This is a genomic window from Ruegeria sp. N11, assembly GCF_056531525.1.
The window spans coordinates 1-57,671 of record NZ_JBQFLX010000026.1 but is presented as its reverse complement, the minus strand read 5'-3'; the positions used below and the strand labels follow the sequence as shown (position 1 = coordinate 57,671).

Annotated in this window: 44 protein-coding genes and 1 pseudogene (1 of these 45 running past the window's edge); 22 read left to right on the top strand and 23 right to left on the bottom strand. The window is 56.4% G+C overall.

Annotated features, from left to right (window positions below; genetic code table 11):
- Window positions 1–300: the 5' portion of a helix-turn-helix domain-containing protein gene (locus ACR0J8_RS21460; RefSeq protein ID WP_480592357.1), read on the bottom strand. It extends 726 nt beyond the left edge of the window; the window shows 300 of its 1,026 coding nt (coding positions 1–300); the start codon lies at window positions 298–300; its stop codon lies beyond the left edge, outside the window.
- A gap of 182 nt (window positions 301–482) precedes the next feature.
- Here ACR0J8_RS21460 and ACR0J8_RS21455 point away from each other — a divergent pair, with 182 nt between their 5' ends.
- The 6 genes from ACR0J8_RS21455 (at window position 483) to ACR0J8_RS21430 (ending at window position 6,886) form a co-directional block, all read left to right on the top strand.
- Window positions 483–1,844 (top strand): metal-dependent hydrolase family protein, encoded by a 1,362-nt coding sequence (locus tag ACR0J8_RS21455; protein ID WP_480592359.1) that lies wholly within the window; start codon window positions 483–485, stop codon window positions 1,842–1,844.
- A 69-nt stretch (window positions 1,845–1,913) separates the two neighbouring features.
- The gene (locus tag ACR0J8_RS21450) at window positions 1,914–3,305 is read left to right on the top strand and encodes a metal-dependent hydrolase family protein (protein WP_480592361.1); all 1,392 of its coding nucleotides are present in this window, start codon (window positions 1,914–1,916) and stop codon (window positions 3,303–3,305) included.
- A gap of 64 nt (window positions 3,306–3,369) precedes the next feature.
- A complete protein-coding gene (locus ACR0J8_RS21445; protein WP_170425652.1) occupies window positions 3,370–3,768 on the top strand; it encodes a hypothetical protein in 399 nt (132 codons plus the stop codon).
- 24 nt (window positions 3,769–3,792) lie between these two features.
- Window positions 3,793–4,638, top strand: coding sequence for an efflux RND transporter periplasmic adaptor subunit (locus ACR0J8_RS21440; protein ID WP_480592363.1), 846 nt, complete (start codon window positions 3,793–3,795; stop codon window positions 4,636–4,638).
- A gap of 59 nt (window positions 4,639–4,697) precedes the next feature.
- A complete protein-coding gene (locus ACR0J8_RS21435; protein WP_480892199.1) occupies window positions 4,698–5,450 on the top strand; it encodes a DUF3299 domain-containing protein in 753 nt (250 codons plus the stop codon).
- 131 nt (window positions 5,451–5,581) lie between these two features.
- Window positions 5,582–6,886 (top strand): mechanosensitive ion channel family protein, encoded by a 1,305-nt coding sequence (locus tag ACR0J8_RS21430; RefSeq protein WP_480592367.1) that lies wholly within the window; start codon window positions 5,582–5,584, stop codon window positions 6,884–6,886.
- A gap of 178 nt (window positions 6,887–7,064) precedes the next feature.
- Here ACR0J8_RS21430 and ACR0J8_RS21425 read toward each other — a convergent pair whose 3' ends face one another.
- From ACR0J8_RS21425 to ACR0J8_RS21415, 3 genes are read right to left on the bottom strand one after another with little or no spacing between them, the layout of a single operon-like run.
- Window positions 7,065–7,853 (bottom strand): nuclear transport factor 2 family protein, encoded by a 789-nt coding sequence (locus tag ACR0J8_RS21425; RefSeq protein ID WP_480592369.1) that lies wholly within the window; start codon window positions 7,851–7,853, stop codon window positions 7,065–7,067.
- A gap of 30 nt (window positions 7,854–7,883) precedes the next feature.
- Window positions 7,884–8,261 carry a DoxX family protein gene (locus ACR0J8_RS21420; RefSeq protein ID WP_170425660.1) on the bottom strand — a complete coding sequence of 126 codons (378 nt, stop codon included), beginning with the start codon at window positions 8,259–8,261 and terminating at the stop codon, window positions 7,884–7,886.
- Window positions 8,258–9,145 (bottom strand): SDR family NAD(P)-dependent oxidoreductase, encoded by an 888-nt coding sequence (locus ACR0J8_RS21415; RefSeq protein ID WP_480592371.1) that lies wholly within the window; start codon window positions 9,143–9,145, stop codon window positions 8,258–8,260. Before ACR0J8_RS21415 ends, ACR0J8_RS21420 begins: the two co-directional genes overlap by 4 nt.
- A gap of 78 nt (window positions 9,146–9,223) precedes the next feature.
- Here ACR0J8_RS21415 and ACR0J8_RS21410 point away from each other — a divergent pair, with 78 nt between their 5' ends.
- Window positions 9,224–10,111, top strand: a complete 888-nt coding sequence (locus ACR0J8_RS21410; RefSeq protein ID WP_480892196.1) for a LysR family transcriptional regulator — start codon at window positions 9,224–9,226, stop codon at window positions 10,109–10,111.
- 453 nt (window positions 10,112–10,564) lie between these two features.
- On the opposite strand, the gene ACR0J8_RS21405 is transcribed toward ACR0J8_RS21410, so the two are convergent.
- The 3 genes from ACR0J8_RS21405 to ACR0J8_RS21395 all read right to left on the bottom strand — a co-directional run bounded on the left by ACR0J8_RS21405 (window position 10,565) and on the right by ACR0J8_RS21395 (window position 13,428).
- The gene (locus ACR0J8_RS21405) at window positions 10,565–11,119 is read right to left on the bottom strand and encodes a recombinase family protein (protein ID WP_170483677.1); all 555 of its coding nucleotides are present in this window, start codon (window positions 11,117–11,119) and stop codon (window positions 10,565–10,567) included.
- A 234-nt stretch (window positions 11,120–11,353) separates the two neighbouring features.
- Window positions 11,354–12,745: a hypothetical protein gene (locus ACR0J8_RS21400; RefSeq protein ID WP_480592375.1), complete on the bottom strand. Its 1,392-nt coding sequence runs from the start codon at window positions 12,743–12,745 to the stop codon at window positions 11,354–11,356.
- Window positions 12,746–13,239: 494 nt separating this feature from the next.
- Window positions 13,240–13,428 carry a hypothetical protein gene (locus tag ACR0J8_RS21395; RefSeq protein ID WP_480592377.1) on the bottom strand — a complete coding sequence of 63 codons (189 nt, stop codon included), beginning with the start codon at window positions 13,426–13,428 and terminating at the stop codon, window positions 13,240–13,242.
- 820 nt (window positions 13,429–14,248) lie between these two features.
- Here ACR0J8_RS21395 and ACR0J8_RS21390 point away from each other — a divergent pair.
- The 7 genes from ACR0J8_RS21390 to ACR0J8_RS21360 all read left to right on the top strand — a co-directional run bounded on the left by ACR0J8_RS21390 (window position 14,249) and on the right by ACR0J8_RS21360 (window position 23,455).
- On the top strand, window positions 14,249–15,331 hold the full coding sequence (locus ACR0J8_RS21390; RefSeq protein ID WP_480431046.1) for a tyrosine-type recombinase/integrase: 1,083 nt from the start codon (window positions 14,249–14,251) through the stop codon (window positions 15,329–15,331).
- A gap of 463 nt (window positions 15,332–15,794) precedes the next feature.
- Complete coding sequence (locus tag ACR0J8_RS21385) at window positions 15,795–16,688, top strand: FecR family protein (protein ID WP_480526801.1); 894 nt, start codon at window positions 15,795–15,797, stop codon at window positions 16,686–16,688.
- Between the two features lie 69 nt (window positions 16,689–16,757).
- On the top strand, window positions 16,758–18,977 hold the full coding sequence (locus ACR0J8_RS21380; protein WP_480892189.1) for a CHASE2 domain-containing protein: 2,220 nt from the start codon (window positions 16,758–16,760) through the stop codon (window positions 18,975–18,977).
- Between the two features lie 162 nt (window positions 18,978–19,139).
- Window positions 19,140–20,189, top strand: coding sequence for a patatin-like phospholipase family protein (locus ACR0J8_RS21375; protein ID WP_170612152.1), 1,050 nt, complete (start codon window positions 19,140–19,142; stop codon window positions 20,187–20,189).
- A 137-nt stretch (window positions 20,190–20,326) separates the two neighbouring features.
- The gene (locus tag ACR0J8_RS21370; protein WP_480526795.1) at window positions 20,327–21,355 is read left to right on the top strand and encodes a catalase; all 1,029 of its coding nucleotides are present in this window, start codon (window positions 20,327–20,329) and stop codon (window positions 21,353–21,355) included.
- Window positions 21,345–22,061, top strand: a complete 717-nt coding sequence (locus ACR0J8_RS21365) for a hypothetical protein (protein WP_170681703.1) — start codon at window positions 21,345–21,347, stop codon at window positions 22,059–22,061. The genes ACR0J8_RS21370 and ACR0J8_RS21365 overlap by 11 nt, the downstream gene beginning before the upstream one ends.
- A complete protein-coding gene (locus tag ACR0J8_RS21360) occupies window positions 22,058–23,455 on the top strand; it encodes a Dyp-type peroxidase (protein WP_480526791.1) in 1,398 nt (465 codons plus the stop codon). Before ACR0J8_RS21365 ends, ACR0J8_RS21360 begins: the two co-directional genes overlap by 4 nt.
- 6 nt (window positions 23,456–23,461) lie before the next feature.
- Here the strand turns inward: ACR0J8_RS21360 and ACR0J8_RS21355 are convergent, their stop codons facing one another.
- A complete protein-coding gene (locus tag ACR0J8_RS21355; RefSeq protein ID WP_480892184.1) occupies window positions 23,462–26,647 on the bottom strand; it encodes an ATP-binding protein in 3,186 nt (1,061 codons plus the stop codon).
- 152 nt (window positions 26,648–26,799) lie between these two features.
- On the bottom strand, window positions 26,800–27,723 hold the full coding sequence (locus tag ACR0J8_RS21350) for an SMP-30/gluconolactonase/LRE family protein (protein WP_480526788.1): 924 nt from the start codon (window positions 27,721–27,723) through the stop codon (window positions 26,800–26,802).
- 498 nt (window positions 27,724–28,221) lie between these two features.
- On the opposite strand from ACR0J8_RS21350, the gene ACR0J8_RS21345 reads away from it, so the two are divergent.
- The gene (locus ACR0J8_RS21345; RefSeq protein ID WP_480526786.1) at window positions 28,222–28,707 is read left to right on the top strand and encodes a hypothetical protein; all 486 of its coding nucleotides are present in this window, start codon (window positions 28,222–28,224) and stop codon (window positions 28,705–28,707) included.
- 158 nt (window positions 28,708–28,865) lie between these two features.
- On the top strand, window positions 28,866–29,288 hold the full coding sequence (locus ACR0J8_RS21340) for a hypothetical protein (RefSeq protein ID WP_480526784.1): 423 nt from the start codon (window positions 28,866–28,868) through the stop codon (window positions 29,286–29,288).
- Between the two features lie 120 nt (window positions 29,289–29,408).
- Here the strand turns inward: ACR0J8_RS21340 and ACR0J8_RS21335 are convergent, their stop codons facing one another.
- Window positions 29,409–30,395: a LysR family transcriptional regulator gene (locus tag ACR0J8_RS21335; protein ID WP_480526782.1), complete on the bottom strand. Its 987-nt coding sequence runs from the start codon at window positions 30,393–30,395 to the stop codon at window positions 29,409–29,411.
- A gap of 80 nt (window positions 30,396–30,475) precedes the next feature.
- Here ACR0J8_RS21335 and ACR0J8_RS21330 point away from each other — a divergent pair, with 80 nt between their 5' ends.
- Entirely contained in the window at window positions 30,476–32,005 is a 1,530-nt protein-coding gene (locus ACR0J8_RS21330) for a trimethylamine methyltransferase family protein (RefSeq protein ID WP_480526780.1), read from the top strand.
- Here ACR0J8_RS21330 and ACR0J8_RS21325 read toward each other — a convergent pair.
- The gene (locus ACR0J8_RS21325) at window positions 31,996–32,742 is read right to left on the bottom strand and encodes a sulfotransferase-like domain-containing protein (RefSeq protein WP_480526779.1); all 747 of its coding nucleotides are present in this window, start codon (window positions 32,740–32,742) and stop codon (window positions 31,996–31,998) included. The two genes, ACR0J8_RS21330 and ACR0J8_RS21325, sit on opposite strands and share 10 nt — an antisense overlap.
- Before the next feature lie 47 nt (window positions 32,743–32,789).
- On the opposite strand from ACR0J8_RS21325, the gene ACR0J8_RS21320 reads away from it, so the two are divergent.
- From ACR0J8_RS21320 to ACR0J8_RS21310, 3 genes are read left to right on the top strand one after another with little or no spacing between them, the layout of a single operon-like run.
- Complete coding sequence (locus ACR0J8_RS21320; protein WP_480892179.1) at window positions 32,790–35,156, top strand: GcvT family protein; 2,367 nt, start codon at window positions 32,790–32,792, stop codon at window positions 35,154–35,156.
- Entirely contained in the window at window positions 35,153–37,531 is a 2,379-nt protein-coding gene (locus ACR0J8_RS21315) for a GcvT family protein (RefSeq protein WP_480892176.1), read from the top strand. The genes ACR0J8_RS21320 and ACR0J8_RS21315 overlap by 4 nt, the downstream gene beginning before the upstream one ends.
- Window positions 37,528–38,853 carry an aspartate aminotransferase family protein gene (locus tag ACR0J8_RS21310; RefSeq protein WP_170805897.1) on the top strand — a complete coding sequence of 442 codons (1,326 nt, stop codon included), beginning with the start codon at window positions 37,528–37,530 and terminating at the stop codon, window positions 38,851–38,853. The genes ACR0J8_RS21315 and ACR0J8_RS21310 overlap by 4 nt, the downstream gene beginning before the upstream one ends.
- A gap of 226 nt (window positions 38,854–39,079) precedes the next feature.
- On the opposite strand, the gene ACR0J8_RS21305 is transcribed toward ACR0J8_RS21310, so the two are convergent.
- From ACR0J8_RS21305 to ACR0J8_RS21285, 5 genes are all read right to left on the bottom strand, one after another.
- Window positions 39,080–40,759, bottom strand: a complete 1,680-nt coding sequence (locus ACR0J8_RS21305; RefSeq protein WP_480526773.1) for a Na/Pi cotransporter family protein — start codon at window positions 40,757–40,759, stop codon at window positions 39,080–39,082.
- A gap of 194 nt (window positions 40,760–40,953) precedes the next feature.
- A complete protein-coding gene (pbfA, locus tag ACR0J8_RS21300; RefSeq protein ID WP_480892172.1) occupies window positions 40,954–42,306 on the bottom strand; it encodes a (R)-1-hydroxy-2-aminoethylphosphonate ammonia-lyase in 1,353 nt (450 codons plus the stop codon).
- Window positions 42,307–42,412: 106 nt separating this feature from the next.
- A complete protein-coding gene (phnY, locus tag ACR0J8_RS21295; RefSeq protein ID WP_480526770.1) occupies window positions 42,413–43,876 on the bottom strand; it encodes a phosphonoacetaldehyde dehydrogenase in 1,464 nt (487 codons plus the stop codon).
- Between the two features lie 3 nt (window positions 43,877–43,879).
- Window positions 43,880–45,124, bottom strand: coding sequence for a phosphonoacetate hydrolase (gene phnA, locus ACR0J8_RS21290; RefSeq protein WP_480526768.1), 1,245 nt, complete (start codon window positions 45,122–45,124; stop codon window positions 43,880–43,882).
- 20 nt (window positions 45,125–45,144) lie between these two features.
- Entirely contained in the window at window positions 45,145–46,332 is a 1,188-nt protein-coding gene (locus ACR0J8_RS21285) for a 2-aminoethylphosphonate--pyruvate transaminase (protein WP_480526767.1), read from the bottom strand.
- A gap of 120 nt (window positions 46,333–46,452) precedes the next feature.
- Between ACR0J8_RS21285 and ACR0J8_RS21280 the strand changes: the two genes are divergently transcribed.
- A complete protein-coding gene (locus ACR0J8_RS21280) occupies window positions 46,453–47,337 on the top strand; it encodes a LysR substrate-binding domain-containing protein (protein WP_170612114.1) in 885 nt (294 codons plus the stop codon).
- Between the two features lie 28 nt (window positions 47,338–47,365).
- Here ACR0J8_RS21280 and ACR0J8_RS21275 read toward each other — a convergent pair whose 3' ends face one another.
- The 7 genes from ACR0J8_RS21275 to ACR0J8_RS21245 form a co-directional block, all read right to left on the bottom strand.
- Window positions 47,366–49,387, bottom strand: a complete 2,022-nt coding sequence (locus ACR0J8_RS21275; protein WP_170681671.1) for a putative 2-aminoethylphosphonate ABC transporter permease subunit — start codon at window positions 49,385–49,387, stop codon at window positions 47,366–47,368.
- A complete protein-coding gene (locus ACR0J8_RS21270; RefSeq protein ID WP_321250806.1) occupies window positions 49,384–50,517 on the bottom strand; it encodes a putative 2-aminoethylphosphonate ABC transporter ATP-binding protein in 1,134 nt (377 codons plus the stop codon). Before ACR0J8_RS21270 ends, ACR0J8_RS21275 begins: the two co-directional genes overlap by 4 nt.
- 132 nt (window positions 50,518–50,649) lie before the next feature.
- Complete coding sequence (locus ACR0J8_RS21265; protein WP_170825226.1) at window positions 50,650–51,669, bottom strand: putative 2-aminoethylphosphonate ABC transporter substrate-binding protein; 1,020 nt, start codon at window positions 51,667–51,669, stop codon at window positions 50,650–50,652.
- Between the two features lie 399 nt (window positions 51,670–52,068).
- Window positions 52,069–52,908: an EamA family transporter gene (locus tag ACR0J8_RS21260; protein ID WP_480526765.1), complete on the bottom strand. Its 840-nt coding sequence runs from the start codon at window positions 52,906–52,908 to the stop codon at window positions 52,069–52,071.
- A 37-nt stretch (window positions 52,909–52,945) separates the two neighbouring features.
- Window positions 52,946–53,143, bottom strand: coding sequence for a hypothetical protein (locus ACR0J8_RS21255; RefSeq protein ID WP_480892165.1), 198 nt, complete (start codon window positions 53,141–53,143; stop codon window positions 52,946–52,948).
- Window positions 53,144–53,175: 32 nt separating this feature from the next.
- A complete protein-coding gene (locus ACR0J8_RS21250; protein WP_480892162.1) occupies window positions 53,176–55,638 on the bottom strand; it encodes a GcvT family protein in 2,463 nt (820 codons plus the stop codon).
- 86 nt (window positions 55,639–55,724) lie between these two features.
- The gene (locus ACR0J8_RS21245) at window positions 55,725–56,480 is read right to left on the bottom strand and encodes a DeoR/GlpR family DNA-binding transcription regulator (RefSeq protein ID WP_480526761.1); all 756 of its coding nucleotides are present in this window, start codon (window positions 56,478–56,480) and stop codon (window positions 55,725–55,727) included.
- A 923-nt stretch (window positions 56,481–57,403) separates the two neighbouring features.
- On the opposite strand from ACR0J8_RS21245, the pseudogene ACR0J8_RS21240 reads away from it, so the two are divergent.
- Window positions 57,404–57,671 (top strand): annotated as a pseudogene (locus tag ACR0J8_RS21240) (transposase); the annotation flags it as partial.

Here is a 57,671-nt window from a genome sequence, read left to right as displayed (position 1 = left end):
CGTCAACGCCTCGGCCAACATGTCACCAAGAGGCAGAAACCGAACAAGGTCGATTGATTGACCAACTTGCGCGCAGAAGTCCGGTGAAGTTGCGTCAGCAGCGGCTTGATGGATTTTATAAATCGTCTCATGTGGAAGGAAATTCTGGCGATCCATCACCTGAACTTCGCTCACGCCAAGAGGGTCCAGAACGAAGGCTGGTTCAACACCGGCGCCACGCAAAGCAGCGACCACCGGTGCAGCAACCGATGCCCGAACCAGCGGCAACGCCTTCTTTTTGTTTTGGTCAAATGCGTCCATGTCGCCCTCAAATATCATGAAGTTAACGACAGATAGACAGAAAACACACAAAAAGGTGCGAAAAGCTTGCAGAATGCAAAATCAATTTGGCGAAGCCCGTCATACTGTCAGGCAATATTCGGCGATCACTCTAAAATCACATTCAGAAATATACATCTGTGATTCGCATTTGGAGGACCTCGATGACGCCGAAACTCAAACGCATGGTGGCCACGACAGCCTTTTCTGCAAGCCTGGTAATCGCGGGCCAAGGATTTGCGCAGGAAGAGAGCTTTCCGATCCTATTTACCAACGTGCACGTGTTTAACGGTGTCGATGAACAGCGACTTGAGAACGCAAACGTTCTGGTCGTGGACAACCTGATCGCAGACGTATCAGCGGAACCACTGGCCGTCGCCAATGCCCAGATCATTGACGGTGGTGGTCGAACCCTGATGCCGGGCCTGATCGACGCACATGTGCATATGACAGTCACGGAACCCGTGGCCGATCTGCGCGATAACTTCGACTGGATGTACTGGGGTGCTGTATCAACAATTGAAGCTGAAAAAATGCTTATGCGAGGGTTCACAACAGTGCGGGATGCGGGCGGCCCGGCAATTGGCCTACAAAAAGCGATTGATCGGGGTAAGGCCGTTGGCCCGCGTATCTACGCTTCTGGGCCTGTGATCTCGCAAACCTCGGGGCATGGAGAGCATCGCGTCTACACCGAACCCCATCCCAACTTCATGGGGGCGCAACCATCCTTCTTTAACCAACACTTGGAATTCCTGGCCGATGGCGTGCCGGAAACGCTGCGCGCGACACGCGAAGCCCTGCGCCTTGGCGCTGTCCAGATCAAGGTGATGGCTGGCGGTGGGGTATCCTCTCAGGTTGATCCGTTACACACCGTTCAGGGTCTGCCGGAGGAGCTTGAGGCGTCTGTCCGGGCCGCTGCCGATTGGGGAACCTATGTCATGGTTCACGCCTATACAGACGAATCCATCGTGCGCTCGATTGAGGCAGGTGTGATCAGCATTGAACATGGACAACTGATGACCGAAGTCGGGGCTCAAGCGATCAAAGACGCGGATGCCTGGATTGTTCCGTTCTATTCTCTTCTGGGGATCGACGAGCAAACCATTGTTACTGCACTTGGGCCTGGGTCCGCCGAAAAGTTCCTCAGCGTGCAAGCGGGTGCGCGAAATCAGATGCAGTTGATCAAAGATTTCGGGATCGAGAACGTGGCGTTCTCCACGGACATTATCGGCGATCCCGTCGCGCTGACCAAGCAGAATGACGAGTTCAAATACAGGCTGGAGGCGTGGACTTCCTACGAAATCCTGCAACAGGCCACGTCAAAATCGGCGGCACTTCTGGCACTGTCAGGAAAACTCAACCCCTACACAGCAGGCCCGCTGGGCGTGATCGAACAAGGCGCATACGCCGATCTGCTGCTTGTGGAAGGGAACCCGGTCGAGGACGCCGAGATTCTGGTCGACTACACCAACAACATCGATCTGATCATGAAAGATGGCGTGATCTACAAGAATACACTCAATTGAGTGTCGCGCGGGGTGAATTTACCTCGGCATCCCGCGCCCCTTTAGTTTGACAAATGGGAGTACTGACACGTGAAAACACTGGCCTCACTGACAGCAATCGCTGGATTTTTTTCCTTGGCAGCAAGCGGCGCGTTGGCACAGGACGCGCTCCCGCAAACTTTGTTCACCAACGTGCATATCTTTGACGGAATTAGTGAAGAGCGGATCGAAAACGCAAATGTTCTGGTTGAAGGCAATCTCATAAAGACAGTCTCGACCGACGGTATTGATGCGCCCGACGCAACGCTTGTTGACGGGGGTGGTCGCACGCTGATGCCGGGCTTGATTGACAGTCACGTGCATCTCTACGCTACAGGGCTCGTGCAATCCTTCTCAGGCCTTCAGGCCGCCAAGTGGGATCAGATCGGTGCCACCGCGGCTGAAAATGCCCGCGACTATCTCTACGATGGTTATACCACGGTGCGGGATACTGGCGGAATGGGATCAGGTCTGCGCGAACTGATCGACAAGGGGATCGTCGACGGGCCACGTATCTATGCGTCAGGTGCGGCCATCGGCCCAACTTCTGGGCATGGTGACTGGCGAAACCCCGAGCAGCGAACCTTCAACATGGGTTCGGACGACGTCGCCAATACGTTCAACCTGTCCTATATTGCTGATGGTGCCGAGGAAATCCGGAAAGCATCGCGGCTTAACTTCGCGCACGGGGCGAGTTTCCTGAAACTGATGGCCGGTGGCGGTGTGTCATCCGAGCTCGATCCGCTTTGGTCCGTTGCCTACAACGTTGATGAGATTGCGACAGCGGTTGAGGCTGCGTCCTTCTTTGATACCTATGTGACAGTCCACGCCTATACGGACGAAACAGTCACAATGGCTCTGGACGCAGGCGTCAAGTCGCTGGAGCACGCTCAGATGGTGAGTGAAGAGACCGTGCAGCGCATTGCGGATGAAGGTATCTTCTGGGCCCTGAATGTGGCTGGAATGGATCCAGCGCTGCTTGATCACCCCAATTTCTCGATGCCGACGGTGAAACCAAAACTGGAAGAATATCTGGTCGGGTCAGAAAACGTCATTGAGTACATCAAGAAGTACAAGCCCAAGATCGTGCATAACGTCGACACCGTGCTGTCCACCATTGGGTTTGGCCGCGCGCACCGGGACTTTGAAAAGTACTACTTCGCTGAATTGCTGGGTAACCACGCCTTCCTGGTTGCAGCGACCTCGACTGGCGGTGAACTCGCCCAACTGACAGGACGGCGAAACCCTTATCCCAACAAACTGGGCGTGATCGAAGAAGGGGCCTATGCAGACATCCTGATTGTCGATGGAAATCCGCTGGAGGACCTGTCGGTTCTTGGAGCAAATCCGAAGTGGTTTGATGCACCCGCGCGTGATCGAGGGTTCGAGACCATTCGTGTGATCATGAAAGACGGTGTCTTCTACAAGAATACACTCGAATGAGCGGAGTATGCAGGAAATTGACACCTGCGTCTTGCGCCGTCGATCCTGAACAGGGGAGCGATCAATGAATAAGGCAATCGCAGTAACTCTTTGCGCAGTTGGGATTGGTGTTTCCGGAGCAGCGGCGGAGGAGTCTCATAGCCGATACTACCTGGGGATCGGGGAACCAAACCCCGATGCCTGGCAAATCATGATCGACAATCCGACCGACCGGGAAAAGGACATGGGCGCTGCCCTCGCCGCAATAGGCGGTGAGATGATCAGCTATTTCTGGGGACTGGCCGATGGCAAGAACTACATCACCGTCCGCTTCCCGGACGATCCGGGCATGGTGCAGGCCATGTATATTTCGCGTCTAAGCCAGGGGGTTCTGAAAGACTACACCTTCATCGAACTGATGACGAGCGCGGACATGGTCGAAGCCCTGAAGCGAGTGCCGGAATTTTCAACTCCGGTCGAATGATGTTGGGAAACAAAGGAACAATAAATGAATATCGCCCTTCTTGTTCTTTTTGCGCTTGCTACCTTTTCGTCAGCACGCGCCCCACTCGCGCAGGAAAACGGCGCAACAGACGTCCCGCAAACAATACACTTTGAAGGCTTTGTACAGCCCAGTCGCGAAGCAGAACTGTCGCCTTTGGTGGACAATGTGGTCACCCGAATTGCGTTTCACGCCGGACAATATGTTCAGAAGGGCGACCTGCTGTTCGAGTTTGGAAAAAAAGGACCCTTCATTGAATTGCGCCTGAACGAAACAGCTCTCAAGAATGCGAAAGCCCAACTCAGGCTCGCGGATGCGGACTTGGGGCGGAAAACGGAACTTTATCTGAAAGACCTGATACCGGAAGCAGAGTTGCAACTTGCCCAGGTGAACCGCGATCTTGCTGAAATCGCATCGGAGCGGGCGGGCCTCGCTTATGAAGGGGCACAGCTCGCCTATAGCTTCACCGAGTTACATGCGCCTTTTTCGGGGATTATCAGCCAACCGCATGTCAGGCAGTACCAGTATCTGAGTACGGAAAGACGGGGGGACGAAACGCTGGCGATACTATCGGATATCGACCCGGTCTACGTTGTCGTCAAAGTGCCCTACGAGGAATTCACCAAACGGCGTCAGGTATTTGAGACAGATGCAGAAGCATTTGAGGGGCTCAGTCTGTCTTTGCAGATGCCAGACGGACAATTGTACCCCTATGAGGGTCATTACTTTGGTGGGGCATTCAAAGTTAATCCCAAAACGCAGCTGATGGATGTATGGGCCGAGTTCCCGAATCCAGAGTTGCTGCTTCGCCCAGGGGCAAAAGTCACCGTCATTTCGAGTCTGAGGAACTGAATGATGACCCGCCGGTGGCGTGGTGTGCTGTCCTGCCTAGAATTGAGGAGCATATGACAATGCGTTTTTCATTTGCAGTAATCACCGCGTGCTTATTAGCATTGCCGGCTCATTCAGAAGTTACACGTATCGAGTGGCCAGACCTGATCGATGAATCCGCTCAAGACTACGAAGATCCTTTCGTCGAATTGACTGGCAAACAGCTTAGCGCGCTTCGCAAATTGGTCCGGTTGCGCGCGCAGCTAGAGAAAGGCGGGCCGACGCCAGAACAACTGAACCAGATTAAAGTGGATATCGAGGCGACTGAAACAACCCTTGCTGAGGAAGGCGTTGAAGCGGACTGGTTGATTTCCCAACGCTGGGTTGTGATGGAAAGACGTGAGAAGGCCGGCACGGCCGCCAATGTCGACATCGATGGCGTGACCGTTTCATTGGGCGGATTTGTGATCCCGGCACCCCCCAACGAAGATGGTTCCCAAATGGCATATATCGTGCCGGAACGTGGAATGTGCAGCCACGTACCGCCTCCGCCACCAAACCAGATGGTACGTTTGCGCTTGAGTGATTCCTGGGCACCATCGACAATCTACGAACCCATCGTTGTAACTGGTCAAATCAGGATCGACCCGACGCAGAAGGAAATGCTGGTTGTTGATGGTCCTGTCCTGATGAAGGCTGCGTTTACTTTAGAGGTCGATGACGTGCAGACTTTTGGACCAATCCAGACTTCCGAAGAGGCTGCGACCAATAGGGAACGTGTGTTGATGGGAAGGATCAAGGCGACTGGCGGGGCTTCCAGAGACGATGATTAACGCAATCCTCGCTGGATTTGCTGTCAGGTGCCGGGTGTCTGCGGTCGACCACTGCAAAAATCCAGTCCACCCGAAATTGTGAAACAGGGCGCACTTCGGGTGGCCACGAAATTCATCCACGGAGCATTCAAATGAACCGGAACCCGCGAAATCGGATCATGCATGTTTGCCTTTGCGCGTTGCTGTTTATCTTTCCATTCAATGCGTTTGGCCAGGAAACGGATGAAGTATCCGTTGCTGAAACTGAGTTTTTCGCCTTGGCAGTTGATGAGAACACGAGCGTTGATGAACTCGAAATACTGGTCGTGCCATTGACCGCCGAAGAATTGTCCGATGCATCAGCTGCTTGGCAGACTCATGTTCGCAATCAGGCCGAAGAATTTGCCCAGATAAATCTGAACTTGCAGAAAGCAAATAAGGAAAACGAAGACAAACTGAGATTAGAACTGTCAGCTTTTGTCGCGACCTCAAATGCGACGCTCGAAAAATATAGGACTGTTATCGAGGCTTGGTCAAAAAAAGGAGCAGCCCCTGAGGATCTCAAACCCCATCTTGATTACCTTTCGGCGCTTCAAACCAGTGCGATAACGTCGGTTGATTTCACGACGCTGGTGCAGAGTGTCTTCGCATGGCTGGTCGCATTCGACGGAGGGATGCGAATTGTCCTTGGGGTATTGGGCGTTCTGGTTGCTGTCTGGATGATGATGTTTGTTGCCCGCTTCGTGCGCAGGATGGCACAGCGCGGTCTTGATAGAGTTCCGACACTGTCTCGAATGTTAAAGAGGTTTCTGGCCACCGCAGTTTTTTGGGCGGTTTTTGTGTTGGGTATCCTGATTGTCCTGGCCTTGTTCGGCGTGAACGTAACACCGTTATTCGCGGTATTCGGCGGCTTGTCGTTCATTTTGGGTTTCGCGTTGCAGGAAACTCTGGGCAACCTTGCAAGCGGTCTGATGATCATGGTCCTCAAGCCCTTCGATACCGGCGATTATATCGAAGTCGGCGGATCATCCGGGTTTGTGGATGAGATGTCCGTTGTTTCCACAAAGATCCGTACATTCGACAATCAGATCATCGTTGTTCCAAACAGCAAAATCTGGGGGGACGTGATTACCAATGTAAGCGCCTCAGACGAGCGGCGTGTCGATCTCGTGTTTGGCATTGCATATTCTGACAATGCCGCTCATGCCATTGCCGTTTTGAAGGAACTGGTCAAAAACCACGATCTTTGCCTCAGCTCGCCAAAAGCCGAGGTATTTGTTGGAGAATTGGGGGACAACTCGGTCAACATATTCTGCCGTCCGTGGTCTAAATCCGATGACTATTGGACGGTCTACTGGGACCTAACCGGGCAAGCAAAGGAACGTTTTGATCAGGAAGGCATATCCATTCCGTTCCCGCAACGCGATGTTCACCTGATACCAACCGAAGGGGTTTAATCTTCAAGACGTTAGCAATCTGGATTCTGCAAATTTTGTGCACCTGCGGTGTCGCGCTGGGTCAATCAAATAGCACTGTTCAAACATCGAGGAAGAGGACCCAAGGCGATCACCCACTCAACGCGCAAAAGTGCGTAGCTTTGGCGACTTGCATGTGTAGGGCCGGCTTTCTAGCCGATTAGAATTTGCCAGAGTTGTTCCACGTCTCTTTCGGGCCAATCTGTTCCTGAACATCCCAATGTTCGACGATCTTTCCACTCTTGAGCCGGAACAAGTCAAAGACGGCCCAGTCGTCCTCGTCTTGTTTTACATGGCTAAAAGCAACCACAAAATTTCCTTGGCCGAGTAGTCGGTGAACTTTGACGTATTGCACGGTTTTTCCGCTACTTGTCACCTCTCCAAGATGCTTGAAAAGAGCTTCCAATCCGTCGGCTATTTCTGGGTTGTGCTGATCGTATTGCTCGGTCGATATGTAGTCATTCACAAGATCGGTGCGCCCTGCCATCAGGACCTTGTCGATGAACCCTTGCACCACGGTCTTGTTGGCCTCGGTGAAATCGAGATCTTCGATTTCGGTTGGGCCATCCACCATGCTGCGGCCTGAGACGGTTGGCCATTTATACGCGGCAATCACATCCCAATGCTCGACGATTTTACCTTCTTCGTCAGTATCAAAGATATCGGCCGTCACCCACTGCGCTTCACCACCGTTGAGGCTTTGATACACATGCACGAAGACGAAGTTTCCATCCTCGATAGTCCGCAGAACCTGGATATCGCGCACTGGATTCCGCTCAAGAAAAGGCGTGAAGAACTCAATGAAACCTTCTTTACCGTCGCGTACACCCGTTGAGTGTTGCGTGTAGCGATCCCCGGTATATTTATCGAGCGCTTCGACCATTTTGCCGTCACGAATGCCTTCCAGATAAAGGCCCTTGGCATTTGCCACGCGGATACTGTCAGTCACAACATGCACTCCTGTGTCATAGACATGGTTTCAGCTAATACCAACAATGCTCAACACCGTTTCACGGCCAGACCAGGCCACGATAGCGGACAAGGTGCCTGTGACCATGGCGGGAACGCCTTCTTTCCAGCTGTCCCAGATCAGATGGCAACCAATTGCACCGATGGATGTGCCAAGAATAGCCAGCGCGCCTAAAGTTCCGACCCAGGATCCCTGAAACCAGATCGCGATTGCGCCAAACAATTCAACCACGCCAACCAAGGCCATGATCTGGCGGTTTAACCCGTACTTGATGAACATCGCCAGTTGGGTTTCGAAAATGAACTTCTGCCAGCCGAAGATCTTGATCGAGCTTGCGAAGAGGAAGAAGACGGACAGCAGTCCGACGAAAACCGTAATCGTAGTCATTCCGCAGCCTCCTGAACCGGGCACGAAAAATCCGCTCCGAGAGCATCTAAAAACGTTTCCTGCGCGGTGGCTACGGCGGCATTCATTGCGTTGGCCAACGCTCCAATGTCCGACGGGTCGACGACAGTTCTCAGCGGTCTTTTACCGTAGGGCAGCTTCAACAGACCGGCGATGGCATCGGCAACCATTGCAGGGGACGCCTCAGAAAAGCTTTTTTGCGCCAACCCCATGAAGCGTCCGGCCATCGCTTGTGCTTGTTCCAACGTTGGGCCGTATCCAGCCATGCGCTCCGGTTCATCCGTTGGCGGCGACTTTTGCATGATACCAGTGTCAAATGCGCCGGGTTGAACGATAAGGGATTCCAGTCCCAAAGGAGCGAGTTCAAGGGCATAGGTCTCGGCGACCAGTTCCAGCGCCGCTTTACTGGCTGAGTAAAAACCGCTCATCGGCAACGCAAACCGCGACATGTCACTGGTGATGCTGATCACCGTGCCCAAGCCCTGGACGCGCACATTGGGAAGGATGGCGCGTAGAACACGAACCGGTCCCAGCACGTTCACATTCAGCATGTTCTGAAACCGAGCCGCAGAAATGGTCTCGTTGAGCCCTCCAACATAGATCCCTGCGTTGTTAATGACGACATCAAGTGGGCCATTCAGCTTTAACATCAGATCGGCGATTGCGCTGTCTACGCTGGCGTCACTGCCGACATCCAGTTCAATGGATGAAATCCGCGCAGATGTCGCCTCTAGGCTGGTCGCCACGTCGGCGTTTCGCCCCTTCGAAGCACGCATTCCGGCGAATACAGAATGACCTTCGTCTGCAAGTCTGATGGCCATTTCTTTTCCGAAGCCGCTGCTGGCCCCAGTGATCAGAATATTCATCTGTCTGTTCCTCTTGTGGTCGAGAGGAAAATGGCAATCGATAGACATAATTGGAAATTATCATTATTTCTTATTAGTATGAATGAAATTGATGGAATTGATCTTAATCTACTGAAATCTCTGCAAGCGCTCATTTCGGAACGGCATGTTGGACGTGCTGCGCAGCGAATGAACGTAACGCAACCTGCCATGAGCCATACGCTTGCAAGATTGCGACGCCTGTTTGACGACCCTCTGTTCGTCAAGCAAGGGCGCGAAATGGTGCCAACAGCGCGCACTCTGGACCTTGCGGCGCGGTTGAACACGATCTTATCTGAGATCAGCGTGCTGACTGCGCCGGTGACGTTCTCACCTGAAAACGCGAGCGCAACTATTCGAATTCATGCCCATGATTTTATCGCCACCAGTTTCCTTGCAAACGCAGTTCGGTGTATTCGAAATCAAGCTCCAGGGATCGTGTTCGAAATTCACAGCTATTCAGATCACAGTTACCAGATGCTCGATTCCGGGGATGCCGATTTGATCATTGGCGCAGGACTTCAGGCAAATCCTAAGTTTCTTCAAAAGCTTCTACTGCGCGAGCGCCTAGTGTGCTTATTGGACCGAACCCACCCAGCTTTGAACAGCTGGAACGCCGAGACGGTCTTTTTATATCCACACGTCCGGCTGAACCTAATGGTTAAACAAGATGACCCAGTTCACCTTTATGGAAAGGATCAGGGTTTGCCCCCACGCCAGGTTGGGCTGGCGACGGATAGTCTGCATCTGCAACCGGCCTTCCTGGAAGGAACAAATCTAATCGCTTTTGTGCCGGAGACGCTCGCCCAAGCTGCTACCAACAACAAAAACCTAGTCACGCACGATTGCCCTTTTCCTCTGCCGGAATTGGGAATCCGTGCAATTTGGCATGAGCGAGACGCACGATCTCCCCTTCTCAGCTGGATCCGTAGCCAGCTGGATGTTTAACGGCTTGTGGAAATTAACACTTCTCTTTGGTGTCAAACTTGCACTGAAACCATCGATGTTGCACGCCAACTCGTAGGAATGAGAGCTTCAAGGGCAGCATTAGTTCTCGCCAAACAAAGTCGACCCTACTGAGTTTACCGAAGATGCTTAGGCTCCCAGAGAGTAGATTACAGCGTCCCACAGATCAGCTTGGTTGTGCTCCAATGTCGGCTGCGTGAACTATGTCAACAGCATCCGGATAGCCTGTACAACGACAGCTCTGGGCTGCACGCCGAAAATTTGCAAAGTCCGCTTTCTGCGCATAGTTGCCGTTGGTTGAGAGAGCAGCGAATGGCGGCAGTCCGCCCATGTTTGGCGATCTAGGTCACGTGTCGGCGAGCGAATAAATGAACCTCCGACGCTCATTTCGATTCTTCCCAGCAACCGCTTAATTTGTTTCAGAGTGGCCAAGAATTATTGAACCTTAACCAGACGATAGTAACTGGCTCTGGAAATGTTCAGCTGATCGATGATCTGCGCGACGGGGACGCCAGCTTCCTTAAGCGCCAATACCTTCTCTTTCTGTCTCTGGGCCGTTGGAGCACGGCCCTTGTATTTTCCATCTGCCTTGGCCCTCGCAATGCCTTCCCTCTGGCGTTCCAGCATGATTTCTCGCTCGAACTGAGCAACTGAGCCCAGAACATTCAGCATGAGCTTTCCTGTCGCAGTCGAGCTGTCCACACCCATGTCTACGATAACCAAGTCAGCGCCATTGGCTTCCACCACTTGCAAAAGCCTCCCCAGGTGCGTCACCGAACGCGCAAAACGGCACAGCTTGGTTACCACCAGCTTGTCGCCGGCACGAAGGCTTCGCAACGCTGCTTGCAATTCAGGACGATCTGAAAGGCTCGATACCTTTTCTGAAAAGATGAAATCCGATTGGACTCCATACTTCGTCAAAGCCTCAATCTGCGCTTCCAGTCCATAGCCCTGCTCCAAGGTGGATGTTCTTGCATACCCAATCAGCAACTGTCTTACTCCAATCTTAGGTCCTATTGAGATGTCGCTGTCTCAATGTCACGACAATGTATGCGAGACTGTTTTCACCAGAATTTACGCTGGGCGGTTTGCTGTCACATAACCAAGGTTGTGTGAGACAATCCTGGCGAACTCAGAAGTCATACCGACTTTCGAACAGGAGCCCTAACGCTATCGCCTACAAACCACTTTCCAAAGAATTGTTTAGTCGCCGTTGACGTTTGATTACCGTATCCAATCAAGGTATGGGACACGTATCCGACTGACCCCAGCAACAAGTTTAGAACCCCAGAACTTCAACTTGCTCCAAAATGATGTTTCAGGAGCGTAACTCTTAGAACTTGGCTTTGCCCGCCGGACACCCGATTTTCGCTCTTCCTTAATTTCCCGTAGTGCCGCTAGAATTTTGGGGGATACGATTACCGTGTAACTCTGTACATCTGCGTCCTTTATGAGCCGCATGATGTCATCTGTGATTGGAGCCAGAAACTCCTTCAGATCGTAGCACTTGCCCGTATTTCGCTCCCATGAACTACGGGCGATTCTGTTGGCGTCAAACAAACTGCCGGCAACACCTTCTCCCGCACCAATGTCAAAGCTGTCTTCACAAAAGTCCTGTACCATACCGAAAGCAAGCAAACGTCCCTCAGGAGAAGTTACCGGCCGACAAGCCCCACAGTAGATGTTTTTTCTAGGAGAGCTGGGTTTTTCGACAGTAGCTGTTTCGCCGGGGCTTGGTTTCTCAAGATCCTTCATTGTTCCTTTCTCAACCAAGGCCACATTAGACTGGCCTGTCCGCTCACATTTATGAAATACTGTTCGCCGGCCCTGGTCTTTGAGCTGCTTGAGTGTCGTCTTGAGTGCCCCTTCTGTCCTCGTGAGTCTCCTGCCTTTAGAAACATTTAGGAAGGCTTCAAACACCCTCATGTTCTCTGATTTGGCAATCTCATAGGCGGTCACGCTCGGCTTCGTGCCATATCGAATGAACCGTGCAACATCTCCGTCGGCAATGCGCTTTAGTTGGACCCCCGCCTTACTTTGCAGCCAAGGCGTGTTCTCGTGGATGAACGTCAATGCCTGCTTACGACATTGATCACCGAAGTCGAACGTCAAAAATATGTGGAAATGGAGATAAAAGGTCTCTGTCTTTGGTTCGAAGGGTGCTTCTAGCTGTGCGTATACAAATTCACCTAGTCCGGATTTCTTGAGGGCCTTCTTTAGCTTGTTCATTCGTTTGAATGCCAACGCCAAACCGGATTCATAGCCATCGATTGAGACTCGGCGTTCCAAGGCAGGAAATGTCAGAGCAGCAAACTGCGCCTGGCCTTTGACTTTGACCTCATAATGATACTGAAGATTGGCGGCAGTTTGTGTCGTATCAACTAAAGCAACGGACGGTAGCCGCTTGTCGTGCTTGTATGCGGAATAGCAGATCGCGAGATACTCGTTGTCGGGCAAGCCCAACAGGAGTTGTGCTGCTTTCTTCTTGCCGGGCCGGTATAGGTCGTGACCGACCTCGGCTGCCATTTCAGCCACCATGGCGGACATTTCCCGATACCTTGCTGAGCCTGGACCAAGTCGAAAGCCGCCATGATAGCCCACCTTTTTCCCTGCCATCCTTAGTGTTCTTGGCCGAAGCACTTCATGGCCATAAATCCGCTTCGCTTGCCTGCATTGCCGCTTGCGCTTCCGGTGATCACCTCTGCTCTGAGCACACTTTCTCTGTTCGCGGGATCTGCCCGCGTTGTTCTTCTTCACAACCTTTGCCCTTCAGCTCGATGGCCAAAGGTCGGTTGCCGTTTTCAGCTTATTTGACTCCGTGCCTCTGACCGCAATTTCCTGCGACCAGTGCTGCCTTCACGTCTGTTCAAGACGTGAATTTGCTTCCGCCGCTCGCAACAAAGGACATGGCACGAACGCGGTTTCAGACTTTTTAAAGGATTGGGAGTTTTGCGAAAATTTAAGAAACCTGACGGCGGCAATGAGTCTGTATGCCGGCAGTTCTGGGAACGAGTGAAAAACTAAATTTCTGATCGTCCCCCCATTACGTCATCGAAAAGAAACCAAATTCCACAGGTTGGAACACATTTTTCACAAGCCTGTTCTGGCACCTATTTTCGGTTTGGATCAAAGCGACCAGCCGCTTGTTCCGCTTTCAAGCCCGCCTGAACAAGCGCTCTGATCGCGGCAGATCGTCCATAGATCTCGTTCTGATGTGTGTACTGGCGAACAAGCGCCAGCTCATCCTCAGTCATTAGTATTTGTAGCCTTTTGGGCGGTTCTTCTGAGAGTTTTTCCATGACCTTAAGTTAACACTATACACACAATGCGTCAAATGTTGACGCGCCAGTCGAATCATTATACACACTATACACACTATACACACTTTTAAAATCAACAACCAAGGGAGGGAGCAATGCTCTCATTTCTCCACAAGTTCTTTCACAGCGCACACGAGGTCTGCGTTGTTCTGTATGTTTGCCATTTTGTTCTGACGTACGGACAGAAGATGTATCTGTTTTGATCTGTGAACGTCGGCGCAGGTACTCGTCTCTGCATCGCAGATGAAACATACATCACGCTTCCGTGACTCGCCCTATGGTAATGAAATTTTCCACTCAACCGAGGTCATATCGGAGGTGTCAACTTAAACTCCGGCAAAGAAACGCGCAGCCAATTCAAAACGCAGCAAAAATGTGTTTTGAGGCGCCCTCCTGACCCCAGCAGTTCAATCTGAAAAGTCAACCTGGAGTAGACGCAAGTTCATGTTTTGTAATAATAATTTTTCTTGACTGCATACCGAAAGTATCGATGAAGCGAGCAGAAGAAACTCAATCGGTGCTCGAATGATCGAAAATCAGCTAACAGGCAGTCGGTACATAGACCAAGGCAGAACACTTCCGATTGGGTTTTCACTCAGAGCCGTGGAGGATGCGCAGAGATGAACACAAGCCCAAACTGGATAGTACAACCAGCCGGCATGGATGACGCAGCCCGAGCTCTGGGGATTTCACGAAGAAGTCTGACAGACATTCTAGCAAAGCATCAATGTTACGAACGGCGCGGCAACAAAAAGGTGTTTTACCCGGAACACATTGAGGAACTGAGAGAGGCTTTAAAATGCCAAAGAAAGACTGGGAACCGAAGTGGACGGAGCAAGGTTGGGCGGTCTCGTTTTCAATCGAAGGGCGGCGGATTCGCCGACGCCTTGGCATCCGTGACAAAAGCCTCAAAGGCGTAGCTCGCGCTAAGGCCCAGCAACTTTATAAAGAGGAATGGGCGGCCCAATTAGCTATTCCTACAAACAAAGAGGTGCCATTTTGGGAGGCGGCAAAGGGCTACGTCGACGATGGTGGTGAAGCACGTTTCCTGCCAAAACTCATCGGGTATTTCGGCAAGTACACAACAATTGATCAAATTGGAGAGTTGGAAATCGTGAACTGTGCCATGGAGTTGTACCCCAACGCAGTTCCCGAAACTCGCAGACGCCAAGTGCGTGTACCGATCACCGCGGTAGTTCGCTGGGCCAGGGGAGAGCGGAAAAGGCCGTCCACAGATAACAAGCGAGTTCGCTGGCTCCATCCAGAAGAAGCTGAGGCGCTGTTGAAAGCCGCCGCCCAACTTACCCTGCCGCGCCACGACAAGCCCGAACTGTATACACTCAAGAAGATTGCTTTCCTTTTGGGGTCTGGGTGCCGAACAGGAGAGTGCTTTGCAGCGGACATTAATGATTGGAATCCAGCAACCTCTCAACAGTTTATTCCTGCTGAGGAGGACGGCGCAGGTAAAACTGTATCGAGTGAGCGCTTGGTACGGCTACCTAGCCGTGCTGTATGTTTAATGGGGGAGTTGCCCGAGTCGGGACGCATGTTCCGCACGCCATATGGAAAACCGATCAAGTTGAGAAAGAATGGCGGCGGCCAAATGCAAGCGTCGTTTAACAAGGCCCGAGATGCGGCCGGCCTTGGAAAAGATGTGACACCACACGTTCTCCGGCATACTTGGGCAACTTGGTACTACGCTCAGACAAGAGACTTCGGTGGGCTCATGGACCTCGGGGGCTGGGCAAAGAGCGAAATGGCCAATCGTTATAGAAAGATTGCACCTGACGACTTAGCGGATCGCCTGCTTGAACATGGGTGGGACTTTCGGCAAAAATCTGGCAACATCGAACTAGATTCCCGCTTACGTATTGTAAAATAAGGGAATATTCTTACCAAGTTTTCCCTTAGCAGGGGAGCGCCTTCGACCACTCGGCCACGTCTCCGCCGACGGGTATATCCGTGCCTGTCACCAAGATACAAGGCGATTTTCCTGCTAAATGGCAAAATTCTGCAAACGGCTGCAAATCGGAATTCCGGGGGGCCGTACGTGTGACAGTCTTCGTCGAATAACAGCTGTTTTCTTGGCAGGGAGTGCCGGACAAAAACGACGGTTCAACACGAGGCGGCCGTCACCTGACCACAGTCGTTTTTTGGGGCGGTGATATTAAACTTGCCAAAAACATAAGCATTACTGCATATTTGCCTATATTTAGTCTGCAGATTTATTCTGTTTGTTGTGAGGCATCAATCGGGCTTGGGGTGGTGTGTACCCGGCAGGAACCTTTGGGGGAAAGGGGCTTGGATTGGCTTGGTTAAAAGTGTGTTTGGCAGTTTGCCTTATTGTGATTCTGCCGTCGCAGGTCGTCGCAAATATCGGAAAAGTCGTCAGCGCCAAGCAAGGCGCTCAGGTAACGCGTGCCGGAGAAACACAAGCGTTGCGGACGGGGATGGAGGTCGACTCGGGTGATGCGATCGCGACTGACGGATCCGGCGTGGTTCAGCTTGTGTTTGTCGATGACACGAAAATAGCCATCGGCCCCAATGCGCGTATGGTCATTGATGTCAAAATGCTGCGGAACAACCGCAAGGCCAAGTCCTTTGCGGTACAGGCACTGGGTGGCAGCTTCCGGTTCATTTCCGGAAAAAGCAGAAAGCGGGCTTACTCCATTTCGACGCCATCAGCGACCATGGCGGTGCGCGGAACGACTTTCGATCTCTGGATTGCCTCCGGCGACCAAAGCGCGATGCTGGTTCTGGAAGGCACTGTTCGAATGTGCAGCCTAAGCGGGTCGTGCCGATCCACCGGGAGACAATGCAGCCTTTTTGCGAACAGTAAGGGTGGCGGCGTCGGAAGGCCGGTGGATCGCGAGCAATACAGGAAGGCGCTGGAAAGCGGTTTCCCGTTCGCGCGGTCGCAGGAAGGGTTGCTTCCGCCGCTTCAGGTCGAATTCGGCGGCTGTTCCGAAAACGCCAGGCCGGTTCGCTTCTTTGCATCACCCGGTCGGTCTGAACCCCGCCCTGCGCCGCCCGGTGAAACGAGTACCAATGAGGCGCGTGCTGTGTCAGACCCCACCCCGCCAGACAACCGTCCTGATCCGCCATCCCAACCAGAACGTGACCCGGAGCCGGAACCGGACCCTGAAACCGAGGGGGAACATGATCCCGAACCCGAAACCGAGCCTGAATCCGAACCGGAAGATGATCCCGAACCCGAGCATGATCCCGAAGTCGACTAGGGTCGTCCAGAAAAATGACGTGGACCGGATTGCTGGCAAAACCTGACCCCCTTGCGCCCGGAGGCAGAGGTGACAGCAAGAACAAGGGATAAAAACAGCCGAAAATGGGCATTCCGTCTATTCGGAATTGCTTTGATCCTGTTCGGCTGCCTGGTTCGTTCGATGGACCCCTATCCGGTTCAGATGTCCCGTCTGATCTACTTCGACATTCTGCAAAGACTGTCTCCACGCGAATACAATCCCGACTTGCCGGTGCGCGTGGTCGATATCGACGAGACTTCCCTGGCCAATTGGGGGCAATGGCCCTGGCCACGCACGTTGCTGGCGCAAATGGTGGAAAACCTGGGTGAATATGGCGCGGCGGTCATCGCCTTCGACATGCTTTTTGTCGAGCCAGATCGATTTTCGCCTTCCCGTCTTCTCAATGACCCGGCGCTTGAAGGGTTGGTTGATATCGAACCAGGTGCAAAAGCACTGGATAACGATGTCTTGTTCGGGTTCGAAATGGCCCATTGGCCAGTCGTGCTGGGCGTCGCGGCGCGCCCGACGGGTGGCGACCGCGAGGTGCCGCCCAAAACGGGTATTGTCGAAATTGGCGACTCGCCGACGACCGGTTTGATCTCGGTTCCACACTGGGCGCCCCCCGCCGAGCCGCTGGATCGCGCCGCGGCTGGCATCGGAGGGGTCAATGTCTCGCCCTTGGGCGGAACCGGCGTGGTCCGGCGCGTTCCGGCACTGTGGCGCGGACCTGATGGAGTGATGCCGGGGCTGGGAATCGAGGCGCTGCGGATCGCACTGGATGAACCCATCATTCTGGCAGAGGGGTCTCAGGACGAACCCGGAATAATGCTGGGCATCGATGTTGGGGGCTACGCGGTGCCTACAACGGAACACGGTGAGATCTGGGTGAAATACCGGCGCGACAATCCAGACCTTTATCTGTCGGCAGACCGCGTCATGCGTTCGGCCGACGATCCGGATCTACAGAAAAAAATCGAAGGCCGCATCATTCTTGTCGGCACCTCGGCAGCTGGTCTGTTCGACATTCACCAGACGTCCCTTGGGGAATCGGTGCCCGGGGTGTCCATTCATGCGCAGATTCTGGAACAGATCCTGACAGGCGATATGTTGAACCGGTCAGATGTTATCGCAGCGCTGGAATTGATCGCCTTTGTCATTCTTGGGCTGGTGGTCACGGCAGTCATGTCGAGCTTTGGAGCCGTTGCGTCTTTTGTTGCCGGCGGCATTGCGGCAGCGGTTGTGATGGCGGTTGGCTGGCTGGTCTTTCAGAACCAGCAGATCCTTTTTGATGTGACGTTCCCGATGATTGGCGGAATGGCCAATTTCGGGTTGTTGGCGGGCTACATGTTCATTTCGACAGAACGCGAAAAACGCGCCATTCGAAAGGTGTTCTCGCACTACGTCGCGCCCGAAATTCTCGATGAGATGGAAGCAACCGGTCATCAGTTGCATCTGGGCGGTGAAATTCAGGAAATAACCGTTATGTTCTCGGATATCCGCGGGTTCACGCCGCTGTCCGAAGGGGTGACCGCCACCGACCTTGTCGCACTTCTGAATGAGCTGTTCTCTGAAATCGGGGACCAGATCCTTCTCGAGCGTGGGACGATCGACAAATTCATCGGCGACGCTGTTATGGCATTCTGGAATGCGCCCCTGCCGGTCAAGGATCACCCGCATCGCGCCGCATTGGCGACATTGAACATGCGCAAGGCACTGGCTGAATTCAACAGATCTGACATCATGAAGGATCGTCCTCCGCTTGCCCTGGCAACCGGATGTGCGACGGGTTGGGCTTGTGTCGGCAATATCGGGTCGCGCAGCCGGTTCAATTACACCGTCATTGGCGATGTGGTGAACGTTGCGGCGCGCATCGAACAGAGCTGTCGCAATGTCGACTATGATATTCTGGTCTCGAACTCGGTACAGGAAGCGACTGAAACGACCCTTGCCACTCTGCGGGCCGGGTTTGTCGATCTGAAAGGCAAATCCCACCCGGAACCCGTATTTGCGCTGGTAGGCGATCAGGAGCTGCTAGAAAGCGAACAGTTTCAGAAACTCAGCGCAGAGCATTCGAACCTGCTGGAAGCCATTCGCAACCGGCAGCCCCATCTCAGGATCATGGAAATGTGCGATAAATGCGCGACGCTTGCGAAACCCGTTGAGCCAGGATTGCTGAGATTCTACCGCGCGCTTCCAAGGCGTGCAGCAGACTTCCGGCTTGATTTCCCTAGCGACAAGATACTGTTCTCGCACAAAGACCGCGCCTGATTTCCCGACGCGCCCATTGTCTGCCAGGTGCTTGTACCCCGGTGACAATTTTCTGATGATATGGGAAAGAACGAAAACGAAGCAGTCAGACAGGCTCGCGGAGGGGTGATACTTCGACCCGGTCCGCAACCCTTCTCTGAAAACAATAACGGGGTAAATCGGATGCCATTCAAACTGGTTTCCTGCGACGGTGGCGGAATTCGTGGATATCTGACGTGCCGTATTCTGCAGAGTCTGCACGAGGAAACTCAGCTTCTGGACAAGGCGGACGGTTTTGCGGGCACGTCGACCGGTGGACTGATCGCGGTGGCATTGGCCGACGGCCGGACCCAGGGCAAGGATATGGCCACGCTGATCGAAAAGCTGGCCGCACACTACCGGGACGACGCCGCCACGATTTTCCGCGAAAACGAACGCAGCCTGCTGGACAAGGTGGCGGACAGGGTTCTGCAGAAATTCAAGCTGGGCGGCGGGCCAGGCATTACGGCAGCGCAATACAATGCCTCGGGTCTGGCGGAAATCGGGCTGTCGCTTGTCGGCGACCGGACCATATCTTCGCTATCACGCGATCTGGTTCTGGCGGTCAACACTGTGTGCCTCCATCGCAGTGACAAGGTAGGCTGGGCGCCGTTCACCATCACAAACCATGACGTCGAGCGCGACGCCTGGCTGGATATGAGTGCGGTCAAACTGCTGGACGTGGCCATGGCCAGTTCAGCGGCGCCGTCCTATTTTCCGCCGCACCTGATCAGGGCAGAGGGGGTTGATTACGGCTACTTTGCCGATGGCGGCGCTTTTGCCAACAACCCGGTGATGAACGGAATCAACGTTGCCATCGCTGCGGGCCGGGCACCGGGGCTGGACCAGATCGAGGCCCTGTCGATCGGCACCGGGCAACAACCCACCGACATCTCGGAACAGATGATCCGGGATCCCGACGACTGGGGTCTGCTCAAGTGGTTTGGCGTCACTTCCAACGCGCCCAAGGGTGCTTTGATCGAATTGCTGCTTACAACATCGGCCGAGAACCTGTACTGGATGGCCCACCTGGTATTGAAAGACCGTCTGGTCCGCATAAACCCGCCTCTGCCGAAAATGGTCGGATTGGCGACGCACAAACCGTCGTCTTACACCCTGATGGACCAGGCATTCGAGGCCAGCAAACAAGGCAGGGATTGGGCCAAGGCCGTCGAGATGGCGCGCCGCTGGTAAGGATTGCATCACGTTCCTTCCGTCAGGGAACCGCGACCCAAGCGCGTGTACATGTGACGTTTTTATTGCCTTTGGGGCCGCAGCCGTTAAGGTTAACACATAGGTATTAGTGATTAATTAACGCTCAGGGGGGAAATATGAGCGCTCCCGGCATTGCCGAGCAGCTGGTTCATGTATTGCATCGACCAGATGGCGATCCCAAGCTGCGACCGGTTCATACAATAGGCATCAGCGCGACAGGTTTCTTCAAGCCCTCTCCGATTGCCCGGAACTTCTGCGCCGCCGACCATTTCCGTTCCGACAAGACGGATGTCATCGTTCGGTTCTCGAACGGCTCGGGATGTGCCGCCGTACATGACGGCTGGTCCGACGTGCGCGGTATGGCTGTCCGGTTTCACCTTTCGGATGGCACCGACACCGACTTGATCGCCATGACGCTGCCCGAGTTCTTTTCGTCGACGCCCCAGAACTTTCTGGATTTCGCCGAGGCGGCGAAACCCAAAATGTACTATGGCGAGTCGCCGTGGCGGAAGATCATCAACCTGCTGCAATTGATCCTGCCAAAACGGGATCCCTACCCGAACGAAACCATCAGCCCGGATGACGGTGCCATCAAGTTCGCGGACGAGAACGCCGAGGCACAATTGGGCGTTCTGCAGGCGGCAGCCATCGGCGCGCCCGTCAGCTATGTTCGCGCGGCTTATCATGCGGTTCATACATTTATTGTCACCGGCGAGGATGACGTAAAGCGTTGGGTCCGTTTTTCATGGCAACCGATCGCCGGTGTTCTCAAAACCGATCCCGCGGAAACCCCGGACGATGACTATTTGCGGCAGGAGCTGAAAGACCGGCTGGCCGTCGAACCCGCACGGTTTTCACTGATGATGGCCATTGGTGAGGTGGGCGACGATTTCGAAAATTCGGCCCGGCCATGGCCGCCGCACCGCAAACGCATCATGATGGGCACACTGACGCTGGACGCGGTGCCTGAGGATCAGATCGAGAATGCGGAAAAGCTCAGCTTCAATCCGGGCCTATTGACGCCCGGGATCGAGGTTTCAGAGGATCCGGTTCTCAAGATCCGCATTGAATCCTACGAATTCTCCAGCCAGCTGCGGGACGCGACTCCCTGCCCATTCCCCAAGAGGCCATCCGATGACACGTAAGGACAGCTGGTTCAATCGCTACGTCAACAGCCTGCCCGAGCGGGGATGGTTCAAGTTCCTGTCGCGCTACGTCGTGGTGCCGTTCTGGATCTGGAAAGAGCCCAAGCCCAAGCTTCCGGGCGGGCCCAGACCTTCGCCACAGCCCAGTGAAAACGTCCAGCGCATGATGAACCTGATCATGCCGCTCAAGGATCCTTCGCCGGCCGGAAGGGCGCATGCGACGCTGGCGATTGCACAGAATGTGGACGAGATCTTTGCCGGGCTGGACAATGTCGGAACCGTTCATTTCGCGCGTTTCCTGCTGATCGAAGACAAGATTTGCATGATCTCGGTCTATGACGGTGATTTCAGCAACTACATCCGCGATTTCATCACCACCATCGGCAGTGTTTTCAACGATGTTATTTCGCTGGTGGACGGTGCCGAACACCTGATCCCGACGGAACACAACGTCGAGGAGTTCATCGACTGGGTGCAGGAACATGACCTGTTCCAGGCCGCCGATTTCCCGACTGATCTGTTCGGGCTGCAGGACGCCGCAAAAGGGCTGCCGCCGAACCAGCCGCCGCACAAACTGGCGACGTTGCCGCGTGAGTTCGTTCTGCAATTGCACGCGAACCGCAATCTTTCGTTGGGAGGAGGCTATCGCGCCTATCCCGGAGTTTCCGCCGCGCAGGTGCGCCAGAAATTTGGACAGGGCTGGTGAACACAAAATTCAACCTCGCAGACATTCAAGGCAATATCCTGCGTGGATATCGCCGCAATCTTGTACGTCATCTGGTTCTTGAGGTCAGCGACCGCGTAGCGGCCCGGCAGTTTCTAGCAGCAGCAGTGGATGACAGCCACGGCGACGTTCCGGCGATTACCCGCGATGTTACCTGGACCGTCAGGCCGCCGTTCTGCTTCAACATCGGAATTACCTTTGAAGGGCTGCGCGCTCTGGGCACGCCGGCTGAGCATCTTAAGACCTTCCCGACGGAATTCGTTCAAGGGATGACCAAACGGGCGATCAAGATCGGGGACTTCGGCAAAAGCGCGCCCGAAAACTGGCCTGCTCCGTTTGACAAGCCCGAGCGGATACACCTGATTGCATCGGTTCATTCCGACACCGAAGACCATCTTGATCAGGTCGAGGCGCAAGTTGCCAAGGCCTTCACCATTCTCGGTGTGCGCAATGGGCGGAATCTGCCCGAAGGGAAAGTGTTCTTCGGGTATGTCGACGGTATCTCGCAGCCGCGCTTCAGGCATGTCACCGATCCAGATCAGGTGGGTGTGGATGAACCCATGGACCCGCTCGGCACGGCGCTGCTGGGATATCCCACCAAACAAGAAGGCGTGCTGTTCCGCGTTCCGTCCCCGCACGAGCTGGGATTCAACGGGTCTTTCAATGCCTTCCGGGTGCTGCAACAAGACGCCGCCGGATTCGAGGCCTATCTGGACAACGCCGCTACGGAACTGATGAGCCATCCCAAAAGGGACCTTTTGGCGGACCCGAAGAAACTGCATCTCATCGTCAAAGACCCGGATATGCATGGCGCCCTTCGCGAAGTGGTCGCGGCGCAGATGTGCGGGCGCTGGCGCAACGGGACCCCATACGAATTGTCGCCAAACGCCCAATTTCCCGAGGAAGAAGTCTCGCTAACCAATTTCGACTATTCGCACGGCTCACGCTGCCCGGCCGGATCGCATTTGCGGCGCGGCAACCCGCGGGGCGGGCCGATCGTTCAGCGCATTGCGAACTACACGCGGCGACTGGTCCGACGCGGCATGTCTTATGGCCCGGACTTTGACCCCCAAAATCCCGATACCGCGGAACGCGGTCTGTTGGGCAGTTTCATTGGTGCCAATATTGGCGCGCAATTCGAGGCCGTCATGTGCGACTGGATCAATCTCGGTCTGCAGGACCCGAACATTACCGGCGCAAACGATCCGCTGCTGGGTGCGAATACGTCCGAAACCAGTTGGTTCGATATGACCCTGCCGGATGGTGACACGATCCGCCTGCGCGGTTTTCCGCGCCTGATTTTTGCACGGGGCGGTGCCTACACGTTCCTGCCAAGCCTCGCGGCGATCAAGTACCTGTCCGAGTTGAACACCTGAACCGTCTTAACCAAGATCCGCCAACGCCGCGTCTATTCGGGCCAGCATTGGCGTCTGCCCGGCCGTTTCAACAATGACGCGGGCTTTGGTCAGGTGTTCGAAGGCCAGTTGACGCTTTTTCCGGGCCTTGTACAGAAGCCCCATGATCATGTCGCAACGGGCGATGTAGTGGCCCTTGTCGTCAAACTGCGGGTTTTTGCGAATTTCCGCGATCATCTGGATCAGCTTCTTCTCGCCAAAAATCATAACCCAGACAACCGAGCGGAAGTTCTTCAAGAACACGCCAAGCGAGCTTTCGCCTTCGCCGGTGAGTATGGCCAGATACAATTCGCATAAGAACAGCCGGGCCCAGTCGGCAGACACCTGCGTTCCTTCATCTGTGCGCTTCCGGATCGCAGTCTCGACCTGTTGCAGCCCGGCAGCTACCTGGCCGTTCAATGCGTAGGCCACGCCCAGCATCGTCGCCGGGCCCATCGTGAACAGGGTCCAACCCTTTTCGGCGCAATTGTCTATGTGTTTCTGAACAATCTCGATGGCCCCGGGCTTTTGCAGCGGCACCATGGCTGCGACCCGGGCCGCCTCGGCAATGGCGAGTTCAAATTCCACCTGTGAAGCCTTGCGCGCCTCTTCGGCCATTCGAAGCGCCAGTTCGTGGTCGTCCGTGACCATCGCAATCAGCGCCTTCATCGCGGTTCCGTAACCCAGCGAACGTGGGTCATTCTTGGATGTCCCGATCGCAATCATCCTGTCCGATGCCGCATGCGCACGCGCAACACGGCCCCGGGTCAGTTCGTTCCAGCCCATCGTTGCCAGAAAGAAGTTCTGGATATACGCGTCATCGATCTTGCTGAGAATCTCCTCCACCTCGCGCGAGCGGGCGTCGAATTCCGTGTTTTCGATGGGGGCAAAATATATGGAAACCGAAAGCTCGTTCACCATGGCATAAGCCTGCGAGGCCGGGTCTCCCAGTCGTTTCGCCATGGCGGTCAGCTCCTGCTGAACCCAATGCGCTTCGCGGTATTTGCCGTTGCAAACCAAACAGGACACATAATGGTGCAGGAACAGCGCGTGATGAGGGTTGTCACCAACCTGCGCAAGAATGGGCCGCACTGTCCCGGCCAATTCGATAATCGTCTTGACCCGCAACGAGATGTTCGAACAAAGCGCGAAACTGGACAGAAAGCGGGCAAAGTGCTCTTTGGAAGCAATATCGGGGTCGCGCTGATACAGTTCCAGCGCGGAATCGAAATACCGGTTGGCTTCGTCCAGTGAATAAACGCCAAGGCTCTTGTCACCCGCCATCACGTTGTAGCGGAAGGCCTGATCTGTCCGATCCGTCTGCCCGTAGTGAAAGGCCAGCGTGTCCGCCGCTTCCTGCAACCTGTTCGCGTTTCGTAACGCCAGATTATCGGCAATCGCAAGATGCAGTTCAGACCGGCGCGAGGAGACAAGGCTCTGGTAAACCGAATCCCGCAACATCACATGTTTGAAAATGTAGTCCGACGAATTAGGTTCGCGATACAGCACATCCTGTGCCTGCAAACGCTTCAGTGCCGCCCCCGTTTCTTCCGAGTTCTCGACGAGCTGCGACAACAGCCCCGGATCAAACCGCCGTCCAATGACGGCTGCGGCCTGCAATACCGGTCGGTCCTCAGCCAACACCCGCTCCATTCTGGCGGTCAAAAGGCTGCGTATTGTGACGGGCAACCCGCTTTTGCTGATGTCGGCATCAAAACTGGCTTTGCGCCCCTCGACACGCAACGAACCCTGATCCAGCAGAAAGCCCAGGATCTCTTCGCCGAACAACGGGTTTCCTCCGGCCCGTTCCACCAGCTGCGCGGCAAAACCGTCCGGCAGAACGTCGACACCCAGCCGATGTCGCGCCAGTTGAGCGAAATCTTCGGTATCCAGAGGTTTCAGGGCAACCGTTGTAACGGACACTTCGTCCAGCCATGGCGGCGTGTATTCCGGTCTTCGGGTCTGGATGAGCAGTAGATTCTTCAGGTCGTCCCGCAGGATCAGAGCACGCAGCAGATCCTCGGTCGCGCTGTCCATCCAATGGGTGTCTTCGATCAGAAGTATCACCTGCTCTTTTTCGCAGCGTGCCTTCAACAACAGTGGAAGCAGTTCTCGCGTGCGCAATCCGATCAGAACGCCGTCCAGTCCATCCAGCGATCCGGCAGGCGGCGTGAGGCCCAACAGGTTCAGAAGAAGTCCCAGGTTTTCATCGCTATACTGATCCCAGATCCTGAGGCCCGCTTCCAACTTGTTGGCAACTTTGACGGGATCATCGCCGTCGCTGATCAGGAAAGCCTTTCGGACAATTTCCAGAATTGGCAGAAATGGAACATGTTGACCGTCGGCAAAGCAATATCCTGTCAGAACCGCAGCACCCTCGCCGCCGATCCGTTGCAGGAATTCGAATACCAGGCGGGTTTTGCCTAGCCCCGGTTCGGCCACAAGATCAATCGCCTGGAGTTTGCCTTCCGTCCGTGTCAGCGCCGCTGACATGACATTCAACTCGTTGGCGCGACCGACATAGCTGCTGAGACCCTTGGCCATTGAGACATCGAACCGGGTGGCATCATCGTGAATGCCCTGCAGTTCCCAGAGCTTTTGCGGAGCCGAGAATCCCTTGACCTCTTGCTCGCCGAAGAAGCTAAGCTCTGTCACCCACTCGACCAGACCCCGCGTTGTGTCACACAACAGGGTGCCGCCGGGCGGGGCGAGGTTCTCCAGCCGTGCTGCCAGATTAACCGTACTGCCCACTGCGGTCGTCGGGCCATCATCGCCCTGAACCGCCGCCATCAGGACGTTGCCGGAACTGATGCCAACGCGCATGTGGGGGCGAACCCCGAACCGGGTCTCGATATTGTCAGCCTCGGCAAGAAACGAAGCATGGATCGTTTTGGCCACCCGACAAGCCCGCAGTGCGGGATCTTCCAGCGCGTCAGGGATTCCGAACAGGGCCATGATGCTGTCACCGGCGAATTCACGCGCTGTGCCGCCATGCTCTTCGACAGCTTTCACCAGCATGTCGTAAACCAGCCGAACGAACTCAAGCGCTTTTTCTTCGCCCAGCTCAGCAACGATTTGGGTATAGCCGACCATATCCGCGAACAGTACGCAGACCTGGCGCCGTTCTCCCGGATCAACCGGTCGACGCGTTCTTATGTTGCTGACATCCCCCATTTTGACAGAATGTTTACAACACCTTGGCATCTCTCGCCAGCAATAGGCGTCACCTTGCCGTTAAGGCAAGCGCGGCTGGCAGCCAAAATGTCACGGGAAATGCTACCGTGGGTTGTGTCCGGCACGCTTAGCTTGGATTCCGTGCGAAACCTTCAGGCTGTGAAGGCCAGTTTCAGCCCGGGGCGCGGCCATCTGGTTTTGTAGATCTTGCCTGTGCTGGACGCCGTGATCCACAGATCACGCATATCCGACCCGCCAAAGCACATATTGGTTGTAAACAGATCCGGCACCGGGACATGCTCGGTTGTCCCGTCAAGGTTGAACACCGTAATGCCACCATTGAAAATCGTGCCGACGCAAACACGCCCGTCTTCTTCCACCCTCAAACTGTCCAGCCACTGATATCCGGGCAAGGTTTGCACGACATTGCCGGGCATGCCGGGAATCGGTCCCGGTTTGACTTGCCCCGTTCCGGTGATTTCCATCGCCCAAAGCCTGCCGAACACGGTGTCCGAGACATAGACCGTCTTGCCGTCCGGCGACAGTCCGACCCCGTTTGGCATTGGGATTGTCGCCGCTTTGATCAGGGTCTTGCCGTCGATTGAGGCATAGTACAATCCGCCATAACGCGTCGACTCTTCGTCTTCGATCCCGGTATCGGTGAACCAAAAGCCGCCAGATTCATCAAAGACAATGTCGTCCGGGGCGATCAGCCGCTTTCCTTCGTAGGAATCGAACAATTGCGTGACGGCACCGGTTTCCAGATCAACGCGGTGAACCGACCCGCCTTGATAGTGCGGACGAATGGGAGCGGGAACCGTGATCTGGTCAGGACCAAATGGAACGAAGCTGTATACACCTCCGTTGTTGCAGACATATGCGGCACCGTCAGGTCCGATCGCAACGCCGTTTGGTCCGCCTGGAATTTCGGCAACCTTGGCAACTTTGCCATCCGTACCCAGCCGAACCAATGTCTGTTCCTTGATGTCGACGAACAGAACCGATCCGTCGTTCATAGCCACGGGACCTTCCGGAAACCCCAGTCCGCTGCTTACTTCTTCCAGTTTCAATGACATTCTCAAACCCCCTGTTCGCGCCAGTTCCGTCGACTGTCATAAATTGTATGACGATGAAATACCGTTACTTTTCAATCTACGAGCCCAGCACGTCAAGACAAACCGTATACAAAGATGGTTCTTCCTGACGGGTCCGTGACGTAAGGCAGCGGTGCCAGATGGGTAAGGCTTTCCAGCAAGACAGGGCTGTACCACTCACAACCGCAGGACGACCTTGTTCGGGGATAGCGCGGATCAGAAGCGATGGGTTGAGGACGAGCTTGCCGCGGCAAGCGGGCAGCGCGTCATGCTGATGTTGCATCACCCGGCCTATCTGTGTTGCTCACAAGAGCTGGATCATTGTGACAACACCGATCAACCGGGGCGCGGCTGGTTGTTGGGGCTGCTTGAGAAACACGGGGTCGAGGCCACGCCCACAACTTCTGGTATGACCGCTACGGCGACACCGACTATTACCTTGCGCCGGCAACCAGCTTTGTCCGGCAGGACTATTCCGAAATGCTGCGGGCCATCCCGCCCGAAGGCAGCGTGTCAGGTCGCAACGATTCCGCCAAGTTGGGGTATTTCATCGTCAACGTGTACGATAACGGCCACGTCACCAAGTTTGTCTGTACAAACGGCGCCGAACTTGCGCCGGGCGAAAGCCCCTTGGGAGGTATGCTGGACCTGGCGCCCGCGCCAAGGGAAAACGCCAACGCGCTGATCGGCTTCGACCTGCGCCAGAACTGGGCCGAGATCTCTGAAGTGCCCCCCAGCGGAGGGCTGGACGAATTTGACCGCAAAACCGTTCGCAACGACTATCACCTTCTGACACTGCAGGAGATGGGCGTGCGCGACGTCCGCATTCCGCTGCACGATCTGCTGGACCCTGCGCGTCGGACCCGGCTTGCTATGCTCAAGCATCTTGGGTTCCGGACAACGCTGTTCGGTCGGAGCGTCAATGAGGCAATGTTGGAGATCATGACGCCGAAGCGCACAATCTGACGGATTGGGAAATCTCGCTGAACTGGCGTGATGTTGAGGTGTCTGCCGATCTTCTGACCATCCCGCAACCGGCAATCGATCTGCCAATCTATGTTTCGCGAATGCGGACAAAGGGTGATATCAAGTCCGAAGTCACCTAATTTAACGTCATCAACCACGTGTTCAACGCGACTGACTTCGAACAGCTGTCCGCGCTTGCCGCCGTGCCAAAATCCTGCGGGATCGACGGTGCAATGTTCCGGCTAGGCAATGCCGACCCTGTACTCGAGCGTCTGAACGCAGTGGACCAGGCTGTGGCGGCCCACGGATTGAAAGCATCAGTCCACCTGTGGGTGGCGGGCGGCAACCCTGCCACCCCGCACCAAGATGACGCCGCCACGCAAGCACGTGTCACCGAGGCGATGAACACTTGTCCCGGCCTCAGGAACATAGCATTTTTTGCGATACGCTGGCGGATGTCGATCGTGGGTATTTTGTTAGAAACGGTGCCATTGACCGCTGCAACAATCCCCGTCCGCTGCTGGAAGCGATCCGCGCGCGGAATGCACGCACTACCTGAATTTCACAAGCAGTGGCCCTAACCGAACCTTTAGGTGGGGCAGCGTCCCTGGGGTCCGTACGCCAAGAACAGGGGCGTTCAACCAATGAATGGATCGTACAAGCGAATCGTCAATAGTTCGCCGACGGAAGCCCGGCCTCGTTCAGTTATTTACCAAGTTTTCGGCCAAGTCATATTCCACGTTTGTTGTTCCGACATCTCCCATATGCTTGGTAATTTGCTGTGTCAGCTTCTGTTTGGACATCTCAGCAAGCGCTTTTGGAAAACTCTGAAGCTCTTCTTTTCTGGCGACAACTGTCAGGGTGCGCGAGAGGCCGGAGACCGGAAGCTCTTTCAATCGCAAGCTCATGTTCTCCACCAATCCATCAATCAGCAAAGTTGGTGTCAAAAGGCTGAACCCCTGTCCGGCAGAAACACAGGACGTAACCATGCTTGAACGGTCCGCCTGAATGACCTTGTCGGGTTCAAAACGCAAACGGCGCAGGTGTTGTGCAATTTGGCGTCCGGCGTTTGTTGTATCTCCGAACCGAACCAAGGGCAGCCGTGTCTGGATCGCCTCAAGGCTATCTGTCGGGCCATCATATGTTTCGGGCAGAACCAGAAGGTATCTTTCGGTCAGAACATGGTGGCGCTCCAGGCCATCCATGTCCAGAAACGGATTTGAGGTGATCGCCAGATCCGCTTGCTTGGTCCTCAGCAAATGCTCGTGGTTGCCGCTTTGCCCGGCATGCAGGGTGATATCTTCGACGTTAAAGACACGCTGGGCCAGGTCGATCAATGAGGGCGTCAGGGTCGTGGCGATTGAGGCCTGAATGCCGACCCGAAGCAGGGTCAGGGATTTCTGGCCGACGTGGCGCAATTCGGTTTCCATGTCGGAAAACGCATCCAGAATCTTCTGCGCTTTGCTGTGCAGGCGCGCGCCCGCGTAGGTCAGCCGGGCCGGACGTGTGCTACGATCCAGAAGCAAGGTGCCAAAAGCCTTTTCCAACGCGGTGATGTGCTGGGATGCCGCCGGCTGCGAGAGATTGAGCAGTTTCGCACCCGCCCGCATTTGACCTGTTTCCGCAACGGCGACGAAGATTTCGAGTGAGCGCATCAGGCTTGGCGACAGTTTGCGACGATCCAGCATAGCTCAACCTTAGTATAAATAATGATTATACTGTTGGGATTTTCTTGGTTTCCGTCAAGCGCCGGGTCAACAGTTTTGCCATGACACGTTCGCGCCCATCCCGCCGTCGCAGGGCGACGGAACTCCGCACCTCCGCCGAGATGCGTGCGCCGTTTATTCTGCGAAAGCTCTCGACCTTCAATGTGCTCAGCGAGGCGGGGCTGGGGCAGATCGAGGCCAATGCGGACACCATCCTTGCCGAAACCGGAATGGAGTTTCAGGATGACCCAGAGATTCTGAAGATCTTTGCAGATGCAGGCTGTGACGTAAACGGAACGCGCGTGCGGTTCGCACCCGGCTTTTGTCGAAAAATGATCACTGCAACCGCGCCCGCGCAGTTCACGCAACATGCCCGCAATCCGGCCAACAGCGTTCAGCTTGGCGGAGAAGCCAGTGTGCTTTGTCCGGCTTGGGGGCCGCCTTTTGTGCACGATCTGGATCGCGGTCGTCGCTATGCCTCGCATCAGGATTTCATCGATCTGATCAAGCTGCATCATAGCCTGCCGTGGCTTCACCATTCGGGTGGCGTTGTGTGCGAGCCGGTGGACCTGCCTGCCAACAAACGCCACCTCGATATGCTATATAGCCACATTCGCTATTCTGATCGGGCCTTCATGGGGGCCTTTATCGGGGCCGAGCGGGCAGGCCACGCGATCGACATGGCGCGGATCGTTTTCGGTGAGGATTTTGTGGCCGAAAACGCCGTCCTCTATTGCGTGTCAAACACCAACGCGCCCCTTGTGATGGACAGCCATATGTCGGGTGCATTGAAGACCTATGCTCGCGCCGGGCAGCCGGTTGCCTGCACGCCTTGGGTTCTGACCGGGGCCATGTCGCCGTCCACTGTGGCAGGGACGTTGGCTCAGGTGTTGGCTGAAACCATGGCTGCAATGACTTTGACCCAATTGGTAAGCCCTGGGGCACCCTGCATGATGGGCAGTTTCGCCTCGACCATGTCGATGAAGTCCGGCGCACCCACCTTTGGCACACCCGAGGCCGGGTTGATGGTATTGGCGGCCGGACAGCTTGCCCGCAGGCTGAATGTACCCTTGCACACGGTTGGTACGCTCAGCGCATCAAAAGTTCCGGACGCCCAGAGCCAGCAAGAGGCTACCTGGGGTCTGATTATGTCGATGTTCGCGGGCGCTAACCTGATCAACCACGCCACCGGTTGGCTGGAGGGCGGGTTGGTGACCTCGTTCGAAAAAACGATCCTGGATCACGATCTGTGCGGCAAGATCGGGCGTTTCTTCGAAGGCATCGACATGAGCGAGAATGCCCAGGCGATGGAGGCGATCGCGGCGACAGGCCCGGGTCGGCATTTCCTCGGGTCCGAACACACGCAGGCCAATTTCATGTCCGCTCTGTTCCGGCCCTGGACCCCGGATGACAATTCGTTCGAACAATGGCACGCGGCGGGAGCGAAGGATGCCGCAACCCGCGCCAATGCAATCTGGAAAGAGCAGCTTGACGCATATGAAGATCCTGGTCTGGACCCGGACATTGACACGGAATTGCAGGACTATATCGCACGGCGAAAGGCCGAGAAACCCGATCGGGACTATTTCTGATGAGCTTGGGTTTCAGCGATGTCACGCATCTGAGTGTAGTACGGCAGGTGATGCGCCACGTGGTCGGCATATGGCTCGCCAAGCGCATCCAGTTCCGCCCGCACGTCCGTGACCACGGGCGCCTGGATCGCGCCGCTTTGCAGTACTTCGGTATGCCAGCTTTGCACCGATTGCCAGCCGTCCGGTACACTGCTGTCCCAGGAAAACGCATGCGCGAGATAGGGCAGCCCGACATGCGCCCAATAACGGCGCAGCGTCGCTTGCGGATCGCGGCGCAGTTGATCAGCGGTGATGACCAAAGGGTCAAGTCCCAGCTCTTTCAGTGCAGTGTACAGTCGGTACTGGGCTTCATGTCCCAGTTCCAATCGGGTAAATTCGGGATCCCGTTTAGCATAAGACAGCGCCGCTTCGGCCGGGTCGCGCAGCAAAAATGCGTGGCTCATCTGATGAGTAAATTCGGGATCCAGCGGCAAGGATTCGGTGACATAGTAAGCCATATCCTTGAAAAACAAGGGGTTGATTGCAGCCTTTGCGCGGATCATGGCCCGAATATCGTCGTATGTCGCAGGGTGCCCGGGTTCGGGCGTGAAACCCGGAAACAGCCGGTCTTTGGTGGTCAGATAGTGATGGTACATGAACGGCTCGTGCAGCACGGTCAGATCACCGCGCTCGCGCATGACACGTTCAAAAGCGGTCGAAACCGAGCGGGGATGGCACCACAAAGCATGTATCGTCATGCGCCGACCCTAAGTTCGGTGCCTTTGTCGCGTCAATGGAGGGCAGCATGACCCGTATCCTGATCATCGGGGGCGGCGCGATTGGTCTCAGCCTGGCCTACCATCTGGCCAAGCGCGGTGCTGAAGATGTCACCGTCCTGGAGCGAAACCAGCTGACCTCGGGCACGTCGTGGCACGCGGCCGGGATCGTTGGTCCCTTGCGGGCAACTCCAAACATGACGCGGTTGGCGATGGCCGCACTCGAGGTATTTCCAGCCCTTGAGGCCGAAACCGGAATGTCGACCGGCTACCGCCAGACCTCAGGCTACTGGCTGGCACGCGATCCCGCACGTCTGGACGAGTTGCACCGGATTGCGGATCTGGGTCAGACGCTGGGATTGAGCCCGCGCATAGTCTCGGCCTCGGACGTACCCCTGACGCAGCTTGATCTGAGCAGTCACGTCGGCGCCCTGTTTGTTCCTGAAGATGCCAATGTGAACCCGGTCGATTTGTGCATGGCTTATGCCAAAGGTGCGCGCGACAGTGGTGTAAAGATCCATGAGCACACCGGTGTTCAGGCCCTCCGCAAGTCAGGCACTCGCATCATTGGCGTAACCTTGACCGATGGAATCGAACTGGACGCAGATCAGGTGGTCATTGCCACCGGTGCCTGGTCACGCGAGTTGGCGGCCAGCGTGGGCGTGGCGCTGCCGTTACAGGCGGTCGAACACATGTATGTGGTCACTGAACCCATGAACGGACTGCCAAACCCATTTCCGGTGATCAGGGATCTGGACTGGGGCATCTACATCAAGGGCGACGCGAGCAAGCTGGTGATCGGCGGCTTTGAACCCAACGCCAAATGCTGGGACGCCTATGGCCCCGAAGGCGACCGCCCATTCCTTGAGATGACCGAAGATTGGGACCAGTTCACCCCCTTCATGGAGGCCGCGTTGGAGCTGTGCCCCAGCCTTGAAACCGTGGGCATCCAGCATTTCATGAATGGCCCCGAAAGCTTTACGGCGGACACCCGGCCACTTGTAGGTGAGACCTCGGTTGATGGCCTGTTTGTGGCCGCTGGCATGAATTCGGTCGGGGTGATGTCTTCGGCAGGAATTGGACGGGCACTGGCGGATTGGGTGATCGACGGCCACCCCTCCATGGATATGTGGGAGGTCGATGTGGCCCGGGTCGACCCCGCTACGGCGACTGCCGGGCACATGGCACAACGCATGGAAGAAGCTGTCGCGGATCTCTTTACCTTGCACTGGCCGTATAAGCAGCCCCAAGCTGGGCGGGGCTTGCGGACCACCCCCTTGCACGACCGCTGGGCCGGGGAAGGAGCACATTTCGGGCTGACAGCAGGTTGGGAACGCGGGCTGTATTACGGCCCGGCACAGGATTATTCCATAGCCGATCAGGGGTGGTGGCCTCTGGCCGAGGCGGAAGCGGCTGTCATGGGTCATGGCACCGCCCTAATCGAGTTGAGCCCGTTTACCAAACTGGACATCACCGGCCCGGAGGCTCTGGTGGCGCTGAATCGCCTCACCACAGCGCGGATGGAGGTGCCTTTCGGTCGGGCTGTCTACACCCAGATACTCAATGCGCGCGGGGGCATCGAGATGGATGTGACCATCACGCGGCTGCGCGAGGATGCGTTTCACCTGACCTCGAGCGCGGCCACGCGCGCACGCGACCTGACGTTTCTGCGCCGCCACCTGAAGGGCGACGTCATGGTTCAGGACTTGACCGAGGCGCTCTGCACCATCGGTGTGATGGGGGCAGGCAGCCGGTCTGTTCTGCAAAGCCTGGGAGACCTTCCCGAGATACCCTTTGGCCACGCCGCCACCGCCGAATTGGCGGGCACTTCATGCCGTGCGACCCGCGTCAGTTTTGTCGGAGAGCTGGGCTGGGAACTGACAGTGTCCAATGCGTATGCCCCCAAGCTGTTCGATGCGTTGCGAAACGCAGGTGCAACCCCATTGGGTCATTACGCCGTGGATGCATGCCGATTGGAAAAGGGTTTCAAACATTGGGGGCATGAGCTTGGACCCGAGATCACTCCGCTTGAAGCCGGTCTGGGGTTCACCATCGATTGGTCCAAAGAGTTTGTGGGTAAAGCGGTGTTGGAACAGCAAAAACACCAGGGGCTGCATCGACGTCTTGTCCTGCTGCAGGTTCAGGGCGCGGCCCTGCTGCTGCATGACGAACCGGTGTTCGAGGACGGCACCTATGTCGGGTTGACAACTTCGGGTGGACGCGGGCTACGAACGGGGCTGAACCTGTGTTTTGCCATGGTATCGGTCCGGCTGGGCGAGACATTGGACGAGACATGCGGCCGAATTTTCACAATTCGGGTCGCCGGGCAGGACTATCCCGCGCAGCCCCTGCGCCGCCCGCCCTTTGATCCCTCAGGCGAAAGGATGCGCGCATGATCAAGGCGCAGGTAACGATCATCGGCGGTGGGGCCATGGGCGTCTCGCTGATGTATCATCTGGTCAAGGCGGGTTGGTCCGACGTTTTGCTGGTCGAGAAGAACGACCTGACCCATGGGTCGACCTGGCATGCGGCCGGGCTCTGCACCCATTTCGCGCACAATCCCACGATTCAGGAACTGCGTGCAACTTCTGTCCGGCTTTACCGGGATATTTTACCGCAGGAAACCGGGCGCGATTGTGGGTTTCATCGCTCGGGTGCGATGCGGATCACGCGCAACCCCGATCGGATAGACGAGTTCCGCCACGTGGCCGGCCTGTCCGAGTTCACCGGCTACCCGCTGGAGGTGCTGACACCGGAACGGATCGCCGAACTGTTCCCCCTGGCAAAACTGGATGGGTTGATCGGTGGGATTTATGAACCCGATGACGGCCACGTAGACCCAACGCTTGCAACCCACGCGATGGCCGAAGTCGCCCGACGTGGCGGCGCCCGGATCCTGCGCAATTGCGCGGTCACCGCGATTGAGCGCCAGCAGGATCATTGGTGGATCGAAACCGAGAAAGAGACGATCGAGACTGTCCACGTGGTCAACGCCGCAGGCACTTGGGGCTGGGAGGTTGGCCGCATGATGGGGCTCAACATCCCCTCGGTTCCTGTGCTGCACCAATATCTGGTGACAGACACGGTCGACGCCGTGTCGTCCCGGATAAAGGAGGGCTTGCCCGAGTTGCCGATCATTCGAGACCCCGAGGAAAGCTGGTACGTCAGACAGGAACGCGACGGGTTGATCCTTGGGCCGTATGAAAAGGACGCCAAGGTTTGGTCAGTCGACGGTGTACCGCCGGATTTCGGCGCGGACCTGATGCCGCCGGATCTGGACAGTGTCGAACACATCATCATGGCCGCGATGGAGCGTATTCCGGCGCTGGAAACGGGTGGCGTGAAATCGGTGATCAACGGACCCATTACATTCACGCCGGACGCCAACCCCCTGATCGGGCCTGCGCATGGCTTGGAGAATGCCTGGCTGCTGACCGGTTCGTCCATGGGCGTGATGGAGGGCGGCGGCGCAGGCTGGTTCCTCGCCCGTTGGATGACCCATGGCGCACCGCCAATGGATGCGCTGGCAGTGGACAGCCGACGCTTTGGCGTCTGGGCGGATCGGGACTACCGCGTGGCCAAGGCCATCGAATGTTTCGGTCTGCAATTCGGTGTGCACTACCCGCACGAGGAACGTCCCGCCGGGCGCGGCTTGCGCCTGTCTCCGCTGCACGACCTGATGGTCCAGCGCGGCGCGGTAATGGGGGCGGCCTATGGGTGGGAGCGTCCGAACTGGTTTTCGGACATGCCCGGGGCTGTGGCCGACGAAACCTTCCGCCGCGCCAATTGGTTCGAACATGTGGCGCGAGAGGTCGACGCCGCGCATAACCGCGTTGCGATGGCAGATTTGTCGGTTTTCTCGAAATTCGACGTCACCGGCCCGGATGTTGTCCCGTTTCTGGAGGCGCTGGGCGCAAACCGCGCACCCGCGCCGGGCCGCATTGGCCTGACCCACGCGTTGACGCCGACAGATGGTGTATTGTCGGAGTTCACCATCACGCGCCTGACCGAAGACCATGCCTACCTTACCAGTGCCGCGGCGGCCGAGCAGATCGATTTTGATCTGCTGACACATGTCGCCGAAGGTTTTGACGTCATGGTTCGAAACGTCTCCGAGGATCTGGCGGTCATCGGTGTCATGGGACCCAAGTCTACTGACGCTCTACCCGAATTGGTCGATATGCCCTGGCTGACCGCGCGCGAGACCCACGTGGCGGGCATCCCCCTGCGCGCCCTGCGTGTGTCCTATCTGGGCGAATGCGGTTGGGAGTTGCATGTCGCCAATAAGCACGCGGCAAGGCTCTTCGTATTGCTTGAGGAAACTGCGAAACCTCTTGGCCTTGGCTTCTACGGGGCCTATGCCGCAAATTCCATGCGTCTCGAAAAGGGTTATCGTGGCTGGGGCAGTGACCTGACGACCGAGCGCAGCCCTCTTGAGGCTGGGCTGACCCCTTTTGTCCGCAACGACCTGCGCACCAAGCTGGCCCGCGACGACGCGTGGGACATGGTGCTGCTGGATGTCGAAGCCGGTCAGGTCGATCCGTTCTACGCGCACACGATATGGAAAGACGGGGTGCCGGTAGGGATCGCCACCTCGGGGGCCTATGGTCATCGCACCGGCAAGGTTCTTGCCTTGGCCTACCTGCGTGACCCGACCGCGCGCGAGGGGCTGACCATCTCGATCCTGGGTCAGCACCGTGCCGCGACCATCCTGCCGGAAGCCCCCTTTGACCCCAATAACCATCGACTGAAAACCGGAGGTTCCAAATGACTGACCACCCCCTTCACACCGACTGGGACTTCTCGAATACCGCCGCGCGACGGGACCGGTACTATGCCGCTTCGCTGACGCGGTTCACGCCCTTCCGCGAGCCCATTGTGTTCAAAAAAGGCCAGGGCCAATACCTGTGGGACACGGACGGGCGGAAATATACGGACTTGTTGGGGATGAATGTCTGTATCTCGGTCGGGCACTCGCACCCACGCGTGGTGGCAGCAGCAAGCGCGCAGGCGCAGGAACTGACCCACTGCACGACAATGTTCTACCACCCGACACCCGCACATCTGGCCGAGGAACTGGCCGCGACCATGCCCAAGGGCTATGAATGGGTGGTGCATCTGACCAACTCCGGGTCCGAGGCGATTGATCTGGCGATGACCATGGCGCGTACCTATACCGGCAATCTGGACCTGCTGGCGTTGCGCACTGCTTATCATGGGCCCACTGCCGCAGCGCAGTCGATCACAGGTATTGCCGGGTGGCGCCACCCGGGTATGCCCGGCAACGTCGCCTTCGTTCCCGAACCCAACCAGTATCGCGGCATCTTCGGGCCAGGTACCCAGCCGTATCTGGAAGAGATCGACCGCACCATCGCCACAGCGACATCCGGTCAGGTGGCGGGCATCTTTGTGGAAAGCGTGCAGGGCTATGGCGGCATCATCGAAATGCCGCCGGGCTATATGTCCGGCGCAGCAGATCGCGTGCGCGCGGCAGGGGGTCTTTACATTGCCGATGAGGTTCAGTCAGGCTTTGGCCGCACCGGCGAAAACTTCTGGGGGTTCGAGGCAGACGGCGTTGTCCCCGACATCATTGTCATGGCCAAGGGCCTTGGAAACGGCTTTCCGATCGGAGCGGTTGTGGCCAAAAAACAAGTTGCGGCGCCGATGGCCGAAAGGTTCATGTTCCACACCTACGGCGCCAACCCGACCTCGGCTGCCGCCGCCCGTGCCGTACTGGCCGTTATGCGAGACGAAGGGCTTCAGGAAAACGCCCGTATTGTGGGCGCAGCGCTGTTGGAACGGCTTAATGACCTGAAAGACAAGTACAAGGCCATCGGTGATGTTCGCGGCAAGGGTCTTATGCTGGCGCTGGAATTCGTGAAAGACCGGGACAGCAAAGCGCCTGACAAGGAGATGACAGCAGAGGTCTTCGAAGCCTGCCGCGCGCAGGGGATCATCCTGTCAAAGTCCGGTCCTTTCCAGCAATGCCTACGGATGGTGCCGCCACTTTGTTTGTCCTTGGAAGATGTGGACCAGGTGGCAAACAGCCTCGACCAGGCGCTCGAAATGGCTGAAGGTACTGCCCATGGATAAAGGATAGCCCTGTGAAACTGCTGAAAGCGGTGGCGCGACAAGGGCCCTTTTGAGGGACCCGCCAATGTCGATTGGCTAGGTGGAGTTCGAGCCTAGGATGTTGATTGGTTCAGGCAAGCTCTGACCGACAAGGGTGCGCATCTGTATCCGGGGTCGGAACCAGCGCAAGGCCACCGTCAGACTTTGCGAACACCGCTATCAAAAAGGCAAACGAGTTGAGACGATCTCACGGACCGCTTGGCTCGTCGGCAATTTCCTTGATCAATCGCGTCTCCAACAATTGCCCATAGCGGTACAGGACCGGGTAGGCGACAGAGGCGATGTGACTGTTGAACTCTCGAAACGCACGCAAAGTCTCCAGATGCATATCGCTGGTTTCGAAGCTTTCCGTTGTCCCATGTTGCAATCGGCGCAGGTGTCGCTTGCGGCTGTCACGTTCCACGCGTTTTATTTCGGTTTTTTCAAGGCTCAGCAGGCGCGCGCTTTCCAGATCGTCCGAAATAAGCACGTTCGAAGCCAGTTTCATATTCGACAGAATGCTCTCGTGCATGTGGACGAGTTCCGACCAGCCCTCTTGTGAGAAACTTGAACCCTTGGCGCGCATTTCGCCCGCCAAAACAGTCAGGCGTTTGGCAACAACATCCCCGGCCGTTTCAAGCCGAATAGCGAACTCCATCAGATCGCGCGCGGTTTTGGCATCCTGTTTTTCGTATAATTCAGCCGGTATCGCTGCAACAAAGGTTCGAATACCCGAGAGGCACCGGTTCACATCCTCGTCAATCGCCTGAACAGACCGGATCTGTTCCTTATCACCGTGTCGGTACAGTTCCAGCACCGGGCGGAACATGGTCTCGAGAAGATCGCTCATCCGGAGAAGTTCCCGCTTCAGGCTCGGCAGCGCTTGGTTTGGGTTCGAAACGCATCTGATGTCCAACGCACTGACCGGTCTTGCGGGTTGCGGCTTCTGTTCTTTTTGGGGGTCTGGCAAAAGCGTTTCGAACAGTGCCTGCAAGCGCCCACAAAACGGAAGCGCCAGAACCAGCAGTGACAGGTTGAATGCAAGATGCACATTGACGAGCATCTGTCCCCCCTGCGGTTCTCCCAAGAGCCCGGTCCGCAGGGCCAGTTTCGCCACAAACAGGGTCACCAAAGCCCAACTGCCCCGCAGCGCCAGGTTTGCGTAGGGGATGCGTCGTGCCGTCACAGGCATTCCCCGGGTCAGCCAGACCGGAATGAAGGCAGAGCCAAAATTCGCGCCAAGAACCAATGACATACCGGCGGCAAAAGGGATTGCGCCGATCTGTACAAGCGTCACGCACATAAGGATGGCCGCGACCGACGAGTGCATGACAAAAGCCAGGGCACCCCCGACAAGGAAGGCCGTGATGTAATCGCGCGCCAGATAATCGGCGACGGCGGGCAGAAATGCACTGTCCCGGATGGGGTCCATCGCCTCGCGCAGGAACCTCAGCGAGATCAGGATAAATGCCACGCCCATCAGAATACGCCCAAGCTGCCGTGCTTTCTTGGCTTCGGTCTTGACGAACAGATAGCCGCCAATTGCCAGAAGCAGCGGTACAAGCCAGTCCAGCCGAAAGGACAGGATCTGAATGATCAACGCCGAGCCCAGATCGCCACCCAGTACAATCGCCAGACCGGCTGGAAAGCTCAGCATCCCACTGGCGGAAAACCCGGACGTCAGCAAAGCCACGGCGGCCGAGCTTTGCAGCACGACCGCCATCATCAGCCCAACCACCGAGGCATGCAGGTAGCTGCGCTGGCGCGTCATCACCCGTTGGAACGACGCGCCGTAGCTGCGTTCGATTCCAGTGCGCACCATGCGTACTGCATAAAGCAGAAGCATGGTTGCCCCGGTCAAACTGATCAGGAAGGTGACAACTGCCATGCTTCACTCCGGCTTCAAAACAGGTATTTGCACCGCAGTTTGTTTGCGATCCGCTGCAGATGGCTTTTGAGCCTTAGGCGACGGCAAACAAGGACAGGAAATCCGGTCTATTTTGCAGCATCTTATTGGGTTGCGCCAAGTGCGCCCGTTACCGAACCAATTGGCGATCTTGCCCGCCGCCATGGCCAGTCGGCTCAGTTTGCCTCTGTGATTGCGGCAACAACGATGTCGATGGCACGATCCAGTTCAGTTTGCGAAATCGTCAGCGGCGGCGACAGGGTCAGAACGCAACCCTGGCTGATCTTATAGCTCAACCCCGCTTCGAGACAGGCATAGTAGATCTGTTCCGCGCGGGCATTTCCGGGCGTCTTGCTGGAACGGTCCTCGACAATCTCGATCCCGAACATAAGGCCGCGGCCCCGGATGTCACCAACGATGGGAACATTCTGAAGGGCGTCGACCAGGCGCCCCATCGCGTATTCGCCCAACTCGGCCGCGCGCTGGACCAAGCCCTCGTCTTCTATGATTTGCATTGTCGTCAAAGCGGCCCGAGAGGTTACGGGGTTCTTTTCGTGCGTGTAATGCCCAATGGCAAAGTCCCCGCAAACATCCAGATTTTTCCGGGCGATGCAGGCGGCAATTGGCAAGATACCCCCGCCCAGCGATTTGCCGATGGTGACAATGTCGGGGACGATTTCATCATGCTGGAACGAGAACATCTGCCCGGTCTTGCCCAGCCCGGTCGGAATTTCATCCAGGATCAGCAATGCGCCGTGCCGGTCGCAAATTTCGCGCACCCGCTTCCAGAAACCTGGCGGCGGCACGATGGGCACGGCACGCATCGCCTCGGCCACGACGGCGCAGATGTCGCCTTCGCGTTCCAGCACATAGTCGATCATGTTGGCGCAGGCTTCGGCGCTGGCTTCAAGCGTTGTGTGCCCATAGGGGCATCGGGTGGGGTGGAAGGGTGCTACATGCTCGGTTCCCGGCAAAAGCGGCCCGGCGATGTGGCTGCGGAAAGTGGCCTCGCCACCAACGCTTGCTGCGCCAAAGCCCGCACCGTGGAAGGCGTCCCAGAAGCTCAGCGTCTTGAAACGGCCCGTCGCGGCGCGGGCGATCTTGAGCGCGACTTCATTGGCGTCCGAACCGCCGGTGGTGAACAGTACCTTGCCCAGATCGCCCGGGGTGATGGCCACCAGCTTTTCGGCCAGTTCCACCGCCGGGTCATTGGTGAAACGGCGTGGGGCAAAGGGCAGGTCGTCCAGCTGATCCTTGATCGCCTGCACCAGACGGGGATGGCCATAGCCAATGTGATGTACCGAATTGCCATGGAAATCCATGTAGCGGCGACCGTCGAAATCCTCGATCCAGATACCTTCGGCCTTGGCAATCGTGCTGACGCAGGGGCTGGACAGGGATTGATGCAGGAACACATCCGAGTCGCGTTTCAGCAGCGGCGATGATTTGGGCCCGATGGACTTCTTCAGCCAGGCTTTGCGGGCTTCCGAGGTATTCGATTCCCCTTCTGTATGGACAATCTGTGGCATATCCGTTTCTCACTGTCGTTTTGGAAAAGGGGCGGGCCCCGAAGGGTCCGCCAGTTCCGGGGAGAAATTTCCTGGACCCCTCCTGTTTGCAGAAGGGGCAGGCACGTTAGCCAGGCCAGGGCAGCGAATAAGTCTTCACGTTGGTAAAGAACTTCATCGCTTCGATAACGCCTTCCTTCACGCCGTTTCCGCTGTCCTTGATTCCGCCGAAGGGCGACATTTCGATCCGGTAACCCGGCTGTTCCCAGATGTTGCATGTGCCCACGTTCAGCCCGTTAATATAGGCTATGGCGCGGTTCAGATCGTTGGTGCATACGCCCGAGGACAGGCCGAACTCGGTCGAGTTCGAGATAGCCATTACTTCTTCATCATTGTCGGGCACACGTACAATGGGGACGATCGGGCCAAAGGTTTCCTCCATCACCAGTTCGCTGTCATGGGGCACCTTGTCGACAACGATCGGCGGCAGAAGCGCGCCCTGACGGCCGGGGTGATAGAGGATTTCCGCGCCCTCTTTTTCGGCTTGATGAACGCGGTTCTCAAAGACTTCCGCCGCTTTGTTGTGGATCACGCAGCCCAATTCGGTTTCAGGATCCTGCGGATCGCCGAATTTGATCTTTTTGGCCTTCTCCAGAACCAGCGGCACGAACTTATCCGCGACGCTCTCTTGTACAAGAATGCGCTTGACCGCCGTACAGCGCTGGCCGGAATTGCCGGTGGCACCTGCAACCGCAATCGTGGCAGCCTTGTCCAGATCAGCATCGCTGAGGTCGTTGAGGACGATCAGAGGATCATTGCCGCCAAGTTCCAGTGCCTGACGTTTGTAAACGCCCTTCTCGGCAATCATCTTGCCCACAGGCACGCCGCCGGTGAAGGTGATGATGTCGATATGCTCGTTGGTGATCATCTCGTCGCCGATGTCAGCGGGCCAGCCGGTGACAACCTGGAACATCTCGGGCGGCAAGCCCGCCTCGTACAGAATATCCGCCAGGGTCAATGCGGTCAGCGGGGTCAATTCCGTCGGTTTGCAGACCATGCAGTTGTTGGTGGCAATCGACGGCGCGATCTTGTGGCTGACCATGTTCAGCGGGTGGTTGAACGGCGTGATCGCGCTGATCGCCTTGACCGGCTCGCGCATGGTGAAGATTTTCCGGGCCTTGCCGTTATGGGTCAGATCGCACGAGAAAATCTCGCCATCATCCTTCAGTGCCTCGGCGGCAGCGAACTGATAGACATCCTGCGCGCGCTTGGTTTCGTAGATCGCGTGCTGGTGGCAGATGCCCAGTTCAAGCGTCAGCCACTTGGCCAGATATTCGCGCTTTTCTCCGATCAGTTCACCCGCGCGCTGCAGGATCTGACTGCGTTCATACCGGGTGAGCTTCGGCTTGTAATTCGCCGCAATCTCGAAAGCCTTGCGCGCATGCTCGGCGGTTCCGGCCGGAACGTATCCCACAACTTCGTTGGTATAGGGGTAGTGCACTGGAACGGTTTCGTCGGTGAAGACAACTTCACCGCCGATCCGCATTCCTTCGTTTCGTATTTCGATGTTCGACATGGTCTGATCTTTCATGACTTACTGTGCCGCTGCTGTGGTTGCGTAAAAGAAGGCGTCGAAATTACGCAAAACCGGTTGGTTGGGCAGGTCGATGACGCGGTTCACGATGAACGGAACTTCTTGCTCGGTCAAACCGCCATGGCTGCGCAGGGGTTCCTTCAGGGCCGCCAGATCGTGACGGTGCTCGGACGTGCCAATGCAGATGTTCTCGCCCGAGACCATCACAATGTCGCCAATCCGGTCGCCCGGCAACTCGAACTGCTCGATGGCTTCGGCCTTGGTCAGCACGTGGGTTATCCCCTCGGTTGCTCTGAGTTTTGCTATGATGTCATCCTGATCCGCGCCTTCGGGCAGATAGGCGGTCGCGAAAGACCCCAATGCGCCATGATGCACGACATAAGGATCGGTAATCGGCAGGATGACCCGCGCGGCGTCCTTGCCCAGCCATTCGTCCATCAGATCCTGCGCATATACAACGGCAGGCGAGCCATCAGGCAAGTGCTTTGGCTTCATGCCGTGGTCGGCGGTCACCACGATGGCGGCACCCAACGCGTCCAGTTCGCCCAGATAGCGATCGAACATCGCGTAGAAATCCAGCGCGCCTTGCTGTTCGGGCGCGAACTTGTGCTGAATATAGTCCGTGGTCGACAGATACATCACGTCGGGCTTGAACTCTTTCAACAGCTTGACGCCGGCAGCAAAGACAAACTCGGACAGTTCGGCCGAGTAAACCTCGGGGACGTCCATGCCCAACCATTTGCTGGCATTGTCGATGCCGTGCTCAGTCATAGTCGTCTCGCCTGAACGTTCCGAGGAAAAGGCGACTGCACGACCTTCGTCGAACTTCAGCCCCGCACCAAGAAGCGCGCGCAGTTTGTCCTTGGCGGTGACCATGGCAACGCGGAACCCGGCATCGTAGAATTGCGAGAAGATGGTCGGTGCACGCAGGAAACGCACGTCATTCATCATGACTTCTTCGCCGCTCTCCGGGTCAATCAAGTAGTTGCCACAGATGCCATGCACAATGGGCGGGCGTCCGGTGGCGATCGACAGGTTATTGGGGTTGGTGAAGGACGGGATCACGGAATGGGCCAGCCGGTAGGTGCCTTCTTCGCGCATCCGCTTGAGGTTGGGCATCAGGCCCTTGGCAATCGCAACCTCCAGATATTCAGGCTCGCACCCATCCAGGCAGATGGCGACTGCGGGGACCTTGGGCGTCGGATAGACGCGTTCGTTTGCTACAACGGGGTTTTGGATGGTCATCTTGTCATGTTCCTTGATAGTTAGGCAGCCAGTTTGGCGCGTTCTTGCAGTGCCCGGAGGGGAGGTGCCGCGTTGGTCACGCCCATCTCCTCCAATGATTCCTTTGCGGCGGTCACGACCATTCGCATGACGTGTTCGTCCATTTGGCCGATACATCCGACGCGGAAGCTGTCGACCACCGTCAGTTTGCCCGGGTAGATGATGAATCCCTTGGATTTCATCAGGTTATAGAACTGATCAAACACGAATTTTTCGTCCGCGGGACAGAAAAAGGTGACGATAATTGGGCTGAGCCAACGATTGTCCAGCAACGTTTCAAAGCCCAGCTCTCGCATTCCGGCGACCATGACATCGCGATTACGGGTGTAACGCCCGCCACGGCCGGGTACGCCCCCTTCGGCGGCGTGTGCCCTGAGTGCCTCGATAAAAGCGGCAACCACATGTGTTGGCGGTGTGAACCGCCACTGGCCGGTCTTGTTCATGTGCGCCCACTGCGCGTGCACATCCAGAGACAAGGAATGGCTGTTGCCCTTCGCGGCTTCAAGCTCGGATTTGCGGGCGACGATGAAGCCGAAACCGGGCACGCCTTCGATACATTTGTTGGCCGAAGACACCATCGCCTCGTAGCGGATTTCGGTGGGTTTGAGTTCCACCGCGCCAAACGCCGACATCGAGTCGATCAGAAGTTTGCGCCCGGCGGCATAGGTGACATCGGATATCTCCTCGACCGGATTCAGAATTCCCGAGCTGGTTTCGCAGTGAATAGCGACCACATGGGTGATGTCGGGATCTTCGGCAAGAATGCGGGCAACTTCCTCGCCCCTGGGCGGCAGGTAATCCCCCTTGTCCAGAACGACATGGTCGCGCCCCAGATATTCCAAGGTCTGCGCAGATCGTTGCCCGTAGGCGCCATTCGCAAGAACCAGCGCCTTGCCATTGGGGGGGATAAACGACGCAAGCATCGCCTCGACCGAGAACGAACCGCTGCCCTGCATGGGGACGCAATCGTAGTCGTCAGCCCCTTCGCCAAGCAACGCGAGAAGGCTGGACCGCACTTCGCGTGTCATGGCGCGAAAGTCGTCATCCCAACTGCCCCAATCCTTCAACATGGCTTCTTTTACAGCATAGGACGTTGTCAAAGGACCGGGTGTCAGAAGATATGGTTCACCGAGGCGAGGAGGTTCGATTTTTGCGTTGGAAGGCGTCATATCCATGCTCCAGAAAAGCGTTTTCAAGAACACAATTGCAGCAACGGTTGCTATATGTGAAATTGCAATTATCGATCTAATTATAAGCTCAGCCTATGTACTGGGAAACGGGGACACGCGATGCGGCACAGTCAGCTCAAAGCCTTTCATTTCGTGGCTAAACACGGTGGTTTTTCGCGTGCAGCAGAAGCCTTGTATCTGACACAGCCGGCCATTTCCGAGCAGGTGCGAAAGCTGGAACAGGATCACGATTTGTTGTTGTTCCAGCGCGAACGGAAACGTGTGACCCTGACCCATGAAGGAGAGCAGCTTTACAGATACACCAAACAATATTTCGAGATCGAAGATCAGATCGAGGACTACCTTTCCGAGACCAAGGCCGTGGTTGATGGAGAGCTGCGCATCATCGCCGACTCAGCGCACCACCTGACAGCATTTCTGGGGGCTTTTCAGAAGAAGAATCCGAACGTCACAATCACCGTGCGCTCGGGCAATACCGAGGAAATTCTGGAGGAACTCCGGTCCTATAATGCGGAGATCGGCGTTGTCGGCAGCCTGTCTCCGGGCAAGGACATGGAAATTCTTAGCCTTGGATCCACCGAGATCGTCGCCTTTGCGGCCCAGGGTTTGCTTTTGGCGTCCAAACCGACCCTGTCCCTGGAAGAGTTGTCAAAGCTGCCGCTTATCTTTCGCGAGACCGGGTCAAAAACGCGCCAGAAACTGGAAGATGAGGCCAAAAAGCACGGGATCATGCTTAAACCGGCGATCGTTGCCGAAGGGCGTGAAGCAATTCGGGAACTTGTGGCCTCCGGTGCCGGCATCGGTTTTGTTTCGCAGGCGGAATACGGGCATGATGACCGGCTGCGGCAGATCAAGTTGCAGGGGATCAACCTGCAAATGGGCGAAAGCATCATTTCGCTTTCGCAACGCCGCGAGGTGAAGATCATCCGCGCCTTCATGGAGTTCGTGCAGCGGACTTTGAAAGAAAACCCCGCCAATAGCTGATTGGCGGGGCAGGGTGTCAAAATGGCCGCTAGCGACTTCGCCAGGCTTGAGTGCGTTTCAGAATGCCCTTGGACGCTATCTGATGAATGATCCGGGCCGCGGCATTTGTGTAGAAGATCATCATCCCCATTGCCGCCGCCGGTGCGATGTCTCCGGCATCATCCATATTCAGGACAGCGATTGAGGCGAGCGTGGTCTTGGGGGAGTACAGAAACACCACAGCCGACACGGTCGTCATCGCGTTGACGAACAGATAGATGGATATGTCCAGAACCGCTGGCAGGCAGACCGGAACCGTCACCCGTGCAAACAGCTTCATCGTCGGTTGCTTGAGCGACGCCGACACGGACTCGAACTCGCGGTCCATTTGCTTCAGGGCCGTCACCGCCGTCAGGTGCGATACGGTGTAGAAGTGCGTCACCGTACAGATCACCAAAATCGCCATTGTGCCGTAGATGCCATTCAGCGGGTTTGACGGGTTGTTGAAGAAAAAGATGTAGGACAGCCCCAGTACCATGCCCGGAATGGCCATCGGCAACATCGCGAACATCTGAAAGATTGATCGGCCGGTGCGGAACCCTTGTGATTTCTCAACCAGGTAAGCCCCGAAGAACACAACCGCCGTGCCGATGATTGCCGTCAGCAGGGCCAGCCGGATCGAATTGAAATAAGACCCCCAGCCGCCGCCATCCATCTTGTCGAACTGATAGTTCCTAAGGCTCAGGCTCAGATCATAGGGCCAGAACTTGATCAGGGCCGCGAACTGGCACACTGCCAGAAGGCCAACGATGAACAGGCCGACCGCGCTGCAATAGGCCAGAAACAGGCGATCAGCTTTCGGGTTCGGAGTTGGCTGATACGGCACCGACCGGGCCGACAGCAGCGCCACCTGTTTGGACTGAACCATGCGGTCGATCGCAAAAGCCAGGATCGCCGGGATCACCAGAACCACTGACACAACCGCGCCCATCTCAAAGTTCTGCTGGCCGATCACCTGCTTGTAGATGTCCACCGCAAGCACGTTGAACTGCCCGCCAATGACTTTGGGCAGGCCGAAATCGGTGATTACCAGATTGAAAACAACAAAGGCGGCAGAGATCAGGCCGTACCTGGCACCCGGAACGGTCACCGTCCAGAACGTGCGCCATGGGGTTGACCGCAGGCTTGCCGCAGCCTCGTAGAGCCGCGCATCCGAAATCGCCAGCGCCGTTGAGATGATCAGGAAGGCATGCGGAAAGGTGAAGAAGACCGAGCCTATCACAATGCCGATCGGACCATAGATGCTGGCGCCGAACAGAAGTTCTTTGATCATGCCCTGATTACCAAACAGGTATACCAAGGCGATACCCGGCAGCAGCGAGGGAACGAGAATTGGCGCCATTGCGATCAGGCGAAAGACACCTTTGAACCGCATACAGCTGCGATTGAGCGCGTAGGCAAACCAGAAGGCCAGCGTCACGGTGACGATCGTGCTGACAACCGAAATCCAAAGCGAATTCTTGATCGAATTGAACAGCGCGGGCGTCGAGAAGTAATTTACAAAGTTATCCAATCCCCTGGACTGGACGGGCCGGAGTTGAACCCGCCGAAAGGTATTGGAATCCAGCTCGACCCAATCGGTTCCTTCCTGCAAAGTCGATCCCACCAGGAACCGACCGGTATCCGTCGTGTTCCGGATCTGATACATCACCGGACTGCGGAAACTGAAATCCGGGAAGAAACCTGTAACAGGCAAGCGCCCGTCCGAACCCGTCACAAGATCGGTGTCGGCAAATGCTCCGGTTTCGCGGTTCAGCGCATCGCCCGACAGGATCGTTCCATCAAAACTTCCTGCGTCATCGCTGACCTGAAACTCGTACTGGGACAGTTCCACCCGGTAGGTGGAAAACGACTTTGAGAGCATCGTGTAAAGCGGCAGCGCCAGCGTCACGATCAGATACAGCACGATGACCATCATGCTTCCGCGCATCAGGATGTCGTCGCGGCTGAGCTTGGGTTTGATGATTGGGCCGGGGGGCAAAGTGTTACTGTTGGTAGAAGCGGTACTCATGCCCCGGTCTCCGGTACGTCAAAGGCCATCAGGCGGTCTTCGGGAAGCTCGATCATCATCGTCCGCCCTTCTGCCAGCTCAAGGCGGCGTACGGCATTGATCGAGAAATCCGCGATCAGCTCCGAAGTGCCGAACCGCTCATTGCTCAGGCGGCACCGCCAGAACGAACCAAGGAACTCCATCTCGGTGATCAGCACTTCGAAGGCGTTTTCCGGGGTGGTAATTGTATCCGGCGCACCCGGAGACCGCGCACCTTCTCCATGTGGAATGACATCATCAGGTCGGACAGCAGCTATGACGCGGCTTCCTTTCTGATGCGAATGCCGCGTGCATTTCAGCACGGACCCGCCCAGTTCTATCGTCTGAGGGTCACCGGCAACTGCCGACAGCTGGTTCATCTCGCCAATGAAATCGGCGACAAACAAGTTCCTTGGATGGCGGTATATCTCGGTGGGCGATCCCACCTGTTCAATCACGCCATGGTTCATGACCACGATCCGGTCCGCCATGGCCAGGGCCTCTTCCTGGTCATGCGTCACCATCACGGTGGTCACGCCCAGCTTGCGTTGCAACTCTTTGATTTCATGCCGCAAATGGACGCGTACTTTTGCATCAAGCGCCGAAAGGGGTTCGTCCAGAAGCAGCAGACCGGGCTTGGTTGCGATGGCGCGGGCCAGGGCAATCCTTTGCTGCTGCCCACCCGACAACTGTGCCGGATATTTTTTGCCCTGATCCGGCAGGCCGACGAGATTAAGCAACTCATTCACGCGGACAGCGATTTCAGATTTGCTGTGGCCCGAGTTTTCCAGACCAAAGGCAATGTTCTTTTCAATCGTGAGGTTCGGAAACAGCGCATAGGACTGAAACACGATCCCGAAATCACGCTCGGACGGGGGCAGGTTGGACACGTCCTTGCCGTCCTGCATGACCGTCCCCTTGGTCTGCAAATCCAGACCGGCGATAGCGCGGAGCAGGGTCGTTTTCCCGCAACCCGACGGGCCCAGAAAACAAACGAATTCGCCATCGTTGATTTCCAGCGAAATATCCTTGAGAGCGAGAAAGCTGCCGAACGCCTTCCACAAGTTCTGGATGCTGAGATACAGTTCACCGGGAGGTGTTTTCTGAAGCACGGGAGAAGTCCTCACATCTGCACCTCGGGCATGGCTGATCCGGGCTGGGCATTGCCAGGTGCGCAGGTCATGTTTTTGGGAAAAAGAGAAGGGCGCGCAGGAGAGGCAAAAGCACCTCTCCTGCTATCGTGTTTATTTCGCTTCCGACTTTCCGTCATAGCGAGACTGCCATTCCTTCAGGATTGCCGCACGGTTATTCGCGGCAAACTCAAAATCATTGTCAATCATGGCATCCAGAAGACCGTCTGGGAAGTGCTCAACCGGTTTTGCGACGCCGGGGTAGGCCACAACCGCATAGCCGGTGTTGTACATTTCGTTGGCTTCCTTGGTGACTGTGAAATCAACCAGTTTCTGAGCCGCTTCCAGATTTGCCGTTCCGGCGACAATTGCGGTGGCTTCCATGTCCCAGCCTACGCCTTCGGACGGGACGATAATCTCAAGAGGCGCGCCATCCGCCTTGGACTTGGCGCCGCGGAAGGCAAACGAGATACCGATCGGGATTTCGCCCGCTGCCGCCAGCTTGCAGGGTTTGGAACCCGAATGCGTATAGCGCGCAATATTTTCGTGCAGCGCGTCCATGTACTCCCATCCGCCTTCTTCGCCGAACATTTGCAGCCAACTTGAAACGTCAAGGAACCCGGTGCCTGACGAGTTCGGGTTCGGCATGATAACCTGATCCTTGTACATCGGGTCAGTGAGGTCTTTCCACGAGGTGGGTGGCTTCAGCCCGGCCTTTTCAGCCTCGACAGTGTTGTAGCAGACGGATGCAACCCAGGCATCCATACCAACCCACGCGGGTGGATTGTCGCCATCGACAAATTTGGGATCCAGATTCTCGACGCCGGCAGGTGCGTAAGGTTCCAGCATGCCCTCCGACTTGAGCAGCAACAGCGATGTAGCCGCCAGCCCCCATACGACGTCTGCCTGGGGGTTGTCCCGCTCAGCCAGCAGTTTGGCGGTGATGATCCCGGTCGAGTCGCGAACCCAGTTGATCTTGATGTCAGGGTTGCTTTGGTTGAACGTCTCGGCATACCGGGCCAGATCTTCCGCCTCGACGGCGGTGTACACTGTCAATTCTGTTTCCGATGCCGCAACCGTCGCGGTCATTGCGCTGACGGCCAGAGCGGCAAGAAATGATGTCGTGTGTTTCATTGTTATCCTCTGTTGGTGATTTCTTGACGTGTTCGCCATTCTTGCGCGGCGTTCTATTCAGATTTGTATCAACAGTTTGACAGATAAAAACTTCAAGAAAAATCGATTATATCTTCAACATCATAAGTGCACCCTATGGAAAAGCAGCTGTGGATTGCCGACAGTTGCGACCAATTCCGGCAACGGAGCGGCAGGGCCTAACCGTTTGAAGCAACTTGTTTTGCATACTTTTGGTGCCGTCCGCTAGTGTCGGCCCCAGTGTGGACCAGAGGCTGAACACAGGCGGGATCGGTATTGTTCCTACGGTGGTCCGGCATCTCGCCGGGATTTGTGATGAAGATAAGTACTTTTTTGTGCGTGTTTCCGAGTTCTGCGTCCGAAATCTGCCCTCAGACTTCGTTATCTCGCCATTGCCAAAACCAAGATGCCGAGCGCCACGATTGTCGCCGCAAGAAGCCTGTTGGACTTGGGCCCTTCGCCAAACCACATGACGCCAATAATCGACGCAAAGATCACGGAACTTTCTCTGAGTGCCGACACCACGCCCAAAGGCGCAATCGTCTTGGCATACAGCACCAGTCCGTAGGCCAGGCCGGAAATGACGCCACCCGCCAGACCTGCCCAGACAAAGCGACTGGGCAGTGCCACAAGGCGCTGCCATCGGGTCGTGAAGATGAACCCAGCAACAATAATTTCGGCGACGAACAAGGACGCGATGTATCCCAATGCGTTCTCGGACAGCCGAATGCCGATACCATCCACAATCGAATAGGACGCAATCATCAGGCCCGTGCCAAGGGCTGCCGCTATGGCGATCCAGTTCGTTTGTCTGCCCACCCCGGCAAGAGACAGGCACCCGATACCTGCCGAGATGCAGAGTATGCCGATCCATGCGACCGTCGAAAGAAGCTCTCCTGCAAACAAAATTGCGCCCAGCGCGACCAGAATAGGCGTGATCCCGCGCGAGATGGGGTAAACCATCGACAGGTCGCCATGTTTATATGCGGTGTTCAGAAACCAGTAGTACCCCCAGTGGATCAGGGTCGAACCAACGATAAAAGGGAAGGCTGCCCAAACTGGTAACCCGAAGAACGGCAACGCAAACAGCGCGGGGATTGCGTGGCCAAGTGATACCAGCCCCAAAACGATTGCTTTGTCGGGCGCCCCTTTGACAACCGCATTCCAGAGCGCATGCAAAAAGGCAGCGGTCAAAACGATAAGAAGCGCCGAGGTCGTCATTGCGAGCCGATGAAATGGTTTGGTTTGTTGGCGTGCATCAGAACTCCGACCTCAATGCGCTGATACGCGCGCGCGTTTGGTTTGCCAGCGCAAGTGCGTGGCACGCGACCGACAGAACCGAACCGGAGGTCTGTTCGTCAAGGACAAGCTGGTCCAATGGCAAACTATCGCAACGCAGAAAGCCGAATTTGGAGGTTTGGTTCGCTTCGGGCCCGATAACCGAACGGTGTTTCATCCGGGTTCATTTCGGCAGGGGGTCATCCAAGACTAGCCGTCCATCTTCGGCCGTTCGCTTTGGGTATCGTACGGGGCTCGCATATAGGCTGTTGCCGACAACCGGGTTCCGGCAAGGTCGATTTCAAAGGTCCCGTCGCGGAAAAAAACGGCCGTTACCGGGCGGGGCGCGTCCAACCGGCAAAGTGCAACGGCCGCGCCCAGCGTATGGCCATAAGCGGCCGAGCGGACCTCGCCGATTTCGACCCCGTCATACAACACGGCCTCACCACCCCACAGTTGTGCCGAGCCATCATCAAGCACCAGTTGCACGATGCGTGTTTTCAGGTGATCGGGGTCCTCTTTTGCCGCCAGCAGCGCGTCTTTCCCGATAAAGCCGCCGGGCTTTTCGAAATCGACCGCAAAACTCAGCCCTGCCTGTAGCGGAGTGATGTCGGGCGTTAACTCTCGGCTCCAGGCGCGGAAACCCTTTTCCAGGCGCAGCCCTTCCAGCGCGTAGTATCCCGCATCGCGGATGCCGAACTCGGCCCCGGCGCGCATCAGATCCTCGTATACGCCAACGGTGAATTCGATCGGCACCACCAGTTCCCAGCCCAGTTCACCCACATAGGTCATGCGGTTGGCCAGAACCGTGGCATAGCCCAGATCGATTTCCTGATGGGTGGCAAACGGGAAGGCCGCGTTGGACAGATCGGCCTTGGTCAGTTTGTTCAGAACCGCGCGGGCATTCGGCCCCATGACCGCCAGAACCGACCATGCGGCCGTGGCATCTGTCAGGAACACGTGGGCATCCGCGTCGAAATTCTTGCGAATCCAATCCGCATCATGCACCGCCTGGGCCGAGCCGGTGATCAGAAGGAACTCCTGCGCTTTCAGGCGCAGCACTGTCAGGTCGGATTCGTACCCGCCGCGGTCGTTTAGCAGACCGGTGTAGACCGTGCCTCCGATCGGGACGTCGACATTTGCCGCGCAAATGCGGTTCAATTGTGCGCAGGCATCCCGGCCCTGAACCAGCAGCTTCGCGAACGAGCTTTGATCGAAGATCGACACGCCCTCGCGGGTGTTCTTGTGCTCGGCCGCAACTGCGTCATGCCAGTTCTGGCGGCCAAAACTGTATTGAATCTCGGGTGCTTCGCCTTCCGACGCAAAGAAATTCACCCGCTCCCAGCCCATCTTTGATCCGAATACAGCATTTTTAGCCGCCAAGCGGTCGTAAAGGGCCGAGCGGCGGAACGGGCGCGCGGTGTCCAGCTCGCGATTGGGCCAGGGCATGGCATAGTGAAGCCCCAGCGTTTCCTTGACCCGATCGTGCAGCCACGTCGGGTTGTTGTTGAAGTTTGCGAACCGCCGGATATCGACAGCAAACAAATCCGAAGTCGGAGCCCCCTCGACAATCCATTCAGCCAAAGCACGCCCAGCCCCACCGGCGCTGGCAATTCCCATCGAGTTGAACCCGGCCCCCACAAAAAAGTTCTTCAGTTCGGGTGCCTCGCCCAGAAGGTAGTTGTTGTCGGGGGTGAAGCTTTCAGGCCCGTTATAGAATTTGCGCACGCCGGCGTCGGCCATCTGCGGAACCCGGATCAGCGCGTTTTCCAGCAGGATTTCAAACTGGTCCCAGTCATCGGGCAGAAGCTGGAAGAAGAACTTGTCGGGGATGCCGTCCATTGCCCATGGCTTGGCTTCGGGTTCGAACCCGCCCATCACCACACCGCCGGTTTCCTCTTTGAAATAGATATAACCGTCCGGGTCGCGCAGCACAGGCAGGCCAGGCTTCACGCCTTCGATCTGTTCGGTCACGATGTACATATGCTCGGCCGAATGCAGCGGTACGTTGACGCCGCACATTTTGCCCAGTTGGCGCGCCCACTGACCGCCGCAGTTCACCACAATCTCGGCTTCGATGGTACCATGGTCGGTCACGACACCACTGACTGCTCCGTCTTTGGTCAGAATATCGGTAACCTTGATACCTTCTATGACTTTGGCGCCGCCCATGCGCGCGCCCTTGGCCAGAGACTGTGTCAGATCGGTCGGGTTGGCCTTGCCGTCGCCGGGCATCCACAACCCACCCTTGACGTCATCCACCTGCATCACAGGCCATTTGTCCTGCGCCTCCTGCGGGGTGATGACCTGTACCTCGACCCCCTGCGCGCGGGCTGCGGCCGCCGTGCGCAGCAGCATTGTCATGCGGTCCTCCGTGCGTGCCACGGTAACGGAACCGCATTCCATCCAACCTGTGGCCAGCCCGGTCTCGGCCTCAAGCTGAGAATACAGTTCGGTCGAATAGCGGATCAGATTGGTCATCGCAGGCTGGCTGCGCAACTGACCAACCAGACCCGCCGCGTGCCAGGTGGTGCCACAGCTCAGCTGGCCCTGTTCCAACAACACCACATCACGATGCCCCATCTTCGTCAGGTGATACGCGACCGAGCAGCCAACAATACCGCCCCCCACAATGACAGTTTGCGCGTTGTGCGGAAGTTGGGTGCTGGCCATTGCCTTGCTCCGTGCAGAAGGAATCGGGTCTGCACTCACCTTATTGGTAGTTTGCAAAAGTTGGCAAATATTTTCTTTTCTTTGCGTTAAGCCCGCACAATATCCATTGGTTGGGTTTCCAGCGCTTCGGAAATGTCCTTGGGCAGTTCACCGTCAACAACAAGGGTCACGTCAAAGGGCAGAGCTTTCACTGCGATCTGCCCAACCACCCCGAACTTGCTGCTGTCCGCCAAAAGGAAAGGGTGCTGTGCCCGTTCCATCATCATATGGCGCAAGTTGGCGCCTTCCAGCGAGAAATAGGTGAGCAAGGCCCGCGCGCTGATCCCGCCAACCCCGACCAGCGCGTATTCCGCGTTATATCTGGAAAGGTGTTCCAGTGTATCCAGACCCATTGTTGCATTCTCGGAAAAATCCAGCCGTCCGCCCAGCAATGTGATCTCTGCCGCTGCCGGTGTCAGAACCGAGGCAATTGTTAAGTCATTCGTGTATATCGTTAATTCACGGCGGGTGGCCGCCAGAGCCTTAGCTGCGGCAAGTGTCGTCGACCCATTGTCAATGATCACGCTGGCCCCGTCCGGGATTGCGCTGGCGACATATGCACCAATACGCTCCTTGCCCGCACGGTTGGTTTGGGTGCGGTCAGCCATAGGAGGTTCATGCCTGCGCACTCTGGTTGCCCCGCCGCGCACCTGGTTGAGCTTGTTTTCCTGGGCCAACTGCTCGATATCCTTGCGCACGGTTTCCCGTGATACGCCAAGACGTTCAGTCAGAGAACGAATAGAAACCGCAGGCTGGCGCGACACTTCTTCGAGAATGATTGCATGACGTTCGGATGGCAGCACGAGAGACCCTCAATGATCGCATGGGGCTACAGAATGCCAAATTTCGCAAAAGAATCCAGCCGAGAGCTGCAAAAGCGACCGCGAGATTTGTCAAAGGGCTCCGGGGCGCGGCGTTCGTGGATCCCGGGTAGCTCTCGGCTGTTCATCGAAACGTCTCGCGATAAGCCAAACGTTCTATCGCTTGTCACAGCATCGCGGCCGCAAGAGCGGACGGTCCCCGCCAATGCGCTTCGTGCGCAATTGGGCGGTCTGACTTTCCTCAATTCAGGGAAGGCGTGCTGTTCAGGTGTTTCAAATACCCGAAATCAATGCGCTCGCTGCTCCAACAAATCCAGCGCCCGCCACGACGCTTGCGAGTACAATACAAAAAACTTCTAATGCGCTGAGTTTCATTTTTCTGCCCTGCCCAAATGCCCCGCTCGACTTAAAGCATCTCATGAGTTTCAAAAAGAGAGCCGTGGTTGACGTGGCGAAATACCGCTACAAGCGCGGCGTGTTTTCGCTCAGCCGTGAGTTTTGGTTGTTCAGATCGGATACCGTTGCGGGGGTCAGAAGCTTGATCTGTAGGCGGATCGCGCATCACCGCTGTGCCCCCGAGTTGACGGATTCTAGCGCAGTTTGTTCCCCCAATCTATCCTCTGGAATTTTGGTCCGGTGCGATGGGCTGGTTAAACCTTAGTGCAAGTGATTGATTTTAGTGGTAGCTGAGGTCCGTCATGAGCGCAAACCCCACACAGTAACCTTCTGTAAAAGAAGGATCCCGCGGCCTTCCACTGGTAAACAGAATGGTTGATATTCCTAGCGGCACACTCGCTGGCGAATTCGATCTAATGAGATTGGGGATTCGTTGCGATGGCTTAGGCTCAAGATGCATTGATGTCGCAGCGCTGCATGTGTCACGGCTTGGAAAACGGAGCGATGACATGAGCGACCTTTATTGGCTGAAAGACGAGCAAATGGCCAAGTTTTAGCCTTTCTTCCCGAAGTCGCATGGCAGGCCACGGATCGATGATAGATGGGTGGTGAGCGGGATTGTCTTGATCAATCGCAGCGGCCTGCGGTGGTCGGATGCTCCAGGTGAGTACGGCCCGCCCAAGACGCTCTATAACCGTTGGAAGCGGTGGAGCGACAAAGGCATCTTCGCCCGGATGATGGCCGGTCCGGCTGCCGAACACGGTGAAGAGAAGACCG

Coding starts and splice junctions, on each gene's coding strand:
- ACR0J8_RS21455 (WP_480592359.1), top strand. CDS start 483: ATGACGCCGAAACTCAAACGCATGGTGGCCACGACAGCCTTTTCTGCA.
- ACR0J8_RS21445 (WP_170425652.1), top strand. CDS start 3,370: ATGAATAAGGCAATCGCAGTAACTCTTTGCGCAGTTGGGATTGGTGTT.
- ACR0J8_RS21440 (WP_480592363.1), top strand. CDS start 3,793: ATGAATATCGCCCTTCTTGTTCTTTTTGCGCTTGCTACCTTTTCGTCA.
- ACR0J8_RS21435 (WP_480892199.1), top strand. CDS start 4,698: ATGCGTTTTTCATTTGCAGTAATCACCGCGTGCTTATTAGCATTGCCG.
- ACR0J8_RS21430 (WP_480592367.1), top strand. CDS start 5,582: ATGAACCGGAACCCGCGAAATCGGATCATGCATGTTTGCCTTTGCGCG.
- ACR0J8_RS21420 (WP_170425660.1), bottom strand. CDS start 8,261: ATGACTACGATTACGGTTTTCGTCGGACTGCTGTCCGTCTTCTTCCTC.
- ACR0J8_RS21415 (WP_480592371.1), bottom strand. CDS start 9,145: ATGAATATTCTGATCACTGGGGCCAGCAGCGGCTTCGGAAAAGAAATG.
- ACR0J8_RS21410 (WP_480892196.1), top strand. CDS start 9,224: ATGAATGAAATTGATGGAATTGATCTTAATCTACTGAAATCTCTGCAA.
- ACR0J8_RS21400 (WP_480592375.1), bottom strand. CDS start 12,745: ATGGCAGGGAAAAAGGTGGGCTATCATGGCGGCTTTCGACTTGGTCCA.
- ACR0J8_RS21395 (WP_480592377.1), bottom strand. CDS start 13,428: ATGGAAAAACTCTCAGAAGAACCGCCCAAAAGGCTACAAATACTAATG.
- ACR0J8_RS21390 (WP_480431046.1), top strand. CDS start 14,249: ATGCCAAAGAAAGACTGGGAACCGAAGTGGACGGAGCAAGGTTGGGCG.
- ACR0J8_RS21375 (WP_170612152.1), top strand. CDS start 19,140: ATGCCATTCAAACTGGTTTCCTGCGACGGTGGCGGAATTCGTGGATAT.
- ACR0J8_RS21370 (WP_480526795.1), top strand. CDS start 20,327: ATGAGCGCTCCCGGCATTGCCGAGCAGCTGGTTCATGTATTGCATCGA.
- ACR0J8_RS21365 (WP_170681703.1), top strand. CDS start 21,345: ATGACACGTAAGGACAGCTGGTTCAATCGCTACGTCAACAGCCTGCCC.
- ACR0J8_RS21355 (WP_480892184.1), bottom strand. CDS start 26,647: ATGGGGGATGTCAGCAACATAAGAACGCGTCGACCGGTTGATCCGGGA.
- ACR0J8_RS21350 (WP_480526788.1), bottom strand. CDS start 27,723: ATGTCATTGAAACTGGAAGAAGTAAGCAGCGGACTGGGGTTTCCGGAA.
- ACR0J8_RS21345 (WP_480526786.1), top strand. CDS start 28,222: ATGCTGCGGGCCATCCCGCCCGAAGGCAGCGTGTCAGGTCGCAACGAT.
- ACR0J8_RS21335 (WP_480526782.1), bottom strand. CDS start 30,395: ATGCTGGATCGTCGCAAACTGTCGCCAAGCCTGATGCGCTCACTCGAA.
- ACR0J8_RS21330 (WP_480526780.1), top strand. CDS start 30,476: ATGACACGTTCGCGCCCATCCCGCCGTCGCAGGGCGACGGAACTCCGC.
- ACR0J8_RS21325 (WP_480526779.1), bottom strand. CDS start 32,742: ATGACGATACATGCTTTGTGGTGCCATCCCCGCTCGGTTTCGACCGCT.
- ACR0J8_RS21320 (WP_480892179.1), top strand. CDS start 32,790: ATGACCCGTATCCTGATCATCGGGGGCGGCGCGATTGGTCTCAGCCTG.
- ACR0J8_RS21315 (WP_480892176.1), top strand. CDS start 35,153: ATGATCAAGGCGCAGGTAACGATCATCGGCGGTGGGGCCATGGGCGTC.
- ACR0J8_RS21310 (WP_170805897.1), top strand. CDS start 37,528: ATGACTGACCACCCCCTTCACACCGACTGGGACTTCTCGAATACCGCC.
- ACR0J8_RS21305 (WP_480526773.1), bottom strand. CDS start 40,759: ATGGCAGTTGTCACCTTCCTGATCAGTTTGACCGGGGCAACCATGCTT.
- pbfA (WP_480892172.1), bottom strand. CDS start 42,306: ATGCCACAGATTGTCCATACAGAAGGGGAATCGAATACCTCGGAAGCC.
- phnY (WP_480526770.1), bottom strand. CDS start 43,876: ATGAAAGATCAGACCATGTCGAACATCGAAATACGAAACGAAGGAATG.
- phnA (WP_480526768.1), bottom strand. CDS start 45,124: ATGACCATCCAAAACCCCGTTGTAGCAAACGAACGCGTCTATCCGACG.
- ACR0J8_RS21285 (WP_480526767.1), bottom strand. CDS start 46,332: ATGACGCCTTCCAACGCAAAAATCGAACCTCCTCGCCTCGGTGAACCA.
- ACR0J8_RS21280 (WP_170612114.1), top strand. CDS start 46,453: ATGCGGCACAGTCAGCTCAAAGCCTTTCATTTCGTGGCTAAACACGGT.
- ACR0J8_RS21275 (WP_170681671.1), bottom strand. CDS start 49,387: ATGAGTACCGCTTCTACCAACAGTAACACTTTGCCCCCCGGCCCAATC.
- ACR0J8_RS21265 (WP_170825226.1), bottom strand. CDS start 51,669: ATGAAACACACGACATCATTTCTTGCCGCTCTGGCCGTCAGCGCAATG.
- ACR0J8_RS21260 (WP_480526765.1), bottom strand. CDS start 52,908: ATGACGACCTCGGCGCTTCTTATCGTTTTGACCGCTGCCTTTTTGCAT.
- ACR0J8_RS21255 (WP_480892165.1), bottom strand. CDS start 53,143: ATGAAACACCGTTCGGTTATCGGGCCCGAAGCGAACCAAACCTCCAAA.
- ACR0J8_RS21250 (WP_480892162.1), bottom strand. CDS start 55,638: ATGGCCAGCACCCAACTTCCGCACAACGCGCAAACTGTCATTGTGGGG.